We start from the raw sequence: 55,419 nt of genomic DNA on the forward strand, positions 1-55,419 counted from the left end.
CATCCTGCCCGGCCCAATCACATGAACCGCATTTCGCGACCACCCACGAGGGGCTGCGCCGTTGGCTGGAAACCCTCTATTCGTTAGCCGGAAGTTAAAGATACGTAAGCATTCTGCTGCGATCCCGCAGTCATCTGCATGCAACCGATCGTCATTAGTCTTCGTGACGTTCCAGTCAGCTTGGTCGCGGTAAGCTCTACCCCGATGGGCTCGCAAGTACCGCTCATCGTGTGCAGTACGCAGTAGCAATTTGGAGGAAGACATCACATGGCAATCGTTCTTTATGTCGGTGGTAGCAAGGATGGCGAGAAGGGCGTGGTGCCCTACGGCTTCAGCAAATCCCGCGCCGATACCGCGCTGGGGCCGGAGTTCTACACGGAGCGGTTCATGGAACTGCAGGGTGTCGGCAAGGTCCGCCTGATGGCGCTTGAGAGCCTGCGTGACGACATCGTCATGCAGCGTGCCGCCCGCCACTACCGCTGACCTTCGCACTACGCGGCAGGACGCGCTCCACCATCGCGCGTCCGCGCCGGCATCCCAGCCCCGGGGCCAGTCCGAGCCCCACTTGCCAGGATGCCGGCGTCCGATCTGGACCCGCCGCCTGAACCGCCGTTCTGTCAACGCCTTGTCCCTGCCGCCCGCGCATTGCAAGAATGGGCCTTTCCCGCAATGCGGCCCAGGCCGGAAACAATGCACGACGCCAAGCACGCCCAGCGCCAGCTCGCCCAGCAGATCGCCCAGACCATCGCCGATGAAATCGGTGCCCAGACCGCCCAGGTCAGCGCCGCCGTCGGCTTGCTCGATGAAGGCGCCAGCGTTCCGTTCATCGCCCGCTACCGCAAGGAGGTCACCGGCGGCCTGGACGATACCCAGCTGCGCAACCTGGAAACCCGCCTGACCTACCTGCGCGAACTGGAAGACCGCCGTGCGGCGGTGCTGGCCAGCATCGGCGAACAGGGCAAGCTCAGCGATGAGCTGCGCAACGAGATCCTCGCCGCCGACACCAAGAGCCGGCTGGAAGACCTGTACCTGCCGTACAAGCCCAAGCGCCGCACCCGCGCGCAGATCGCCCGCGAAGCCGGGCTGGAGCCGTTGGCCGACGGCCTGCTGGGCGATCCGACACGGGATCCGCAGGTCTTTGCTGCCACGTTCGTGGATGCCGACAAGGGCGTGGCCGATACCAAGGCCGCGCTGGAAGGTGCCCGCGCGATCCTGATGGAGCGCTGGGGCGAGGACGCCACGCTGGTGGGTGAACTGCGCAGCTGGTTGAGCGAGCAGGGCGTGATCCGCGCCCGCGTTGCCGAGGGCAAGGAAACCGAGGGCGCCAAGTACCGTGATTACTTCGAACACGCCGAGTCGCTGGCGAAGATCCCCTCGCACCGGTTGCTGGCGTTGTTCCGTGCGCGCCGCGAGGAGATCCTGTTCCTGGAACTGGACCCGGGCAAGGATGCCGAGGCGGGGCATCAGTACGCTGAAGGGCGCGTGGCGCACAACGCCGGCATTCGCGATGCGGGGCGTCCCGGTGATCGCTGGCTGCTGGATGCCTGCCGCCTGACCTGGCGAGCGAAGCTGCACATGCACCTGCTGCTGGACCTGTTCAACCAGGCCCGCGAGAAGGCCGAGGCCGAAGCCATCGCGGTGTTCGGCGACAACCTCAAGGATCTGCTGCTGGCCGCGCCGGCTGGCCCGAAAAGCGTGCTGGGCCTGGACCCGGGCATCCGCACCGGCTGCAAGATCGCCGTGGTCGACGCCACCGGCAAGCTGGTCGCCACCGATACCATCTACCCGCACGAACCCCGCCGGCAGTGGGAGCAGTCGCTGCAGACGATCAAGCAGCTGTGCACCAAGCACAACGTACAGCTGATCGCGATCGGCAACGGCACTGCCAGCCGCGAGACCGACAAGCTGGCCGGTGAAGCCATCAAGGCGCTGGGCGACAACGCACCGCAGAAAATCGTGGTCAGCGAAGCCGGGGCTTCGGTGTATTCGGCGTCGGAAACGGCGGCCAAAGAGTTCCCCGATCTGGACGTGTCGATCCGTGGCGCGGTATCGATCGCGCGCCGCCTGCAGGATCCGCTGGCCGAGCTGGTGAAGATCGAGCCGAAGGCGATCGGTGTCGGGCAGTACCAGCACGACGTGGATCAGTACCGCCTGGCGCGTGCGCTGGATGCGCGCGTGGAGGACTGCGTGAACGCTGTTGGCGTGTACGTCAACACGGCGTCGGCTGCATTGTTGTCGCGCGTGTCGGGCCTGTCGTCGACGGTGGCCGAGAACATCGTGCGCCACCGCGATGACAACGGTCCGTTCAAGCGTCGCAAGGACCTGTTGAAGGTGTCGCGGTTGGGCGAGAAGACCTTCGAGCAATGTGCGGGCTTCCTGCGTATCGCCGATGGTGATCAGCCGCTGGATGCATCGTCGGTGCATCCGGAAGCCTATCCGGTGGTCGAGCGCATCGTGGCCAGCACTGCGCGCCCGATCAAGGCGCTGATCGGCGATGGCAGTTTCCTGCGTGGGTTGAAGGCCGAGCAGTTCACCGACGAAACGTTCGGTGTGCCGACCGTGCGCGACATCCTCAAGGAACTGGAAAAGCCCGGCCGTGATCCGCGCCCGGAGTTCAAGGCGGCCCGTTTCGCCGAAGGCGTCGAGGACATCAAGGACCTGCGCGAGGGCATGGTGCTGGAGGGTGTGGTCAGCAACGTGGCCGCGTTCGGTGCGTTCGTTGACATCGGCGTGCACCAGGACGGCCTGATCCACATCTCGGCGCTGTCCGATACCTACGTGAAAGATCCGCGCGACGTGGTCAAGGCCGGCGACATCGTCAAGGTGAAAGTGCTGGAGGTGGATGTGCCGCGCAAGCGCATCGCCCTGACCCGTCGCCTGGATGACACGCCTGGCCAGGCCACCAGCCGCCCGGGCAGCCGCGACGAACGCAGCCAGGGGCAGGCGCCGCGCCGCGACGCCGGCAACCCAGGGCAGGGACGTGGCCAGGGGCGCAACCCGGGCACCGGCGGACGCCCGGCACCGGCCGCGCCGCCGGCCAACAATGCCCTGGCCGAGGCGTTCGCCCGGGCCAAGCGCAGTTGAGTCCGCCGTCCCCCTCCCGGCGCGATCCGGGCGGGGGACTTGTCGATGTTCCCCGGCAATGCGCACACTTGCGCCGGAAGGGGCGCCTGGGCCCCTGCTGTCGCTGGGGAGGCCATGCCGTCAGCACCATCCGCCTTGTTCCGTGACCGCTGTGGCGCCTCGCCACGGCCTGCGGGCAGCTGCGTCTGCAGGGGAGGCGGCTGATGGCCGATCAGGGCAACAGCGGCAACGCACTGCTGGAGCGCCGGCTGCAGGAACTGGCCGAAGAGCGCCGTCGCCTGGCGATGATCATCGAGGGCACTGCGGCCGGCACCTGGGAATGGAACGTCCAGAGCGGGCAGATGCGGGTCAACGAACGCTGGGCCGAGATCGTCGGCTACCGGTTGGACGAGCTGGAGCCGATCTGCCAGAAGACCTTCATCGCGCTGGTCCATCCAGATGATCTGGCGCTGTCCGATGCAGCTCTGCAGGACCACTTCGATGGCCGCACCGACCACTATGTCTGTCTGTTGCGGATGCGCCACCGGAATGGCGAATGGATCTGGATCCACGACCGCGGACGGGTGTTCGAGTGGGACGGGCAGGGCAGGCCGCTGTGGATGGCAGGCGCCCATGCCGACGTCACCGAACTGCAGCGCGCGCGCCAGGATGCGGCCGAAATGCGCCAGCGCCTGCAGGCAGTGGTGGATGCCTCCGACGAAGTGGCGGTGATCGCCACCGACACCGACGGCACCATCACCCTGTTCAACACGGGTGCGCAGCGGCTGCTCGGCTACACCGCTGCTGAAGTAGTGGGTGGGCGCCGGCTGGACGCCTTCCACGACCCGGTTGAACTGCAGGCGTGGCTGCGACCGCTGGCGACCGTTGACGGACAGGTTCCCGGCGTGTTCGAGGCACTCAGTGCGCGCGCCGACGGCCAGACGTATTCGCGGCAGTGGACGCTGCTGCGCAAGGATGGCCAGCGTCGCCAGGTGCGCCTGTCGATCAGCCGCATGGATGGCGCCGATGGTGAGTGCATCGGCTATGTCGGCATGGCCATCGACATCACTGAAATCCTGCAGGCCCGCGCCGAGGCACGTCTTGCGGCGGACAAGTTCGCCGGTGCGTTCACCTCGGCGGCACTGGGCATGGCACTGGTGTCACTGGAAGGGCGATGGCTGGATGTCAACGATGCGCTGTGCCGCATTCTTGGCTACCCGCGCGAGGAGCTGCTGCAGGTCGATTTCCAGCGGTTGACCCATCCGGCCGATCTGCAGACCGACCTGGCCCTGGTGCAGGATCTGCTGGCGGGGCGACGCACGCACTATCACCTTGAAAAGCGCTACGTGGGCCGTGATGGCAACACCATATGGGCGCGGCTGTCGGTATCGCTGGTACGCAATGAGCGCGGCGAACCGCTGCATTTCGTGTCGCAGATCCAGGATGTCAGCGCCCAGCGCAGCAGCGAGCAGCGCCTGTTCGAAAGCGAACAGCGCAGCCGCATCACCTTGGATGCCGTCGCTGACCTGGTGCTCAGTGTTGCCTTGGATGGACGCATCGAATATGCAAATGCGGCTGCCGTGCGAATGCTCGCCGGCGATGGCGCACTGTCGCTGGCCGGGCATCTCGTGCAGGACGTGCTGTCGTTGACCACCGAATACGCACCGCAATCGCAGCTCGACGTCAGCGTACTGTTGGATCCGGAAAGCAATGCCGTGGACCTGCATGCCGACCTGCTGCTGCGGATGGGGGCGGCGACAGTGCCCGTGGATCTCACCCGGGCCTGGTTGCGTGACGACGAAGGGCAGGTGCGCGGCGCCGTGTGGGTGTTGCGCGATGATACGCAGCAGCGTGCACGGGAACGCGAGGCGAGACACCTGGCGGAGATGGACCCGCTGACCGAACTGGGTAACCGCCGCGGCTTCGAAGTGCATCTGCAGCAGGCGATCACCCGGGTCGAGCGGACGGGCCAGGCGGCTTCGCTGATGTATATCGACCTGGACCGGTTCAAGCCAGTCAACGATACCTTTGGGCACTTGGCCGGCGACGCAGTGCTGTGGGCCGTGGCCAGCGTGTTGCGGCACGGTGTGCGCGATTCGGATGTGGTTGCACGGCTGGGCGGTGACGAATTCGTGGTGATCCTGTCCGGGTGCAGCCCACGGCGCGCGGCGCGCATCGGCGGTGAGTTGCTGCATACCCTGTCCAGCCTGTCCATTCCGTGGGATCAGCATCAGCTGCGGATCGGCGCCAGCATCGGCATCGCGCCGCTTGCTGCCGGCATGAGCGTGGACCAGGCCGTCGCGGCCGCCGATGCCCAGTGCTACCGGGCCAAGGCGATGGGCCGCAACAACGTGCAGGTGCAGGGCGAAACCAGTGAACTGCCCAGCGGCTCGCCGGCGGACGGCAGCGACCTCGGCGACGGCTGATCTCAACCTGTGAGAGGGGCGCGGCGAATACTGCGCCCACGCCCACCTTCGCAGGCAAACGAAATGACGTTCTGGAACCTGAGTGCAGTCCGTGCCTATGCGCCGGCCATTGTCGGCTGGTCCCTGGCTCTCTCCGGCTGGCTGCGGCTGGAGCAGCTGCGCAACGATCAGCAGGCCCGGATGCTGGTCCCCGTGGTGCAGTGGGGCGTGGCGGTGATGCTGCTGGTTACGCTGGGCTGCATCGTCGCTGCCAGCGTGACGATCTGGCGCGCCGGGCGTGGTGATGCGCAGCAACGCCGGTAGCGTAGTTGCTCCTCTGATGAGGTGCCGGCCTCAGCGCAGCACTTCTTCCGCATCCGCCAGCTGCACATCGTGCATCATGTTGAGATAGGCCTCGTAGTAGCCTTTGTGCGAAGCGCCAACGATCGCCAGCAGGCGTGTTCCCGGCTGCTGGCCCAGCACTTCGCGGATGTTGGCGACCATGCGCAGGTTGCGGGTTTCCCAGTAGCCCACATAGTTGCGACCAAAGCCCTGCGGGGACGCCTCGACCAGCGCGGCGCCGAAGTCCGCCTGGTAGGCCTGCAAGCCGACGCCGGGGCGGTTGTAGGCGCGGTACAGGTCCAGTACGCCACCGACCTTGCCGATGTTGGCATACAGCGGCTCGTCGGCGTCCCGCCGTGCGTTTGCGTGCGGGTTGTCCCAGGCCTTCATCATCGCTTCGCGTGCCGCCTTCTTGTCCTCGGGTGGGGTGGGCGAATCGGCGGTGTGGTCGTCCACTGCCCACAGGCGTTCCAGCCCCAGGCGGGCAGCGAGGACTGCCGCCACCAGGTTGGTTTCATTGCGGCGGGTCAGGCTCTTGTCGAGAATCCCGACGAGCGCAGCATCCAGGCCGTCGCCGGCGATCCGGTCCTGCACAGGCAGACGCAGCCATTGCACCTGTGCCGATCCGCGCTCGCCAGCGGCCAGGAACACCGCGGCCAGGTGCCGACGCTGCGCTGCTGTCGGGCTTGCCGGCCATGCCGACAGCAGGCGTCCCATCTCGGCGTTGGCGCTGGGCACGTCGAGGCCGGTGGCGACGCGGGCCTCATCGGTGTCGTAGCAGTAGGTTTCAACGCTTTCGGCATAGCGGCTGGGATTGCGACGCATGAAGTCGCACTGCAGGCCGGACAGGTTTTCGGTGGCAATCGCCTGCGGGCGCCAACGTGCCAAACGCTCCAGCAAGGGCTCCAGCAGGGCCGGCTCGAAGGTCTTTGGCAGTTCCGACAGATGTGCTGTCCCAAGCACCAGCACTTCGTTGTGGCGACCGGCGGGTGGTCCCTTCAGCTGGTCGGGATGGAAGCTGGGACGGAACCCCGCGTCGCTGGCCACTGCGCCGGCACTGCACAGGCTGAGGATGATGATGGCGCTCAAGCGTCGAAGCATGCTGCCTCCCAGCAAAAATCCAGTAAGTGGGCGCATGCTGCCGGCAGCGGGCCGGCAAAGGATGTCCCGATGGTCATTGCAACCTTCTGCGCGCCTGCTGCATCCCCTTTCCGTCGGCGCTGGTCCAGAATGGTGGCTGGAAGACTTCCGGAAGCGCGTCATGGATGAAATCGCCACCATCGTAGCCGCAGGTGCCGTGCTGGGTGCACTGGCTGGCTGGATCGGCCCGGGCAGATGGCGGTGGCAGCTGTTGCGGCTGGCACCGTTGCTGCTGGTGCCGTTCGCGTTGTATATCCTCGCCACCCGCAACTGGTTCCTGGGTGGTGGTGGGCCACTGGTGGAACCTGCGCTGCTGGTCGTCTGCGGCAGTCTGGGCTACCTGCCGGCGGTGCTGGCAACGATGCTGCTGCGCTGGGTTCTGCGGCGCGCTGCCGACCGGGGACTGGCTCCCTAAAGTTGTTGGCCGCCGCGCCGATACCTTCTCTGGAGCCCGCTGCTGGCTCCCGCTGCCGGACCCGAGGCTGCCTCCGATGGGCGGCCCGTGCTGTGTGCTCCGCCGCTGTTTGATGACGATCGCAGCTGCCTTGCTGTTTCTGCCAGTCGCTCGAGTGACGCCTTCCGGCGTCTGCAGTCCCAGGCAATCGAAGTTGCCGCCGGGCATCCCGCCCGGCGGGTCGCAACCGCTACCCGGACACCGAGGATCAGACGATGCTTATTTCAGGCTCCATGGAAGGTGCTCAGGCGCCGGCCGAAGTGCTCACCCGTTGGTCTCCCCTGCGCGCGCTGCTGGGGGTGTTGGGCAGGCAGCGCCGCGCCACGGAGGTGGCCGAGCAGCATCGGCGGCACGTCGAGCTTGAGGCCCAGGTTGCCGCACTGCATCGGGTGCAGGCGGTCATCGAGTTCGCCCTCGACGGCACCATCCTGCAGGCCAATGACAACTTCCTGCAGGCAGTGGGCTATCGCCTGGATGAGATCCAGGGCCGGCATCACTCCCTGTTCGTCGATCCCGAGCACGCGCGCAGTAGCGGATACCGCGACTTCTGGGCGCGGCTGGGCCGCGGTGAATTCGATGCAGGGCAGTACCGGCGCTTCGGCAAGGGGGGGCGTGAGATATGGATCCAGGCGTCCTACAACCCGGTGCTTGACCAGCACGGGCGGCCCTACAAGGTGGTCAAGTTCGCGACCGACATCACGGCGCAGAAGCAGCAGGCGGCCGAGTCGGCGGGACAGCTGGCCGCCATCGACAAATCGCAGGCGGTGATCGAGTTCAGCATGGATGGCCGCATCCTGGCGGCCAATGCGAACTTCCTGGCTGCTACCGGCTATACGTTGGAAGAAGTGCGCGGCCAGCATCATTCGCTGTTCGTCGAGCCCGACTACCGGGCCAGTGTCGAGTATCGCCGGTTCTGGGAAAAGCTCGGCTCCGGCGAGTACGACGCAGGCCAGTACCGGCGGCTGGGCAAAGGTGGCCGCGAAGTATGGATCCAGGCGTCTTACAACCCGATCCTCGATGCCGGCGGACGGCCGTTCAAGGTCGTCAAGTACGCCACCGACATCACCGCACAGGTGCATGAGAGCCAGGCCATGCAGCGCGCGGTGGCGCAGACGCGCGAGGTGGTGGCGTCGGCAAAGGAAGGCGACCTGACCCGGAGCATCGCCATGGCCGACAAGAGCGGCCCGATCGCCGAACTGTGCGGCGGCGTCAACGCGCTGGTCGAAGCGATGGCCGGGATCATCGGCCAGATCAAGTTCGCCGCGGACACCATTGCGGTGGGTGCGAGCGAAATCGCCGAAGGCAACAACGACCTGTCCCAGCGCACCGAGCAGCAGGCGGCATCGCTGGAAGAAACCGCGGTGTCGATGAAGGGGCTGGCCGAGACCGTGCAGCGCACCGCCACCAACGCGCGCCAAGCCAGCCAACTGGCCGGCGGCGCCGCCGACGTGGCCGCACGCGGTGGCCAGGTGGTGCATGAAGTGGTCTCGACGATGGCGGTGATCAATGCCTCGTCGCGTCGCATCGTCGACATCATCGGGGTGATCGACGGCATTGCGTTCCAGACCAATATACTGGCGCTGAACGCGGCCGTGGAAGCGGCGCGTGCCGGTGAGCATGGTCGTGGTTTCGCCGTGGTCGCCACCGAGATCCGCGAGCTCTCGCAGCGCTCGGCGGGTGCTGCGAAGGAGATCAAGCAGTTGATCGATGCGTCGGTTGCCAACGTCGGCGCCGGAACGGCGCAGGTCGAGAGTGCAGGGCGGACCATGGACGAGATCGTGGTCGACGTGCGCCGGGTCAGTGACCTGATGACCGAGATCAGTGCCGCTGCGCAACAGCAGAGCGACGACATCCAGCAGATGAACCACGCGGTGGATCTGATCGACCAGGGCACGCAGCAGAATGCAGCGCTGGTGGAAGAGGCCTCAGCGGCTGCGCGCAGCATGGAGGAGCAGTCCTCTCAGCTGCTGCAGACGGTGGCAGGGTTCCGTGTGCACGCGGGGGCGGGGCATGGCCATGGCGTGCATGCGCCGGCGCTGCGGGTGGTGTAGCGTGCAGACCCGCGCGGCCTATGGGGCGGCGCGGTCGTCGCCCTGGCCGCCATGCAGCTGCGGGTGAGTGTGCGCATACATCCAGAAGTCGCGCGGCTGCCCACGGACATGGCGATAGGACCGCAGCAATCCCTCGCGTTGCATGCCTGCGCGTTCGAGCACGGCAATGGATCGCAGGTTGCTGTCGAGTACGGTGGCCTGGATGCGCACGCAACCCAGTGCGGTATGCGCCCAGGCGATGACCGCGCGCGCCGCCCCGGTCGCCAGCCCGCGTCCCTGGTGGTCAGGGGACAGGTCGTAGGCCAGTTCGGCGCGGTGGTGCTCGATGTCGATGTCGTTGAGGCCGACGGTGCCGAGCAGCTGGTCGTCGCTGTCGAGGATCGCCCAGCGGCGGCATCGCGTGCTGCGCGCATGGTCGGCGATCTGCCGCTGCAGAGCCTCTACAGAGACATCGCCCCAGCTGGTGTGCTCGATCACGCCCGGCAGCGACAGGTAGTTCGACCAGGCGACGGCGTCCTGCGGGACCAGTTGGCGCAGGTGGGCCTGGAACGCTGCGGGAAGGATTGGAGTGGGGTGTGATGCCATCGCTCCAGTGTCGGCGGCGTCGGTCGGGCAGGGCAAGACCGGAAACGACAAAGGCCAGGTCGTAGACCTGGCCTTTGATCGTGGTGCCGGTGAAAGGACTCGAACCTTCATGGGGTCACCCCCGGCTGATTTTGAGTCAGCTGCGTATACCATTCCGCCACACCGGCAGCAGCGGGCTAGTGTACCCGAGCCCGGCGGGCGTTCATAGAGGTGCGGGCGAACGGGGCCGAAATGGCGTTGAATTGTCGGTAACGGCTGGCTGCTGGCTATACTGTGAAGGCTTAACAGGCACAGGAGCGATAGCGCTATGTCAGCGTTGCAGGACCTGCGGGTGCTGGTAGTCGAAAACGATGAAATGAGTGCAGCCCTGCTGCAGATGCAGCTGGTGCAGTCCGGTGCTCTGGTCGTAGGCCTGGCCGCGTCCGTTGCCGAGGCGCTGCGCTTGCTGGAAGAGGCCGCCCCTGATGTGGCCCTGCTGGATTACCGCTTGGCCCACAACGAGACCAGCGAACCGGTTGCTGCGGCACTGGCTGCGCGTGGCGTGCCGTTCGTGCTCGCCACCGGCATGGCCGCTGAACAACTGCCGGTCGCGATGCAATCCGGCGTGCTGCTGATCAAGCCCTACCTGTCGGCGGAACTTTCCAAGGCCCTGGTCCGCGCCGTTGGGCGTTCCAGCGCCAACGCCTGACCCAGCCGCTCAAGCGGCTTCCTCGTAGACGTAACGGATGTCCTCGCGGTCGTCGAGGATGGCGTACTGTGCAGCCAGGTTGTCCTGATCCGGGTTGAGCCATGCGTCCAGATGCTCGGCGCGGATCGGCAGTACACCCCGGTCATGGCCGGCAGCGGCGACATCGATTGACGGTCCATCGGTGATGGTGGCGAAAGACAGCAGGCGGCCTTCCGGACCGTCCCACTCGGCCCACAGGCAGGCCAGCAGCAGATCGCGCGGCGGGTCGGGGCGGAATTCCAGCACTGCGTCCTGTGCCTTCTCGTCATTGTGCAAGGTACGGCCGGCAATGGCGTGGCGAGGTACGTGTTCGTAGAACGCCTGTACCACCACCACGCCGTGGCGCAGCCCGAAGGCCCCGCGCCAATAGCCTTCCAGGCTGTCCCGCCGCGCATTGTAGGTGCCCGGGTAGAGCACATCGTTGCGCGCGGGCTTGTCCGGCAGCCGGCATTGATAGCGCATGGGCTTGATCACGCGCCGGCCATTCTCGCTGACCATCACCGGTGCGTAGGTGCCGGGAAAAATTCGGTTGTCGCGTGGCAGCAGCTGTTCCCGATGCAGGTCGTCCAGCCGTGCCTGCGCACGGTCGATGCGGTTGCCGGCAACGCGCAGGTCATTGCGTGCCTTCTGTGTGGGCCGCGTGGCCAGGGTGGCATTGGCGATGTCGCGACGTTCAAGCTGCCGTTGCAGTTCGGCCTGCAACTGCTGCCGCTCCTGTGCATGCCATTGCTGGATCTTCGCCACGATGTCGCGGCCCAGTTCGGTGCGCGCACCAGCAAAACCGTCGTCCATGGCTTTCGGCGTCTTCGGTCGTTTCTTGCCGGGATCATGCGCATAGAGTTCGGCGAATTCCTCCAGGGAGAGGACGGCGCCGAACTCGCGCACCAGCTTGGCGTAGTCGGCGCGGATCAGGGCGGAATAGCACATGGGACTCTGCCGGAAGAAGGGTCGCAGCGGCTGCGACGAGGATGCGGCAGGATAGCCTGACCTTCCAGGAGACGTTGCATGAATGATCCACAGACGATCCAGTTCCGCGAGGCGGTGCCGACGGTCGAGGACTACTGCCAGCTGCGCGCATTGGCCGGCCTCAGCGCAAAGACGCACGAGGCGGCGACGCGGGCATTGCCCAACACCGTCTTCGGCGTCTGTGCCTTCCAGGGCAGCGAGCTGGTAGCGATGGGCCGGATCATCGGCGATGGCGGTTGCCATCTGCAGGTCTGCGATATCGCCGTGCTACCGCGTCTGCAGGGTCAGGGTCTGGGCAAGGCGGTGATGCAGCGTCTGAGCGACTGGATGCAGGGCAATCTGCCGCCGTCGGCGTATGTGAGTCTGTTGGCCGATGGCGAAGCGCATCGGCTGTATGCGCAGTTTGGCTTTGCGCCGACCGCGCCAGCCTCGATCGGCATGTATCGCCGGTTCTGAGGTGCGGTCATCGCGGAATCGCAGGCAAAGAAAAACCCCGGCCGAAGCCGGGGTTTCAAAGATTGGCGTCCCCACGGGGATTCGAACCCCGGTCGCCACCGTGAAAGGGTGATGTCCTAGGCCTCTAGACGATGGGGACGCACGAAAAACTTCAAGTTGTAGAACTTTCGACGGCCTAATGCCGAAAGTGGTGGAGCCAAGCGGGATCGAACCGCTGACCTCCTGCATGCCATGCAGGCGCTCTCCCAGCTGAGCTATGGCCCCATGAAACTTCGGATTCCTGCTGGGAGCAGGGTCCTTTTTGAAACTGGCGTCCCCACGGGGATTCGAACCCCGGTCGCCACCGTGAAAGGGTGATGTCCTAGGCCTCTAGACGATGGGGACGCACGAAAAACTTCAAGTTGTAGAACTCTCGACGGCCTAATGTCGAAAGTGGTGGAGCCAAGCGGGATCGAACCGCTGACCTCCTGCATGCCATGCAGGCGCTCTCCCAGCTGAGCTATGGCCCCGTGTTACCGAGCCGCCTATCATACCTGCCTGTTCACATTTGTGGAAGCTTTTTTTGAAGCTTTTTTCATCGAGCCGTTCATTGCCACAAGGGCAGGGAGCGTTCCGACGCCACAACCTGAATGCCGGTGGGCGGTGAACAAAAAAGACCCGGTTATCGGCCGGGTCCTCGTTGTTCATGATGAGTGGCGTCCCCACGGGGATTCGAACCCCGGTCGCCACCGTGAAAGGGTGATGTCCTAGGCCTCTAGACGATGGGGACGCAGATCTCATCAATGTTCTTTGCGACCTTTCGACGGCCTAATGCCGAAAGTATGGTGGAGCCAAGCGGGATCGAACCGCTGACCTCCTGCATGCCATGCAGGCGCTCTCCCAGCTGAGCTATGGCCCCACGTCGCTGAGGAGCGAAATAATAGCTGTGCCCCCGGGGGTTGGCAAGCGCTTTGTTGCACTTTTCTTCACGTAACGCGCGCGGTGGCGCAGCTGCGTTTTCCGCATGCCGGGCAGCACATGTGTCGATGCAGACGCGAAGGGTTCAGCGGTCTTCCCCGGTCAGCGCTGCCAGGATCGGGCACTGGTCGAGCGCGCCATGTCCGGGGCAGGCATCGACCAGTTGGGAGAGGGCGCCATGCATGCGTTGCAGTTCGGCCATCCGCAGTTCGATGTCCTGCAGGCGTACCAGCGCGGTGTCACGCACACTGCCCATGTCCTGCGGAGGATGGTCGCTGAGGGAAAGCAGTTCACCGATCTCATCGAGACTGAAGCCCAGCGCCTTTGCCCGGCGGATGAAGCGCAGGCGTCGCAGGTCCTGCTCGCCGAAGATGCGGTAGCCACCTGCCGAGCGCGCTGCGGTGGGCAGAAGCTGCTGACGTTCGTAGTAGCGGACGGTATCGATGGGAACGCCTGCCTGACGTGCCAACTGACCAATGTTCACGGCGGACTCCTGGGGACCTGCCGTGCATAGTCATCCCTGGACTCTGGTCAAGAGTCAAGGCTTTGCCGGCATCGCCTATTCAGCACACTTTGCAACTTTCTTCATATCCCCCAGGGCAAAGCAGTTCCTACCCTGCGCCTGAACCGGCCGCTCGACGGCCTGAACCGGAAGAGGAGGTGGGGAGTGGAGGGAATCAGGAACGAGGGATTCGTCGAGGTTGCGGTGGTTGAATACCCCGGAGGCGACCCGTCGGCTGCGTCGGTGCTTGCCGAAATGGCACACGTCGCCAATCGCCTGGCACAGCAGCAGCGGCGGCCCTGCAAGCGGGTGCTGGTGACCCGCTGGATCGTGCCCGCCAGCAATACCGGTGTGCATCGCATCGCCGGTGCCGAGATGCTGGACGCGGCAATTCCTGCGGTGATCGCCTTGCCGGGGCAGGTCAGTTCCAGCACGTCGGTGCGTGCCGAAGACGTCCTGCTGGATTGGTTGCGGGCCCACTACGATGGCGGCAGCCTGCTGGCCGCCGCCGGTGACGGGGTGAGTGTGCTGGCGCGGGCCGGTCTGCTGACCGGGCGCACGGTGTCCGGCCCTGACCTCAACCGCCATCCGGCGCTGCAGGTGCAGGTCGGCAGCTCGGCGCCCAGTGAGCGGGCGCTCGTCGATGACGGCGATCTGCTTACCGTGGGCGGCGCCCAGGCGTGGCGCTTCCTTGGCTTGCGCCTGCTGTACCGGCTGCACGGCCAGGGCGTGGCCAGCGCGGTGGCACAGCAGTTGGGCATCGTGGTGCCGGTCGGCATCCAGCAGGATCTGGAGCGATTCAGTGCCAACTTCGCCCACGGCGACCGTGACGTGCTGAAGGCGCAGCGCTGGTTGCATACCACGGCTGCACGTGGGGCCACGCTGGGGGCGATCTGCGAGATCGCCGGATTGGAACCGCGCACCCTGCAGCGTCGATTCCTGAAGGCGACCGGGCTGCGGCCCATCGAGTATTGCCAGCGGCTGCGCGTGGCCAAGGCGCAGACGTTGCTGCAGCAGGGTGCCAGCATCGATGAAGTTGCCTGGGGTGTGGGTTACGCCGATCAGAGCGCGTTCCGTCGGCTGTTCCTGCGCATTGTCGGCATGACGCCCGCCAACTATCGTCGCCACGTCAGCAGCAAACGCCGCGATCGTCCGCTGACGCCTGCCGTGGCCGGCAGCCTGCGGGGGCTGCGCGCCTCGCCGGGCACGCAGCTGGGTCGCAGCGCCGCTTGATGAACACGGTTCAATGCGTCGTGCTTGCATCGCGGGCTCGACGCTTTGACCATGCGGGTCTGTGCAGGCGAGAGCGGGTGAGCGGATGTCGAGTGTTGGGCCGGTGCCGATGCCGGTGGTGTTGATCCTGATTTTCCTGCTGCTGGCGATGGCCATTGCGCGGATCTGGTCGCGTGGTGAGCCTGGTGAGGTTCGACCGCCCGCCGCTGGTATGGTGCTGGACATGTTGCTGGTTGGCCTGCTGTGTGGCCGGCTGTCCTTTGTCGCAGCGCATTTCAGCCTCTATCGCCAAGCTCCCTGGAGCGTGCTGCAGATTGCCGATGGCGGGTACCACCTGCCCGTCGTTGTTGGCGCTGGATTTGCCTGGGTGCTGTGGCGGCTGCGCAGGCAGCGCCCGTTGCGGGCGCCGGTGCTGGCAGGTGCGCTGGTTGGGTTGCTGTTGTGGGGCGGGGCAAGCCAGGGGCTCGCGTACTGGCAGGCAAAGCAGATGCCACTGCCCACGCTGCAGGTGGTCGACCTGCAGGGCAGAGCGATTGACCTGCAGACGTTTCATGGCAAGCCTCTGGTACTGAACCTGTGGGCCAGCTGGTGTGGCCCGTGCCGCCGGGAGATGCCGGTGCTGGCGACGGCGCAGCAGAAACATGCAGATATCCAGTTCGTCTTCCTCAACCAGGGCGAGACCCTTGTCGAGGTCCAGACCTTTCTTGCTGCTGAACACCTCTCGCTGGGCAACGTCCTGCTGGATGAGGCTTCGGCTGCGTCGACCACGCTGGACGTCCGGGCTTTCCCTTCCACGCTCTTCTTCGATGCGCAGGGGCGGTTGCAGGAACTGCATCTCGGCGAACTGACCCAGGCCGGTCTTGAACACAAACTGCGCCGGCTGCGGTAGCCTGCGCTGGCATCCCACTACGGAGTTTCCATGTTGTCGATTTCCCCGCGCATCGCGCATACGCTGATGCTGCCGGCCATGCTGGCGCTGGCTGCCTGCAGCCAGGCACAGACCCCGCCGGGCAAGGATGCCGCTGCACCGGCAACGGCTTCGGCATCGGCCGCCGCCAAGAAGGGTGAGTTGCCGGCTGTCCTGAAGGGCATCGAGAAGCATGGCTTCGAGGTGGTCTCCGAATTCGACGCGCCCGGCGGCCTGCGTGGCTTTGCCGGCATGGTTGGCGGCCAGCAGCCGGCGGCGGCTTACGTGACCGCCGATGGCAAGCACGTGCTGGTGGGCAGCCTGTTCGACGCCGAGGGCAACGAAGTTGCAGCCGAGACGCTGGAGAAGCTGGTTGCCGCGCCGATGTCGGCCAAGATGTGGAGCAAGCTTGAAACCAGTGCCTGGGTACGCGATGGCAAGGCTGATGCGCCGCGCGTGGTGTACACCTTCAGTGATGCCAACTGCCCTTACTGCCACAAATTCTGGGAGGCGGCACGCCCCTGGGTGGACGCAGGAAAGGTGCAGTTGCGGCACATCATGGTCGGCGTGATCCGTGAGGACAGCCCGGCCAAGGCGGCGGCGATCATGGCCGCACGCGATCCGAGTGCGGCACTGCTGGAGAACGAGCATCAGTTTGATCGTGGTGGCATCAAGCCGCTGCCCAACATCAGCCGGGAGATCGCAGCCAAGCTGGATGCCAATCAGGTGCTGATGGTGGAGATGGGCTTCCAGGGCACGCCGGGCATCCTGTTCCAGGATGCGCAGGGCCAGGTGCAGCGACGTGCTGGCCTTCCGCAGGGCAACGATCTGCAGGCGGTACTCGGCCCACGCTGAGGCACCTCGACATGCTGTTTTGAGCAACAGGCCCGCATGGCAACGTGCGGGCCTGTTGCTTTCTGCGACAGTCCCGGCGATGAGGGCTGCGCAAGTCGTGAACAGATGTCACGTCTGAATCGTGACTGACATCAAGCATTTCGCTTTGATCCCAATCAAGGCCAAAAACGACAGTCGAACTAGCCTTGGCGCATGGATTACAGCGTCACTGCGCTATGGATGCCGCATACGTCACGCCCTCGAGAGGGCGTGCGCGCAATGCCATTCACCACACTCTCACCCAGCGCTTGTTACCCAGACGCCTGCGGTCGCCACCCCTTCGGCAGCACTGCTGCAGTGGGAGCGACTCCGGCGCAGTGTTGGCAATCGGGACAGTGTCATTGCCCTGTTGCCTGCAACGCGCAGGCTGGCAACGGTTGTCCACGCAGTACCCGTATTTCCAGCAACGGCTCGTTGAGGTCGGGATGGCGCACGCGCGTTGTACGGCCGCACAGCGGGAGTTTCAGTCCAGGGAGGATGCAATGCGCTTGGCGGTACTGAGTCTGGGGTGTCTGACGGCAATGGCAGCGATGCCGCTGCATGCTCAGGACGATGCGCAGGCGTTGCGTCGCGAGATCGACGCGATGCGGCAGACGCTGGAAGGCATGCAGCAGCGTCTGGACCAGCTTGAACGGCGCGAAGAGCATGCAGCTGCGGCCCCCGTTGCCGCGTCGTCGCCGATGCCCGCAGCAGCGCAGTCGACCCTGAATGTGCCAACCACCAGTGGGATCCTTCACCCCACCCAGGTGCCTGGCGTCGCGCAGCCGGTGCTGCCACAGCGTGAATCGGTGGCCGATCCTTCAACGGCGGCTTCGCGTCCAGACAGCGCCGCCGGCCCCACCGATCCGGATCTGAAAGGCTTCTTCGCCATTCCCGGCACCGACACCGTGATCCGCATTGGCGGCTATGCCAAGCTCGATGCGATCGCGGATTCGCGCGGGGCAGGGGACGAGGATCAGTTCATTCCCTCGTCGATGCCGGTGGGCGGCAGCCATCGCGATGTTTCGAACTTCAACATCCACGCCAAGCAGACGCGTTTCAGCTTCGAGGCGCGGCGGCCGACCACGCACGGCAACCTGCGCTTCTATCTGGAGAATGATTTCTTCGGCAGCAGCGATGGCTATGAATTCCGTCTGCGCCATGCCTATGGCCAGCTGGGCAACACCTACGCGGGCTATGGCTATTCCAGTTTCATGGATCCGGACAGCCTGCCCGACACGCTGGATTTTGCGGGCCCCGGCGGCGCCGGCTACCTGCTGGTGGCCGGCATCCATCACAGCTTTGCGCTGGGCAAGGGCAACACCCTGACGCTGGCCGCCGAAGACCCGGACACCGAGCTGGCCGGCGCCAGCGATGCGATGGCGGCAGTCAATCGACTGCCGGATGTGAGTGCCATCGCGCGGATGGAGCGCGACTGGGGCCATCTGCAACTGGGCGTCGTGGCGCGCAATCTGGCCTACGACGGCGATGCCCGTCGTGACCGCGTCTTTGCCGGTGGCGCGCAGCTCAGTGGCTCGGCCTCGGTGGGGGAACGCGATCTGCTGCTGTTCGGCGCGCTGGGCGGTCGCGGTTTGAGCCGCTACACCGCCGATCTCACCGGCTCGGGCCTGGATGCCGTGGTAGGTGCCGATGGGCGCATCGATGCGCTGGACCTGCACGGTGGCTTCGTCGGCTACACCCATTACTGGTCGGATCTGTGGCGCTCGAACCTGATCTACGGTCAGCTGACCCTGGAGCGCAATGCGGCGCTGCCGACCGATGCATTCCGGCAAAGCCGCTACGGCGTGTTCAACCTGATCTGGAGCCCGGCACCGTCGTGGACGATGGGCATGGAGCTGTTGTACGGCCGCCTGCAGCAGCAGGGCGGAGCGCGCGGCGACACGGTCCGGGTGCAGGGCAGCCTGCAATACAACTTCATCAAGTAGGCGCCAGCGGCAGCACGCCAGCGTAGCCATTCCCCACGCCCGGGTTCACCGGGCCCATGCCAGGTACAGGAGATTGTCATGGCAGAAGCAAAGAAAATCGGGGTGGTCGGAGCCACCTTCCTCGTCGCCGGCAACATGATGGGCTCAGGGGTGTTCCTGCTGCCCTCCAGCCTGGCCAAGATCGGTACCGCCTCGATATGGGGCTGGCTGATCACCACGGCCGGTGCGCTGCTGCTGGCCTTCGTGTTCGCCAAGCTCGGCAAGCTGGCGCCCAAAGCGGGTGGCCCGTACGCGCATGCACGCGATTGGTTCGGCCCCTACATGGGCTTCCAGACCAACACCATCTACTGGTTCGCCAACTGGATAGGCAACGTTGCCATTCCCATCGCGGCGGTGGGTTACTTCAGCTATTTCTTCCCGATCCTGTCCGAGCCGCTGGTGCGCTGCATCGCGGTGCTGATCCTGGTGTGGGCGCTGAGCTTTGCCAACATGATCGGCCCGGCATTCGTCAGCCGCGTGCAGACCGTCACCACCAGCTTTGCGCTGGTGCCGATCCTGGGTATCGCCATCTTCGGCTGGTTCTTCTTCGATGCCGACATCTTCAAGGGCGCCTACAACGTGTCCGGCGAATCGAACTTCGGTGCGATCTCCAGTGCTGCGGCGTTGACCCTGTGGGCGTTCATCGGCGTGGAATCGGCATCGGTGACCGCTGGTGTGGTCGAGAACCCGGAGAAGAACGTCGCCCGCGCCACCCTGGCCGGCGTGTTCCTGGCCGCCATCGCCTACATCGCCAGCTCGTCGGTGATCATGGGCATGGTACCCAACGGTGAACTGCAGACCTCCGATGCACCGTTCGCACTGGCAGCGGCCAAGGCCGTCGGTGGCTGGGGTGGTGCGGTGGTCAGCCTGTGTGCCTTCGTCGGCGCCGCCGGCTCGCTGGGCGGCTGGATCCTGCTGACCGCGCAGAGCGCCAAGGCAGCGTCCGATGATGGCCTGTTCCCGAGCATCTTCAGCAAGACCAACAAGGACGACGTGCCGGTCAAGGGCGTGCTGATCGTGGCGGTGCTGATGACCCTGGCGGTGCTGGTGACCTCCACCTCGAAGACCGCCTCTGCACAGTTCGACGTGATCACCTCGGCGGCGGTGGTGTTGACCCTGCTGCCGTACATCTACTCGTGCGTGGCCTGCTATTTCGTGGTGGAGCGTTCGCACACGCTGGTGCACACCGGTGCGTTCTGGACCCTCACCAGCCTGACGGTCGTGTACTGCCTGTGGGCGATCTATGGCTCGTCGGGAACGATCGTGCAGTACGCCTTCCTGTTCGTGCTGTTCATCACCGTGTTCTATCCCTTCTTCAGCGAGGAGCGTCGCCAGCAGCGGCAGCGTTCCCGCGAGGCGGCGGCAATCTCGTCCGGCGCCCAGCGTTCCTGAGTTAGACAAGGAGAATCAACGTGTATTTCAAGTCCCTGGATTATCCGGTCATCGTCATCGACGGTGACTACGACTCGCCGCGCATCGGCGGCATCCTCATCCGTGCGCTGGTGGAAGAGCTGCGCAGCAATGACCAGCGCGTGCTGTGCGGCCTGAACCTGGACGATGCCCGTGCAGGTGCCCGTACCTACGTGGCCGCTTCGGCGGTGCTGATCTCGATCGACGGCAGCGAGGAGGTTGATGGCGAGTTCCAGCGCCTGACCGCCTTCCTGCGCGAGCAGAGTGCGCGCCGCGCCAACCTGCCGGTGTTCCTGTACGGCGAGCGACGCACCATCGAGAAGGTGCCGAGCAAGCTGCTCAAGTACATCCACGGCTTCATCTTCCTGTTCGAAGACACCAAGAGCTTCATTTCGCGGCAGGTGATGCGTGCAGCCGAAGACTACATGCAGAACCTGCTGCCGCCGTTCTTCAAGGCGCTGATCCATCACGCTGCCGAGTCGAACTATTCCTGGCATACGCCGGGCCATGCCGGCGGCGTGGCCTTTACCAAGTCGCCGGTCGGGCGTGCCTTCCACCAGTTCTATGGTGAGAACACGCTGCGCAGCGATCTGTCGATTTCGGTCCCGGAGCTGGGCTCGCTGCTGGACCATACTGGCCCGATCAAGGATGCCGAGAACGAGGCAGCACGCAACTTCGGTGCCGACCACACCTTCTTCGTCACCAACGGTACGTCGACAGCCAACAAGATCGTGTGGCATGGCACCGTGGCCCGCGGCGACGTGGTGTTCGTCGACCGGAACTGCCACAAGTCGCTTCTGCATTCGTTGATCATGACCGGCGCGGTGCCGGTGTACTTCACGCCCAGCCGCAATGCACACGGCATCATCGGCCCGATCAGCCTGGACCAGTTCACGCCGGAAGCGCTGCAGCAGCGCATCGCCGCCAATCCGCTGGCCAGCCAGGCCTACCAGGCCGGCTCCAAGCCGCGCATCGCGGTGGTGACCAACTCGACCTACGACGGCCTGTGCTACAACGCCGAAAAGATCGCCGATGAGATCGGCAGCGCGGTCGACTTCCTGCATTTCGATGAGGCCTGGTACGCCTATGCCGCGTTCCATCCGTTCTACGAGAACCACTACGGCATGGCCAAGGGCAAGCCGCGTGAGCAGGATGCGATCATCTTCACCACGCATTCCACCCACAAATTGCTGGCCGCGTTCTCGCAGGCGTCGATGATCCATGTGCGCAACTCGGCCAGCCGCGACCTGGATGCCGAGCGCTTCAACGAAGCGTTCATGATGCATACCTCGACCAGCCCGCACTACGGGGTGATCGCCGCGTGCGATGTGGCCTCGAAGATGATGGAGGGCGATGCCGGTCGTTCGCTGGTGCAGGAAATGCATGACGAGGCGATTGCCTTCCGCCGGGCCATGCTGCACGTGCGCGATGATCTGGGTCGCGATGACTGGTGGTTCAGCGTATGGCAGCCGACCCAGGTCGAGCGCAGCCTGGACAAGGGCGATACACCGGCGCCGCTGGTCGCCAAGCGCGAGGAGTGGTACCTGCAGCCCGATGCGCATTGGCACGGGTTCGAAAACCTGGTCGATGACTATGTGCTGATCGATCCGATCAAGGTGACCCTGTTGACCCCGGGCCTGTCGATGGACGGCAGCATGGCCAAGCTGGGCATCCCGGCAGCGGTGCTGAGCAAGTTCCTGTGGGGCCGCGGCATCACCGTGGAGAAGACCAACCTGTACTCGGTGCTGTTCCTGTTCTCGATGGGCATCACCAAGGGCAAGTGGAGCACGCTGGTTACCGAACTGATGGCGTTCAAGGAGCTGTACGACCGCAACGCGCCGCTGAGCCAGGCGCTGCCGTCGCTGGCTGCCGACTACCCCCATGCCTATGCCGGCTGGGGCCTGCGTGACCTGTGTGACGCACTGCATGCGTTCAACCAGGAGTTCGCGGTAGCCAAGGTGATGCGTGAGATGTACGTGGACCTGCCGACACCGGTGATGACTCCGGCCGATGCCTACAACCACCTGGTGAAGGGCGAAATCGAGCGGGTCGACATCGAGCAGATCAGTGGCCGTATCGCTGCGACGATGCTGGTGCCGTACCCGCCGGGCATCCCGACGATCATGCCGGGCGAGCGCTTCGGCGACCGCGACGAGCCGATCATCCAGTCGCTGCGCATCGCCCGCGAGCAGAACGCGCGCTTCCCGGGTTTCGAGTCGGATGTGCATGGCCTTATCATCGAGCGCGATGGCGACGTGCCGTCCTACAAGGTGGAGGTGCTGAAGGCCTGAGCCGGTACGGTGGGCCCTTCGGCGAACGATGGATACCGCGCGCGAGCAACGCATCCTGAAGTTCTCGATCGGGGTCACCGTGGCGGTCAGCGCGGTCGGCTTCATCGGTGGCCTGCTGGTGGGATCGCAGGCCATCCTGTTCGACGGCATCTACAGCCTGGTCGACGTAGCCCTGACCCTGGTGTCGTTGTCGGTGCTGCGGTTGGTGGCGCGGGAGCACAGTCCGCGCTTCCAGTACGGCTATTGGCACCTGGAGCCGATGGTCGAGGCGCTGGGCGGAGTGATCCTGTCGTTGGCCTGCGTGTATGCGCTGGCCAACGCGGTGATTGGATTGACCACCGGCGGGCACGAAGTGAAGTTCGGGCCCGCCCTCTGGTGGGCGGCGCTGCTGAGTGCCAGCAACCTCGGCATGGCCGCGTTCGTGGCCCAGCGTGCGCGCAGGTTGCAGTCGGCATTGCTGTGGCTGGATGTGCGTGGCTGGCTGCTGGGTGGATTGATGAGCCTGGCGGTGGTGCTGGCCTTCGTGTTGGCGCTGGCGCTGCACGGTGGGCAGTGGCACCACTGGGTGCCTTATCTGGATTCGATGGTGCTGGCGTTGATCAGCCTGGCGGTGTTGCCGGTGCCGGCGCGCAGTGCGTGGAAGGCCATGCGGGAAGTGCTGCAGGTGGCACCCGATGACCTGGACGAGCGCGTGCAGCAGGTGATGCAGGCATTCGTGGCCGAGCATGGCTATGCAGGCTTCACCAGCCATGTCGCGAAGATGGGGCGCATGCGGTTCATCGAGATCCACATCCTGACCTCGCCGTCGACGCCGCTGGGCACGATGGGTGAGGTGGATGCGATGCGCGATGAGATCGCGGTGCGGATGGACGCGCGCAGCAGCACGTTCTGGCTGACGATCGATTTCACCGCGGACCCGGCATGGACCTGATGTTGTTGCAGCCGATCGTTGCATGCGGTGGGCCGCTCTGTTGCATGCAATAGGTTTGACCTCAACAGCAGTTGAGGTAGCAGACTGCCTCGCATTCCCCACGAGGCATGCGGTATGAACCTGCTGACCACTCCGGACTTCAGCCATGGCCTGCTGGATCTGTTCGATCCCCCTGGCCTGCACGATCCCAGTGCCAACGGATACTCGCACGTGGCGGTGGTGCGACTGCCAGCGCGGGTGATCCATATCGCTGGGCAGGGCGGCGAAGATGACCAGGGAAACCTGTCGCCCGGTTTCGAGGAGCAGGTGTCGCAGGCACTGGACAATCTGCAGACCGCGCTGCGCTCGGCCCACGCGGATCTGACCGATGTTGCGCGACTGCGGATCCTGGTGGTCGACCACGATGAGGATCGCCTGGGCATCATCGCCCGCCAGGTGCGGCGACGCTGGGCCAATCGCCCGGCACCTACCTGCACGCTGATTCCGGTGCCGCGGCTGGCGTTGGACGGAATGCTGTTCGAGATCGAGGCCCAGGCCTACAGCGCTTAGCGCAGGTAGTACTCCACCGGCACCACCAGTTCCTGCGGAGCCGGCAGCTCTTCTGGAATCCGCGGCAGGGGCTGCGCGCGTCGGAATGTCTGCAGCGCACTTTCATCCAGCATCGGCTGTCCGCTGGGCTGCTCCAGGCGCAATGCCAGCAGGTGGCCGTCGCGGCTGATGCTGGCCCTGACCCATGCGGTGCCCTGCTGGCGCCGCGACCTCGCTACGGCGGGGTAGTAGCGGTAACGCTCCAGCCGCGCCATCAGGCGGGCTTCCCACTGGTCGCTGGCGGCGCCGGCCTGGAAGTCCGCCGGTGGTGCGTCCGGGGCGGGCGGTGCGGCCGTGATCGATGCCGGTGCGGAACGGGCATCGGTCGCGGCCGCAGGCGGGGCCACAGGCAAGGGCTGGTGGCCGTCGCCATTCTTCTCGCTGGCGGCGAGGTTGCCTTCGGGTGCCGCCGTGGCGCGTGGCGGCGGGGGTGCTTTGCGTGCTTCGGCCGCCCGCGATTGCTGCGCCTGGCTGGGGCGCTCGGCCTGCAGTTCTTCCACCGGCTGCGGTGGTGTGGCCGGTGCCAGCAGGCGCAGGCTGATGCGCACGTCCTTTTCGGGAGGCGGCAGCAGCGGCGGGGTGGACACCCAATGGACGAACAGCAGCAACGGCAGCAGGTGCAGCCCGACGCTGATCGTCACCGCTTGCCAGTGCTGCCGACGCTCACTCATCGCCGACCACCCACATCAGGTTGGCGTCGTCACCCGCCACGTCTTCGTCGGCCGATGCCAGCGCGATCACCAGCGCTGGCACAGAGGCTGGCAGATAACCGGGTACGCCGGTGCCACGCAGCACATGCCAACGGCCGGCGACGAGCAGGGCGGGGGCCGGCGACTGCATCAGCACCTGCGCCATCCGTGTGTCGCGTGCGTGCTGAACGGCAAGCATGCCATCGAGCATGGGCGCGGCGTCGGCGTGCTGGGCCAGCACCACCGCTGACAACCGCTGCCGCGCGCCGTCGGCCGGGAACACCACCTCGGGCGATGACGCCAGCAGCGTGTCGACTTCAGCGCGCGACAGGTTGCTGCCCTGCAGGCGGATGCCGCTGTCGGTGGCGATCTGTACCAGTCCGCCATAGCGTGTCCATGGCCAGCGGGGATCCCAGTCCAGCAGTTCGGCCAACCGTTGCGATTCTGCCCGGTTGCCCTTGTCCAGCCAGCGCTGCACACGCTGCAGTCGGGGCTGGCGTTCGCTGGCGATCATCTCCAGCATCAGCGCGCCCTGCGGACGCCGCTGCTGCAATGCCTGCAGCAGCCAACGTTCGGCGTCATGGTCGGCATCGATATCGTGACGCTCGCCGAGCAGCACGCGCTCGGCGGCGGCAACCCGCTGCACGAACGCGGCCTGGTCCAGTGCCTTGCCACTGGCCAGGTCGATCACCTTGCCGGGCATCGGCTGCGCGCTGGCTGCCGCCGCCAGCGCGATCAGCCCCAGCGCCAGCCAGCGCCGGCTAGAACGCCACATTGACGCCCACCGAGACGGTACGGCCACGGCCGTTGCCGCGGTCCAGGATAGGGCTGAAGATGCTGTCGATGGAGGCGTTGTTGTCATAGGCTTTGTTCTGCAGGTTTTCGATGTTCAGCCACAGCGTGGTGTTGGCCTGCGGCTTGAAGCTGGCGTAGAAATCCAGCAGCACGCCGGTGCCGCCGGTCTTGCGGGTCTGGAAGAAGTCGTAACCCTCTTCGGTGGGGCCGGAGTACTCGGCGCGCACACCGGCCTGCAGGCGCTGCTGCCACCAGCGGCCGCCGACATCCAGCGTCCAGTAGCGGTCGGGCAGGGCAGTGATGTCTTCCAGGTTGACGAATTCGATGGCCGGTGCGCTGGTGCGCGAGCGGGTCCAGCTGAGGGTGGCGTGGTAGTGCTCGCTGGCGTAGTGCGCTTCCAGTTCGAGGCCGCGCATGCGCACCACGCCAGGATGGTTCATCCAGCGCGTGGTGGTGCTGAAGTCGTCCACATCCAGGCTGTCGGTCCATGCGTTGAGCTGTGGGTCGCTGTCGATCGGCACCACGAACGGTTCGACTTCCGGCGGATGCACGATCAGCAGGTACTGTGGCTTGATGTAGTCGCGGATGCGGTTGTCGAAGCGGGTCAGGCGCAGCTGCGCCAGGTCGCCGTCGACCAGCAGCGAGCTGGTGCTGAGGTTGGCGCCGAACTGCAGGTTGCGCGAATGCTCGCGGCGCAGGAAGGGGTTGGCGCCGACGCCGTCGGCATCGCTCATGCCTTCCAGCGGGATCTTCTCGAAGAACATTTCCTGCACGCGCGGCGGCCGTGAGGTGCGCGAGGCTTCGGCAAACAGCTGCAGCCAGTCGGTGGCCTGCACCGACAGCGAGAGGCTGGGGCTGAGCGCATGCTGGGTGCGATCGACGTCGATGCCGCCACCTCCGATCTCCAGGCATTGCCCAGGCACATCCGAGCAGGTGGGGACGTGGCCACGGATGCCGTAGCGGTCCTGGCGCAGGCCCGCCGACAGCGCGTAGATGTCGTACTGCAGCTCCAGGGTGGTGAACACGCTGTCGAGTTGGCTGCGCCCTTGTGGGTTGGCGCCACGCAGGGTGGGGGTATCGGCAACGAAGATGTCCGACTGGTGCTTGATGCCGGTGTTCCAGCGTGCCTGTACGGCGCCGATGTCGAAGCGGCTGGTGTTGTCCACGTTCCAGCTGCTCAGGCTGCTGTGGGTACGCCGGCCGATGTAGCTGGAATCTTCCACCGGCGGATAGAACAGCCGGGTCTTGTTGGCGGCGAAACTGGCGCGCAGGTCGATCCACGGCGAGTAGGGCGTGTAGTGGTAGCTGGCGCGCTGGTTGCGAGCGGAAATCTGCCACGGATAGTTGTGGTAGAAGTCGTTCTCATAGCGCATGTGGTTCAGGTCCAGGCGGTGCTGGTCGCTGGGCTGCAGGCGCGCCTTCAGCAGCCAGCTGCTGGGGTGCTGGCTGCCGGGGTCGGCGCTGTTTTTCTGGCCACGGGACGTTGCGTATTCACTGCTGCGGCTGCTGCTGGCTGCTGCCAACAGGCCGAACTGGCGATCGCCGCCGTCTTCGCTGTGGCGCCAGGCGCCGGCGAAGGTACGTCCGCTGCCATAGCCGTTGTTGCCATGCCGGTAGCCAGCACGCAGGCCCCACTCGCGGCCATCGGAGACCAGGTCTTCGATGTCCAGGGTGCGGAAGTTGGTACTGCCGGCCAGCGTGCCGGCACCATCGCCACCGCTGACCGCGCCGCGCTGAACGTCGACGCCTGCCAGCAGGAACGGGTCCACGTAGGCGAACGGGCCGCCCGAGCCATGGCCGGCGTTGTTGCGGAAGGTCTGGGTGACGCCGTCGATCATGGTGTTGACCCGGCCTGCGCCGGCCATGCCGCGGATGTTGATCTGCAGGCCGGGCTGGCTGCGCGAGTGAAAACTGTGCGTGCCAGGCATCGAGCGCAGCAGGCTGTTGCCGTCCTGGCGCTCGGCCATGGCGACCCGTTCGCTGCCGATCTTCGGCGCGAAGCCATCCTGTGTGGCCGCAATGTATTGGCTCGCCCCGGTACCCGGATCAATGGCATGGGCGGTGCGCCCCTGCACGCGCAGCGGGCCAGTCTGGCGGCTGCCATCGTCGGTGCCGGCTGGCGCCGGTTCGAGGGTGGCACGGCGTGCATCGATGAAGCGCGCGCGCAGGCCGCTGCCAGCCAGCAGCCGTGCCAATGCCTGGGTGTCGTCGAAGTCACCCTGCAGGGCGGGTGCGCTCTGGTTGGCTGGCAGGGCACGGCCGATCACCAGATCGACGCCGCTGACGCGGCTGTAGGCGTCCAGCGCGGTGACCAGCGGCTGGGCGGGAATATCATAGCGGCGGGTTGCGCTGGTCTGTGCCTGCGCGTTCGCAGCAAGCACGGGGGCGATACCGGCGCAGGCAAGAGACAGCGCAAGAACAAGGGGGCGGTGGGACAGCATCGTGGGCTCCAGGGAGTGACGCAGTGCGTCGTCACCCTGGGAAGACGCAGCGGTGGCCCGGATGTCAGGGTCGATGCGTTCAGCGTGCATCGGACGATGCCTTCGCCGGCAGCCACACCTGCAGGTTGGGCCCGATACGGACAACGCGCACGTGCAGCTCGGTGGCCAGCTGGTCGCGGCTGCGCGCGGCCGTATCCGCGTCGGCCAGCACCGTGACCGGCTGCTGCCGCAGTGCGTCGCCGGCGATCCAGGTATGGCCCCCGTGCCAGCGATCCAGATCCCGGACGACGTCAACCAGTGGCGCGGAGACCCAGGCCAGCCGGCGTTCGCGCCATGCCAGCTGTGCCGGGGCTGCTGCAAGCGCGGGCGAGGGTGCCGTGCCATCGAAGCGCAGCTGCTGGCCGGCGGCCGCTTCGCTGCTGCCCGTGTCACTGTCCACGCGGACCTGGTGTTCGGTGACGGTCACTACGCTGGCATCGCCACTGACCGCGATGTCGAAGGCAGTACCCAACGCCGTGACCGTGCCGTGTGGCGTATGCACCTGGAACGGACGGTCGCGATCAGGTGCGACCTGGAACCAGGCCTGGCCTTGCCGCAGCTGCAGCGCACGCCGGTGGGCATCGATGCGCACGTCCACTTCGCTGTCCGGCGACAGCTGCAGACGCGAACCGTCGTGCAGGCGCACGTCCTCGATCTCGCCTGATGCCGTGCGCAGTGTCTGTTCCGGCGGGAGGGCGTTGTGCCGGGTGTAGAGGCCGAGCGCGCACAGCAGCAGCACGGCGATGCCGGCTTCGCGCAGTCGCCGGCGCTGGCGACGCTGCTGTTGCCGTTGCAGGCTCGGCAGTGCTGCACCGGCCTGCCACAGCTGCAACAGGTGCTGGTATTGCGCCGCGTGGCGTGGATCGGCCTCGTACCACTGGGTGAAGGCAGCTTCGTCGCGCTGTTCGTCGTGCGCATGCAGCCACCAGCGCGCTGCTTCGCGGGCAATCGGATCCTGGCTCATGCGGCGGGCACCTGCTGCAGGGCCACCAGCGCGCGCAGCAGATGGCCATGCGCGGTCTGTCGACTGATGCCGAGCTGGCGGCCGATGTCGGCCAGGCTGCACTGCTCGACGCGCGCCAGCAGAAACACCTCGCGCGAGCGCGGCGGCAGGGCGGCGATGATCGCATCGAGGTGACGCAGTTGTTCGGCATCGAGCAGGCATTGCTCGGGCAACGGGGCGGGATCGGCGATGGCCTGCAGCTGCGCGTCATCCAAGGCCTCTTCGCGACGGCGCTGGATCAGGCGATAGTGGTCGGCGATCAGGTTGTGGGCAACGCGATACAGGTAGGCGCGGCCATTGCTGAGCAGGCCGCTGGCGGCGACTTTGACGACACGCAGCCAGGTTTCCTGGACGACATCATCGGCGTCACTGCGTTGTGGGAGTTTGCGACGGACGTGGGCGTGCAGCGGCCGATAGTGGGCGGCGCACAGCTGCGCGACATCCGTCGATTCGACAGGCGTGGGCACGGGGCGGGCGAAGGCTGGGGAAGGGAACAGCCCGCGGCGGCAAGGGCAGCGGCATTACCTTACAGTAAAGGAGAATCATTTGCATCTACGGGGGGGTGCCCGTCTTGCGGTAGTGCCGAGCGGACGTGCGCTGGCGGGTGCGGAGAGCGCTACGGCGAGCGCGCGGCGTGTGCCATCTGCAGCAGCAGGCGGTGGGCCGGGAACAGGCGCAGGCGGGAGTAGCGGGCGCGGTAGTAGGCATCCCAGTAGCTGGCGGCGCGTTGTCGGCAGAGGTCGACGAAGGCGCGGTTCTCGCCAATGAGCGCGGCATAGCGCTGCAGGCCGGTCTGTTGCGCCTGGAATGCCACGGCCGATGCGATCTCGTCCACGTACTCACCCAGCAAGGTCAGCTGGAAGGCATGCACCCAGGGCATCGGCGAGGGACCCAGCGTCTCGATCGCACGTTGCCGTACATGTCCGTCGCAGTGACGCGAGAGCAGGCAGAGGCAGAGGGCGCGCGTATCGTCCTGCAGTTGGGATGCGAGCCGGAACAGGTCCGTGGCGTCGGCGTAGATACGATAGGGGAACCGCAGCAGCTCTCCTTCGATGATGAGGCGGCGTTCACCATTGCCCGACAGGTTGTCGATCCGGCCCAGCCGTTGCTGGAGGTCGGTGCAGGTTGCCTGCAACGCGCGGGGAACGTCGATCAACGCGACGGTTCCGCCAGCGTGGTGCCGCGATAGTCGCAGTGGATCTGCAGGCTCTCCGTGGCGTTGGGGTGCAGATCGAAGCCGCATCGCTGCAGTGCATCCCTGGCCGCTGCAACGGCGTCGGCATGGCGGCTGACGCGCTGCTGCTGCCAGCGCAGTGGAGTGAACACGCCCAGTGGTAGTAAACGCACGCGCCGGCCATGCACGACCAGCGAGACATCCACATGGCTCCCGTCCAGGTCGTGGCCATTGGCGCCGAAGATGGCGTCGATCTCATCATGGCGATGCCGATAGCAGCAGCGGAACACGGCGATGCCCAGCCGCCGGACCACGCGCCGGAAGCCGCCCAGCTGTCCCTGGCGGCATTCGAAGCCGCGGGTGACCAGCAGGCGCAGGGTGGACGGCAGCCGTGCCTGCGCATCGAGCAGGCGCTGCAGGACCTCGGCCTCGACGATGACCTGTGACGCGGGCCAGCGTGGGGCAATGCGCAGGCCGTCGATGGTGCCGCGTGACAGTTTCAACATGCGTGAAGCTTCGCATGGGAGTGGGTAGCCGGGTAGTGCCGGCCGCTGGCCGGCACCCGGCGCGATGGTCAGAGATCGCGGTACTGGATCTGCGCGGCCAGCACGCGCAGGCCATCGGCGGTGCTGGAGAGGATACGCTCCTCGCCGATGCCCTTCTGCCGTTGCAGGGTGAAGCCTTCGGCAGCGGGCAGGCGTGCGGCGATGGCATCGATGCGTTGCAGCGCGTTGGGACCGTCGCAGTCGACATGGCCCCAATGGATGCCGTTGTGCTGGATGGTCAGGCGGTAATGCATGGGCGGGTCTCCGGCAGGTCGTGCAGCCACTGATGGAACATCGCGGTCGCCGCGGCGGCCAGAGGCCCGCCGTAGCGGCGGGCCTGCGTGCGCAGGTCGACGGGATCGATGCCGGCCTCGGCCAGTTCCAGCGCATGGCCGATCAGCCAACGCTCGAACTGGCGCGCATCCAGTTCGGGATGGCATTGCAACGCGAGTGCATGGTGGCCGATGGCGAAGGCCTGGTGACGACAGGCGGGCGTGCTGGCGAGGCGCCGCGCGCCCACCGGCAGTTCGAAGGCTTCGCCATGCCAGTGCAGCACCGGGATGCCCTGCAATGCCTGCAATGGCGAGCGCTGGCCCTCATCGGTGAGCAGCAGCGGTGCGAAACCAATTTCCTTGCCGCCGGTGGGGGCGACGTCGGCGTGCAGTGCGCGCGCCATCAACTGGGCGCCGAGACAGATGCCGAGCGTCGGCCGCTGCTGCTGCAGCCGACGCTGCAGCAACGCGATGCTGTCGGCGAGGAACGGATAGGCCGCTCCATCGTTGACGCTGATCGGACCACCCAGCACCACCAGCAGATCGGCATCTTCGGCGGCGTCGAGTGCATCCACGCCTGCCTGCAGGACCTTTACCTGCCACCCTTGTGCGAGCAGCAGTGGGTGCAGGGTGCCGAGATCTTCAAAGGCCACGTGCTGCAGGGCAACGGCGCGCTTCATGCCGGTGCTCCCGGGGTGGGCCAGTAGAAGCTGTCGGGCGTGGAGCGTGCACCGAAGATCGCCTGGCCGACACGGACGACAGTGGCGCCTTCCTCGATGGCGATTTCAAAATCACCGGACATGCCCATCGACAGCTGCGACAGGTCGAGGCCAGCCGGTGCTGTCTGCTGCAGCTGATCGCGCAGCTCTCGCAGGCGCACGAAGCAGGCGCGTACGCGTTCCACCTCGGGGGTGAAGATGGCGAGGGTCATCAGGCCACGCACGCGCAGGCGGTCGAAGGCAGGCAGCTGCTGCACGAAGTCGGCCACCGCAGTGGGTTCCAGGCCATATTTGCTGGGCTCGGCCGAGGTGTTGACCTGTACGAACACCTCCAGTGTGCGGTCCTCCAGCAGCAGCCGCTGCTGCAGCGCCTCGGCCACGCGCAGGCTGTCCAGCGCCTGGAACTCGCTGGCGAAGCGTGCGACGTACCGGGCCTTGTTGGTCTGCAGGTGGCCGATGACCGACCAGTGCACGCCAAGGTCGGCCATGGCCTCGGCTTTGCGCTGCGCCTCCTGCACCTTGTTTTCGCCCAGTTCGTGGCAACCGGCGGCTACGGCCATGCGGATGCGTGCTTCATCGACGGTCTTGCTGACCGGCAGCAGGCGCACGCTGGCCGGATCACGACCGGCGCGGGCACAGGCGCTGGCGATGCGCTGGCGCACGGTGGCCAGGTTGGCGGCGATCTGTTCGACGGACTGGGCGACGGGCCAGTCGGCGGGGGCGAGGGACATGGGGCACCTCCGGTGCGGGGTGGCCAGGGTGGGATACACTGGCACAGGACAATAGATAGTTTGGCATAGGACAAAATGAAAATCACCGGGAGCAGCGCCGAAGCGATCTTCGACAGCATCCGCGAGGGCATCGGTAGCGGCCATCTGGCAGCGGGCAGCGTGCTGCCGCCGGTGCGGGATCTGGCCGATCAGCTGGGGGTCAACCGCAATACCGTGGCCGCCGCCTACAAGCGACTGGACGCGGCGGGCCTGGCCAGTACGGCGGGGCGTCGCGGCACAGTGGTGCGCGGCCTGCCGGCGACGATGGCACGCGAGGGCAGTGCGCCGGGGCTGGCCCTGCATGATCTGGCCGGCGGCAATCCGGATCCGCGCTGCCTGCCCAGCCTGCGCGTAGCTGCGACGGCCTCGCGTCTGTATGGGGTGGAGACGGTCGATCCACGCATGCAGCGCCTGGCACGGGCCTCGCTGGATGCCGATTGCCCGCAGGGCTATGCGCTGGAACTGACCCATGGCGCGGTCGATGGCATCGAGCGTCTGTTGTCGGCATGGTTGCTGCCGGGGGACCGCATCGCAGTGGAGGATCCCTGTTTCCTGGGCAGCCTCAACGTACTCGGTGCCGCCGGACACGTGCCGTTGCCGGTGGCGGTGGATGCGCACGGCATGCAGGTGGAATCACTGCGGCAGGCGCTGGATGCAGGCGCACGTGCGGTGCTGCTGACCCCACGCGCGCACAACCCGACCGGTGCCAGCCTGGATGCGAAGCGTGCGCGCGCGCTTCGCCAGTTGCTGGCCGGCTATCCGCAGGTGGCGGTGCTGATCGACGATCACTACGCGCTGCTCTCGCAGCAGGTCTATCACTCGGTGCTGCCGATGGACGATCGGCGTTGGGCGCTGCTGCGTTCGTTGTCCAAGGCGTTGGGCCCGGACCTGCGCGTGGCCTGGCTGGCCTGCGATGGGCAGACCGCGGCGCGCCTGCGGCTGCGCTTGGCGGCGGGCACCGGCTGGGTCAGCCACCTGTTGCAGGATGCGGTCAGTGCGGTGCTGGAGTCGGCGCAGCAACGGGCGAAGGTCGCTGCGGCCGGTGAACGCTACCAGCAGCGGCTGCAGGGTCTGCAGGCGCTGTTGCAGGCGCGTGGGCTGCCGACACCCATGCCGATGGAAGGTTTGAATCTGTGGCTGCCACTGCCGGCCGACAGCACGCCACAGGTGCTGGCGCTGGCCGCGCGTGGCTGGCATGTGCGCGGGGGCGAAGTCTTTGCCGTGGCTGCACCGGCGCATGGGCTGCGCATCACCTGTGCGGCACTCGGCCCGCCGCAGCAGCGTCGGTTGGCCGATGACCTGGCGGCGGTGATGCGCTGAGCGTGCTCAGGGCGCGGCGCTGGCGCCGGGGCGCACGTAGTAGGACTGGCCGCTGTCGTCGAGGAACACCAGTTCCGGCTTGCCCTGCCAGGAACTCAGCATGGCGCCGGTGTTGTTCTGGTGCTTGACCATAAGGCTGGCGCCGCGGTCCGGGTTGGCGACCACTTTGAAGACTTCGGTGGTGCCGGTGGCATCGTCCAGGGTCAGCAGGGCTTCGCCACCCCGGTCGCTGGTGCCATAGCCGCCGCGCTCGGAGCCATCGGGACCCAGCAGGATCAGGCCGGACAGGGCGGTGGCACGCGGCCCCTGCGGGCGGCCCTGGCTGAGGGGATCGGGGACCGGTGCGCCGAGGATCACCCGTGGCTGGCCGCTGGCATCGTGGATGATCAGGCCGCGTGCTTCGATCACGCGTTGCGGTGACTGGCTGCGATGCAGGTTCCAGGCGGTCCAGCCGGAAACGAGCAGCGCGAGTATGGCGACCACCAGGGTGGTCAGGGTCAGGGCACGAGCCATTGTGTATTCCTTCCTTGGACATGGCCGACGATAGCGGAATCCGGTTGGCCGTGACCAGTGCGTTGTGTGACGGTGTGTATCGTCAATGGAAGTCGCGGCTGTGGCTGCGCAGTCCCTGCAGCAGTTGGTCCAGGCAATGCATGCGCTGCACGATCACATGCTGCACGCCATCCACGCGTTCCAGTCGGCCGTCGATCTGCATCAGCTGCGTGTCTACCAGGATGTGGTGCTGGCGGTCGGCCAGATGTCGCCAGACCACGGCGTTGACCATGCCGGTTTCATCTTCCAGGGTAAGGAAGGTGACGCCGCTGGCGGTCTGCGGGCGCTGGCGCATGCGTACCAGGCCGGCGATGCGTACGCGCCGGCCATGGCCATGGTTGGCCAGCTGCGCGGCATCCAGGCAGCCGCGGGTTCGCAGCTGCGCGCGCAGGAACGACATCGGATGGCGGCCGAGGGTGGTGCCGGTGCTGCGGTAATCGGCCTGCATGTCTTCCCAGGCGCTGGGCAGGGGCAAGGCCACGCGTGCTTCGGCGGTGGCGCGTGCCTGGTCGAACAACGGCAGGCGGTTCTCCACGCCGGAGATATCCCAGTGTGCACGGTGGCGATGGCCGCTGAGGCCGCGCAGGGCGCCGGCATCGGCAAGCAGGCCCTGCTGGCGGCGATCCAGCGCGGTGCGCTGGCAGAGGTCGCCGACATCGTCGAATGGGCGACGCGCGCGTTCGCGCATGATGGCCTGTGCGGCCGGTTCGCTGCAGCCATCGACCAGACGCAGGCCGAGGCGGATTGCCGCCGCGCCTTTGCTGAAGTCCAGCGTGCAGTCCCAGTCGCTGTGGCGCACGTCCACCGGCAGTACGGTGATGCCATGCCGGCGCGCATCCTGCAGCAGCTGGTCGGGGCTGTAGAAGCCCAGCGGCTGGCTGTTGATCAGGCTGGCGGCGAACGCAGCCGGGTGATGGCACTTCAGCCAGCAACTGGCATAGGTGAGCAGGGCGAAGCTGGCGGCGTGGCTTTCGGGAAATCCGTAATCGCCGAAGCCCTTGATCTGCTCGAACAGGTGCTCGCCGTATTCCAGGCTGAAACCATTTTTCAGCATGCCGGTCAGCAGCTTTTCGCGATGAGGCTCCAGGCCGCCACGACGCTTCCAGGCGGCCATCGAACGGCGCAGGGCATCGGCTTCGCCCGCGGTGTAGCCAGCTGCATCCACCGCCAGCTGCATGACCTGTTCCTGGAACAAGGGCACGCCCAGTGTGCGCGCGAATACGCGGTCGAGCAGGGGGGGATACAGCGGGTTGTCCGGGTCGTTCAACGCATCCGGGCCTTGTTCACGCAGGATCCGTCGGCGCTCCAGGTAGGGGTGCACCATGTCGCCCTGGATCGGGCCGGGGCGCACGATCGCGACTTCGATCACCAGATCGTAGAACTCGCGCGGCTGCATGCGTGGCAGCATCGCCATCTGCGCGCGCGACTCGATCTGGAACACGCCGATGGTGTCGGCGGCGCAGATCATGTCGTAGGTCGGTTTGTCTTCATCGGGGATCGCATCCATGCGCCCACTATGCAGCCCGTGCTGGTGCAGCATGGCCAGGCATTTGCGGATGGCGGTGAGCATGCCCAGCGCCAGGCAGTCGACCTTCATCAGGCCGGTGGCATCCAGGTCATCCTTGTCCCACTGGATGACGGTGCGGTCGGCCATCGCCGCGTTCTCCACCGGCACCAGCGTCGACAGCGGGTGTTCGGAAATCACGAAGCCACCCGGATGCTGCGACAGGTGACGCGGAAAATCGATCAGCTCGGCGGTCAATGCCAGCAACCGGCGCATCAACGGTGTTTCCGGATCGAAACCGCGCTCGCGCAGGGTTTCCGGCAGTGGGATATTGCCGCCCCAATGGTCCATCGCCGCGCCCAGTTCGTTGACCTGGTCCATCGGCAGGCCCAGCGCACGGGCGACATCGCGGATCGCGCTGCGGCCACGGTAGCTGATCGCCACCGCAGTCAACGCGGCACGCTCGCGGCCATAGCGGTTGAACACGTACTGCAGCACTTCCTCGCGGCGCTCGTGCTCGAAGTCGATGTCGATGTCCGGTGGTTCATCACGCTCTGCGGAAATGAAGCGCTCGAACAGCAGGTTGCTGCGCGCCGGGTCGATCTCGGTCACGCCCAGTACGAAACACACCGCCGAATTGGCCGCCGAACCGCGCCCCTGGCACAGAATGTCCTTGCTGCGCGCGAAGCGCACGATGTCCTGCACGGTGAGGAAATAGGAGGCGTACTGCTTCTGCTTGATCAGCGCCAGTTCGTGCTCGATCTGCTTGCGCTGGGCTGGCTCGATACCCTTCTTCCAACGCCATGGAATGCCGCGCTCGACCAGCACGCGCAGCCAGCTGTCGGGGTCGTGGCCTTCGGGCACCAGTTCGCGTGGGTAGGTGTATTTCAGCTGGTCCAGGGTGAAGTGGCAGCGTTCGGCGATGCGCAGGGTCTCGGCCAGCAGCGCGGGGGGATACAACTGGGCCAGGGAGGTGCGCGGGCGCAGGTGACGCTCGCCGTTGGGGAACAGGCGCCAGCCGGCTTCGGCCACGCTGCAGCGGTGGCGGATCGCGGTCAGCGTGTCCTGCAGGGCGCGGCGCCGGCGCACGTGCATGTGCACGTCACCGCTGGCGACCAGTGGCAACTGGTGGCGTTCGCCGAAAGCCTGCAACTGCTGTAGCCGGCGCGTGTCGTCGTGTTCGTGGTGCAGCTCCACCGCCAGCCACAGGCGGTCGTTGAAAGCAGCGCGCAGCAGTTGCAGATGGCCTGCATCGGGTTGCCGGTCCAGCCACAGGCACAGCAGGCCGTCGGCCAGAGCATGCAGATCCTCGCGCAGGCAGCGGTATTCGCCCTTGGCTGCCCGCCGGCGGCAGGTGGTGATCAGCTGGCACAGCCCGGCATAGGCCGCCTGGTCGGTGCACAGCAGGGCCAGCTTCGGCCCGTCTTCAACCTGGAATTCGGCGCCGACGATCAGTGCCACGCCGTGTGTCTTCGCCGCCTGCCAGGCACGCACGATGCCGGCCAATGAGCATTCGTCGGTGATCGCTAACGCGCGATAGCCCTGGCCGGCGGCGCGTGCGAACAGCTCCTCGGCGGTGGACGCGCCACGCTGGAAACTGAAGGCCGACAGGCAATGCAGCTCGGCGTACCCGGGCAGGTCGGTGTGCATGGGGCTCAACCGAACCAGCCGTGCAGCATCCACGGTGCATGCGGATCATTGCGCGTGCGGAAGGCCCAACCACGCTGGCCCTGCGCGGTTTCCACCACGTAATAGTCGCGGCGCGCATCGGCCTGGTCCCACCAGCCCGATTCGATCCGCTCCGGCCCGGCGACGATGCGCAGGCGCGGATCGCGCAGCGGCTGCGGCGTCTCCAGCAGCCAGCCGGGGCGCAGCGGCCACCAGGCGGGTGGCTTGGCCGGCGGTTGGGTGCCGCTGGCACGTTCAGGGCGGTGGTCGGCCTGCACCGCCAGTGGCTGCACGGCGTCATCGCCAAGGCGTGCACGCAGGCGCTCGCGCAGCTGCGTCCATGGCATCGCCTGCGCTGGACGCGTGTCGAACAGATCGCGCGCGGCCGGCACGAACGGCGGCAGCTGCTCGGCCTGCAGGCGCAATGCACGGCTGCCGGCGGGCAGGGCGAAGGCTTCCATGCGGTTGCGCGCGATCTCGAACAGCAGCGCCGCATCACGTTCGGGGGCCAGCAGGCCGATGGTCAGCACGCTGGCCGGCAGCAGGTCATGCTCGAAATGCAGGTCGAAACGCTGCACGCCGCCATCGCGCGAACACAGGAACGCGGCCAGGTCCAGCAGCAGGCGCCGCAGCGGGAACAGCAGGGCCTGGCTGGATTCGATCTCGTATTCGAATTCGATGCGCGCATCGAACCGGTCCGGCGGCTGGTAATAGCGCAGCGGCGCGTTGCCCAGGCCGCGCACGGCGTCCAGCTGCTGCAGCACCTCGGGGGCGAAGCGGCGGGCCAGGCTCTCGCGTGGCAGGTCGAAGGCCGCGCCCAGCGTGCGCAGGCCGGAGCGTGCCAGCACGGTCACCGCATCAACGGGCAGGCCACTACGTGCCAGTGGCAGCTGCGCCAGTGCGGCGGGCAACTGCTGCGCGTCGATGCCAAGGCCATCGTGCACATTGGCCAGCACGCGCGCGGCATGCGGGTTGGGGGCGGCGACCAGGCGATGGCGGAAGCCGAGGTCGTGCAGGCCGTTGCGCAGGCGCTGTTCGATCGTCAGCCAATCGCCGAACAGGGCACGGCTGGCACCGATCTCCAGCACCAGCGCATGCGGAAAATCGAGGCTGACCAGCGAACTGGTGGCATACAGCCAGCTGGCCAGCAACTGCCGGGTGTGCTGTTCGGCGCTGGGATCGTAGTCGTGCAGCTGCAGGTCCTGCACCAGCACCTGCGCGGCCGACAGCAGCATGCCCGGGCGCAGCCCCGCTGCCCGCGCGGCAGGGCTGACCGCACGCAGCACGCGACGCTGCGCCGGCCCCTGCAACAGCACCAGCGGCCGCTGCGGGTCCGGCTGCAGGCGCAGCACGCTGTCCAGCGCCAGCTGCGGCAACAACAGGCAGGCCCAATGCATGGCGCGGCCTCAGTGGGCGATGGCCAGCGGCAACGGCTGCGCCGGTGGCAGCCCGCCGCGGCACTTCAACACCCGCGCCTGGCCGTGGTCGAGCTGCAGGCGCAGGCTGGCCGGGGAGGGGTTGCGGGCGGCGCGGGCCTCGCGGAACACGAAACCCAGGCATTGGCCGCTGTCGGCAGCAACCTGCAGGCGACGCAGGGCGCGATCGTCGGCCTGCTGCGGCCAGCACAGCACGGCGGCGCAGGCAGCAGAGCGCAGGCACTGCTCGGTCGCCCACAGGGCCTGCTTCGGTGCGGCGTGGATGATCTGCAGCTTGGCCAGGTCGAGCCCGGCAGCGGCCCATGCCGGGGCATGCGGGCGGTAGGGCGGGGCGACCAGCACGATCGGCCGTTCGCGCTGGCTCAGTTTCGCCAGCGCCGGCCAGACCAGGGCCAGTTCGCCGACCCCGGGAGCGGCCTGCAGCACTTCACACAGCCCGCTGGCCGGCCAGCCACCGCCGGGCAGGCGCGCGTCCAGCGCCGGGTGGCCACTGGCCAGATGGTCGCTGGCCTGGCCCTGGCGTGCCGGCCCGCGCCAGACCTGGCGGCCGTCCAGCAGGCGGTCGAGGGCGACGACGGCGCCCATCAGCCGGTCCTCCGAGAGAGGCGCCGGGCTGGCAGGAAGCGGCAGGAGTGGGCGGAAACGGCGGGCATGGAGCGAGTATCGACAGGCCGGTATCAGGGGCTGAGACCGGACATGCTACTCGGCTTGTGAGTAATATTACTAATGAAATCGGAGGGTGGGGTTTCAGCTTGCTGAAGGAGGTAAGGCATCCACGCCATGCGTGGATGGGGGAAATGCGGTGCCGACCAAGGTCGGCACCCCGGACCCTGGCCCGGCGCTATCGGGTCAAGGGCGGACCGGTAGGGCCACCGGGCGCAGCGGGGCGGCGTCGCCACCGCGGATCTTCAGCGGGCCACCGATGAAGGCGAACTCGTAGACCTTGTCACGGGCCAGTTCATCCAGCGCCACCAGTTCGATGATCGGCGCGCCCTGCTGCGCCAGCAGGTAGGTGTGCAGCGGCACGTAGTCGTCGGACACTTCGGAGGGGAAGGTCTCAAAGCTGAGGTTGTCGGCGCCGACGATCATCGCGCCGCTGTCCTCGACCAGGAAACGCGCCGCATCCAGGCCCATGCCCGGCGGGTTGGCCATGTACGCCTTGGGCTGTTCGAACAGGCGCATGCGACCGGTGCGGATCAGCACGATGTCGCCCTGCTGCAACTGCACGTGCTGGCGCGCCAGCGCATCCTTCAGGTCCTGGCGGGTGACGCGGTAGCTGTCCGGCAGCATGTCCATGCCCTTGGCACCGGCCACGTCGATCAGCACGCCACGCGCAATCAGCGGCGGGAATTTCTCGATGCCGGTGACGTTCCAGCCACGGTCGCCAAGATGCTTGTCGGCCTCGAAGCCATTCCAGATCTTTCCATGGATGCCGAAGTGGTTCAGCGCATCGATGTGGGTACCGGTGTGGCTGTACATCGAGAACGCGGTGCCGGTGTAGCTGCGGGTGAGGTTCATCGTCTGGCCCACGCCCATCGGGTCGTCCATCACCGTGCCGCGCGGGGTGTGGGTCATCCAGAACTGGTAGTGCGGGTCGCCGGCATCCTGCCAGCTGGGCATGCCGACGTAATACTCGGTGGCCAGGTCATAGGCCTTGCCACCGCTGACCCGCGACAGGATCGCCGCACGCGAGGCGTCGGTGATCAGGTTGAGGCGGCCGATCTCATCCTTCGGCCCCCAGGGGCTGGTGCCGACCTGCTGGCCGGAAGGAACGCGTTCGTGTGCGGATACGGGAATGCTGACGGCGGCGCCGGCCAGCAGCAGGGCCAGGGCGGTGCCCAGGGTACGTGGGGTCATGGGAAATCTCCTTGCAGGGTGGGGGAACGGTGCGGCTCAGGCCGCGACCAGCGGCGCCAGGGCCTGGCGCAGCTGCGGCAGCGGCAGGGTCTGCAGGCGCAGACCGTTGCCGGTGATGACGGTGGGAATGGAGCGGATGCCGAGCGCGGCAGCTTCAGCGCGGTCGGCCTGCACGCGCTGGCGCACCTCATCGCTGCGCATCCGGTCGGCGAAGACGCCACGCCGATGACCCAGGTGTTCGGCGATATCGAGCAGCACTTCGGCATCGCCGATGTTGCGGTGCTGGTGCAGGTGTGCCCATTGCACGGCATCGAACATCGCGCCGTGCGCGTCGTTGCCGCCGAGCATGCCGGCGGCCTGGCAGGCCAGCGCACCGAGCCAGCCGGACGGATACTCGAAGTCCTGTGCGCGCATGCCTCCGATGTCGATGCGCGCGCTGTCTTCATGCGCGGCGCAGTCGGCCCAGTGGCGCAGGATGATGGCCTTGGCGCGCGGCATCGAGCCGAACACCTCGATCATCTGTTCGCGCGAGTCCTGCAGCACGAAGCTGCGGTGGCGGACCTGGATGCCGAGTTCGGCCGAGACCTGCTGCAGGCGCGGGGCCAGCACGAAGCACCAGCCGCAGACCACGTCATGGAAGAAATCGACCACCGGTGCAGTGGTGGTCAGTGAAGGAGAGGCGATCATCGGCCTGCCGTCCGTGAGAGGGGAGGCGGCAGAGTAGGCAGCGCCGCCGGGCCGAAACAGCACGCGGCGGGCAGCTCAGTTTTCGCTGGCGGTTACGAATCCAGGCCGGCGCAGGTGGGCAGCTCGGCGTGCAGGAAATCGATGAAGGCGCGTACCTTCGGTTGCAGGTGGCGCGCGGTGGGGTAGACCGCGTAGACGAACCGCGGCGGATAGCGATGGTCGGGCAGCACCTGCTGCAGCTCGCCGCAGGCCAGTGCCGGTGCGGCCAGGAACGAGGGCAGCGCACCGATACCGACGCCGGCGACCAGCAGGTCACGCAGCAGCAGGCTGTTGTTGGCGGTGACCCGTGTCGGCAGGGTCACCGTGACCTGGCCGTCGGGGCCGAGCAGCGGCCAGCTGCCGGGTGAATCGGACAGGCTGTAGCCGAGCACGCTGTGCGCCTGCAGTTCCTCCACCAGCTGCGGTGCCGGATGGTGCTGCAGGTAGGACGGCGCCGCGCACAGCACCTGCTGCAGCGACGCCAGGCGGCGTGCGACCAGCCGCGAATCTTCCAGCTCGGCGCGGATGCGCAGGGAGACGTCGAAGCCTTCGCCGACCGCATCGAGCAGCCGGTCTTCCATCACCAGGTCGAGCGCAAGCTGCGGATGCTGCTGCAGGAAACGTGGCAGCAGCGGCGACAGCGTGCTCAGCGCGAACGACTGCGGTGCATTGACGCGCAGGCGTCCGCTCACTTCACCGCGCTGCTGGGCGATGCCGCGCTCCAGGGCGTCCAGCTCATCGAGCAGGCGGCAGCATTCGCGGTAATAGGCATGGCCGGTTTCGGTCAGGCTCATGCGGCGGGTGGTTCGCTGCAGCAGCACCACGCCCAGGTGCGTTTCCAGCGTGCGCAGCTGCTTGCTCAGCCCGGCTGGCGACAGGCCCAGGTCTTCGGCGGCGCGGGCCAGGCTGCCGCGTTCGACGATGCGGCGGAAGGCACGCATCAAGGTGAAGGAGTCCATGCCGGTCCCGGCCGCGATGAGGCCGCCATTGTAGATCCACGCCATGCGCGGATGGACGACGCGAGGTGTTGCGCCGTTTGTTCAAGCCGACCATCTGTACGCCCCGCCAACATGCAGGCCCCTCACTTCCCGGGTTGCCCATGAAGAATTGGATGCTCCGCCTGTATGCCCCGTTGTTTCTGCTGGGTTTTGTCACTGCCGCCATCGTATGGGTTGGTCACCATCACGGTGACCCGTTGTGGCTGCTTGCCTTGCTGGCTGTCGCCATCGCAGTCTCGTTCGCTGCCGAGCGGATGTGGCCCTACGAGCCGGCGTTCAACCACGACCATGGCGACCGCCTGCGCGACGTCCTGCATGCGCTGGTCAATGAAAGCCTGAACCTGCTGTCGATCGCCACAGTGCCGCTGCTGGCGGCGATCGTGCCCTGGCACATCTGGCCGATGCAGTGGCCATTCGCGCTGCAGGTGCTGGTGGCGATCATCGCGGCTGACCTTGGCATCACCCTGGTCCACTACGCCAGCCATCGCATCGGCTGGTTGTGGCGGCTGCATGCGGTGCATCACAGCGTGACCCGCATGTACGGTTTCAATGGATTGATGAAACACCCGCTGCACCAGGCGGCCGAAGCAGTGGGCGGTGTATTGCCGCTGTTGCTGCTGGGAATGCCGATGCCGGTGGCCGCAGTGCTGGCGTTCGCCATTGCGATCCAGTTGTTGCTGCAGCATTCCAACGTGGACATGCGCCCGGGTGTGCTGGGCAGGGTGATGGCATGGGCGCCGCTGCATCGTTTCCACCACATCCGCTATGGCACTGCGGGCGACGTCAATTTCGGCTTGTTCCTGACCGTGTGGGACCAACTGCTGGGAACGGCGTTCGATGCGCCGGGCTATCGGTTGGGGCAGCTTGATCTGGGTATTGGCAGCCAGCCGGACTATCCGCAGGCGTATTCCGCACAACTGCTGGCGCCCTTCCGCGAGCTGCCGCATGGCGATGTGCCGGAGCTGCCGGAGGGGCTGCGCAGGCGCGGTTGACCGGTGCGTCAGGCCGCGTGCAGCTGCAGGCCCTGCAGTTGCGCGGCGCCGATGCCGAACATGCGGCGCAGACTGCGCGAGAGGTGGGGCAGGTCGGCGAAACCGGCGGCATGCGCGCTGTCGGTCAGGCTGTGCCCGCGCAGGTGATGCGCCAGCGCGCTGCGCAGCCGTTGCCACAGCACCCAGCCGCGCAGGGTCACGGCCAGGTCGGACTGGAAGCGCCGATGCAGCTGGCTGGTCGACAGATGCGCGGCCTCGGCGATATCGGCAGCCGGCACCGGGCCGGGCAGGTGCTGGGTGATGCGGGCCAGCGCCGCCTGCACGCGACGGTCCAGGGGCTGCGGGCGGCTCAGCCGTGGCAGCCATTCGTGCAGCTGCGCGGCATTGCCTGGCAACGACTGCAGGTGCTGCTGGATCTGTTCGAGGTCGGCATGCGCCGGTTCAAGGAACACCGTGCAGCCGTCAGTGGGAGCCGACAGGATCGCGTGTGGCTGGAAGGAGGGCAGCCATAACCGCTGGCCCTGCTGCCGCGCGCCATCGATCTCGATCTGCCAGGGCGCGCCTTCGCTCAGCAGCAGTTGATGGGCGTAATGCGCATGCGCAGCGCTGTCACCGGCGTGGCCCTGCAGCACGGCAACGTGTGCATCCAGCAGCAGGGTGCCATTCCAGGGCAGAGCGGGGGAGGACATGGGGGAATTGTAGATCCACGCCATGCGTGGATGACGTATGTCCAAAAGGCTCATGAGAAAAACACCCACGCATGGCGTGGATCTCCGTGTCGACCAAGGTCGACACCTACCAACAGCAGCGGGGAACTGTCGAAGGCGGGGTGGGGCCGGTTGCGGGGGCGTGAGCGCCATGGATGGCGCGACCGAGGCTACATGGACGTACTTGCGCCGTCCCCCGCAACCGGACCTACCTCGCCTACCCACAGGAACCCAGCTTTTGCTTCGGCTGTTGCAGTTGCCTACGCCGTTGCCTCGGCGGGTGCCGGGCGCAGCCCGGCCGCCACCTCAGCGCCCCTGCGGATCCGGCCGATGGTGCACGTACTCGACCACGGTGCCATCGGGATGCACCGCATTGAACGCCGCACCGGTGGGCACTACCTGCAGCGGGAAGATGATCTCGGCGCCAGCGGCCACCAGCTTGTCGTGATACGGGCGAACGTCGTCGACCAGCAACGTGCCCGTGGTCGACGTGAAGGGCGCCAGTGCCTCGTCGCAGCCTTCGATCAGCAGGAACGCACCGACCATCGCCAGCCGCAGGCCTGCCTCGGGAAACGGAAAGCCGGCATCGGCGACCACACCCTGCAGCTGCTCGTAGAAAGCCACGCTGCGTTCCAGCTCGCCGGGGGCGACGAATACCCGGATCAGCACGCGCGGGCTGCGCTGGCCGGAGGTGTCACAGCGGTCGCGCCAGAGATGGTCGAAGTCGCGATGTACGGTCATGGGCTCGATTCGTCGCCGGGGAGATCCATTATCGGCAGCGTCGTGCAGCCCGTTGATGACCGCCGGTGATGGACTGATAACCATAGCGCAGGTGGCGCCTGTGACTTAGGTCCTGTTGACAGCGATGAACGCCCTCGCACACTCTTCACATGATGGGTCGCCCTGCGCGGCCCGGACAGGCAGGTTGTCACGCACGGGAGGAGGGTCCCGCGCGCAGACCGGCTCGTCCTCTGGCCTGCAAGGCGTTGCCCGGCAACGCATACGCGGCATGACGCTGCACCCTCCGGCGGCACTTTCCCTGGACCGATTGCCTTGGCAACGGAATTACGCCCGCCGATGAAAACGTTTACAAAGCCGCTCGCCCTGTCCCTGGCCCTGTCTGCCGCACTGGCCACCCCGGCCTGGGCCGACTCCGCCGCCTTCACCGTGCTGACCCTGAAGCAGGCGCCGACAGCGGACACGATGCCGGCCCTGGCTGCCCAGTTGAAGACCCTGCAGGTGGACGCGGTCAGCGTTCGCCAGGTACAGCGCGGCATCGGCCAGGTCGACCCGCTGCAGCTGCTGGCCGATGGCCTGGGCTACCAGTACCGCTTCATCGCCGCCGGCAAGGACGATGGCCAGACCCAGCAGGGCCAGGCTGTGTTGACACGCTTGCCGATCGCCGCCGAATCCGGCCCGGACCAGCCGGGCCTGAACTACCTGCGTCTGGATGATGGCCGCCATGCGGTGGCGGTCTACACCGATGCGGGCGCCGGTGCTGCGCAGTTGCCGGCGTTGGTGTCGCGTTCGCGGCTCGGCGCGCCGGCGGTGCTGCTCGGTGCGGTAGCCGGTGAATCGGCCAAGGCCGCCGGCTTCGACCCGGCACGCGTGGCCCTGGAAGCCGATGCCAGCTATTTCAGCGATGGTTTCCAGGCCGCCAGCAGTGCGCCGTTCAAGGTGGAAGGCAGCACGCTGCGTGCGACCCTGTTGACCCTGGCCTATGCCGCCGACAAGGGCGGCGAGCAGCCGTGGATGGATACCACGCTCACCGCTGATGCGCGCGCTGCGCTGCTGCTGAAGGCGATGACCGAGGACGAGAAGTTCCAGATGCTGCACAGCTACTTCGGGCTGGGCAAGGATGGCGGCAAGCTGCCGGAAGGTGCGGTGGGCTCGGCCGGTTTCGTGCCGGGCGTGGCGCGCTTGGGCATTCCGTCGCAGCAGTCGGCCGACGCCGGCGTGGGCGTGACCAATCCGGGTGGCATCCGCCCGGGTGATTTCGCCACGGCGATGCCGTCGGGCCCGTCCACGGCGTCGACCTGGAACCGTGGTGTTGCCTTTGCCGGCGGCGCAACGATGGGTCGCGAAGCCTGGCAGCAGCGCTTCAACATCCTGCTGTCCGGCAGCGTCAACCTGCAGCGTGACCCGCGCAACGGCCGCAACTTCGAATATGCCGGTGAAGACCCGCTGCTGGCCGGTTCGATGGTCGGCGCGGTGATCCAGGGCGTGCAGAGCCAGCACGTGATCTCCTCGATGAAGCACTTTGCGTTGAACGACATGGAGACCCGCCGCAACTTCCACGACGTGCGCATCGGCGAACAGGCCATGCACGAATCGGACCTGCTGGCGTTCGAGATCGCGCTGGAAGCCGGTCGTCCGGGCGTGGCGATGTGTTCCTACAACAAGATCAATGGCACCTACGGCTGCGAGAACGGCTACCTGATGAACCAGGTGCTGAAGCAGGAGTGGAAATTCCCCGGTTTCGTGATGTCCGACTGGGGTGGTGTGCACAGCGGTTCGAAGGCGGCGCTGGCCGGGCTGGACCAGCAGTCGGCCGGTGAAGTGTTCGATGCAGCGGTGTTCTTCGATGAGCCGCTGCGTCTGGCCGTGCACGGCGGCGTGGTGCCGCAGGCGCGCCTGAACGACATGGTGGCGCGCATCCTGCGCACGATGTTCCTGCACGGCAACTTCGACAACCCGCCGCAGCACCAGAAGGTCGACGCCGAGGCCGGTTTCGCCGTGGCCCAGCGCACGGTGGAAGAAGGCAGCGTGCTGCTGCGCAATGAAGGCAGCCTGCTGCCGCTGGCCGACAGTGCCAAGCGCATCGTCATCATCGGTGGCCATGCCGACAAGGGTGTGATCGGTGGCGGTGGTTCGTCGATGGTGGGCGTCACTGCCAAGGGCACCAACGCGGTGCCGGGCGTGCTGCCGACCACCTGGCCAGGCCCGGTGATCTTCCACCCGTCCTCGCCGTTGGAATCGCTGCGTGCCGCGCGTCCGGATGCCACCATCACCTATGTGGACGGCACCAATGCTGCCGCTGCGGCCAAGGCTGCCGCACAGGCGGATGTGGCCATCGTGTTTGCTACCCAGTGGGCCGCCGAATCGGTGGACCTGCCGGACATGCAGTTGCCGGACAACCAGGACGCGCTGATTTCGGCGGTGGCCAAGGCCAACCCGAAGACCGTGCTGGTGCTGGAGACCAATGGCCCGGTGCGCACGCCGTGGCTGGCGCAGGTGCCGGCGGTGCTGCAGGCCTGGTACCCGGGCATCCGTGGCGGTGAAGGCATTGCCGCACTGCTGACCGGCCAGGCCAATCCGTCCGGCCGCCTGCCGGTGACCTGGGTGGTGGACGAATCGCAGCTGCCGCGTCCGCACATCGATGGCCTCGGCTTCAAGCCGGCCAAGCCGTTCGGCGATGTGTTCGATTTCGATATCGAAGGCGCCAACGTCGGCTACAAGTGGATGGCAGCCAAGGGCCTGACCCCGACCTTCGCGTTCGGCCACGGCCTGTCCTACACCTCGTTCGCCTATGAAAACCTGAAGGTGAGCGTGGAAGGTTCGCGCCTGGTCGCCAGCGTCGACATCCGCAACACCGGCAAGCGCGCCGGTGCCGACGTCGCCCAGCTGTACCTGAAGCTGCCGGCCGGCAGCACCACGCCGATCCGCCTGATCGGCTACGACAAGGTCGAGCTGCAGCCGGGCGAGCAGCGCCGCATCCGCATCGAAGCCGAGCCGAAGACCCTGGCCCATTACGATGCACAGGCCCGCCAGTGGAAGATCGAGGGAGGCACCTACCAGGTGCAGCTGTCGCGCAATGCTGCCGAGCCGTTGCAGACGGTGGACGTGCAGCTGGTGGAGCAGTTGCTGCGCTGATACGGCGGGTTGTTGATGGTTGAGAGCACGGCCCCGCAAGGGGCCGTGTTTGTTTACGCGGTGCCGCTGCGCTCGCCGGGAAGGAGCCATTCCGGCACGCGACGACCCTTGAGCAGGTTGTCGTTTCTAGCACTGGAGCGTCCCTTCCTGTCAGCCAATACTGGCTGGTTTCCACACAAGGCGGCGGGAATGATCATCAGCGCATCGGAATTCAAACAGTTGTGCGAAGTCGAGTCAGATACTTCGTTCGCTTGGCAGCGGGCCGACGATCAGACGTGGCGCGAGATCCTTTCCACCTACCCTGAGCTGGAGCGCTGTGTCGCCGGGAACAAGACGATTCCCGAACCCATCATCGAACAGCTGGCCGCCAGCGATGACGTGGACGTTCGCTGGACAATCGCGTGCAAGCGCCGGCTGAGTGGTGTGCTTATGTCTCGCTTGGCACAGGATTCCGATGCAACTGTCCGGCATCGTATCGCCTGTAATCCAAAAGTGCCTGAAAAGATTCTGGAGCTGCTTTCTGTCGACCCAGATGAGATGGTGGCGGCGTCAGCCCGGAGACGGCTCCAGCGAGCCTGACGCGAAGGCTCGCTGATCTGCCTCCTCAGCCAAACCACACGCGCAGGAAATCGATCAGCTGCCGCACCTTCGGCGATGGCTGCGTGCTGTGCGGGTATACCGCGTACACGCTCTGCTGTGGAAAGCGATGCTGGCGCAGCACGGGCCGCAGGCGATCATGGGCGAGGTCGTCTTCGATCAGCCAGCGTGGCAGCACGGTGACGCCTGCACCGGCCAGGGCGAACGCACGCAGGCTGCTGGCCCCATCCACGCGTACCACCGCGTTGCCCGGGTTGGTGGCGAACAGGGCATCGCTGCCATCCGGAGCCACCACCGGCACATCGGCCAGGCGCGGATAGCCGAGGCGGGGCAGGGTGCCCAGCTGTACGGGGTCATCGACAGCATCGGCGGATGGCAGGCGAGCCAGCAAAGCGGGCGCGGCGACTGCACACAACGGATGCCGCTCCAGCTCGCTGGCATGCAGTCCCGAGTCCGGCAGGCGGCCGAGACGGATCGCCAGATCGAAGCGTTCGGGAATCAGGTCGGCCGGTGCCGGCGAGGTCGATAGATGCAGTACCAGCGCTGGATGCTGCGTGCGGAAGGCTTCCAGTGCTGGAATCAGCCGCAGCTGCGCGTACTCCGGGGTAGTGGTCAGGCGCAGCACGCCCTGCAGCTGGTGCTGGTCGCGGCGTGCGGCATCGATCGCGGCCTGCGCGGCATCCAGTGCCTGCACGCAGTGCTGCAGGAACTGTTCGCCGGCCTCGGTCAGCGCGAGGTGGCGGGTACTGCGCAAGAGCAGGGTCACGCCCAGTTCCTGCTCCAGCCGCTTCAGGTTGAAGCTGACCACCGCACGGCTCAGGCCAAGGCGCTCGGCGGCGGCGGTCAGGCTGCCGGCCTCGACCACGGCACGGAAGATATCGAAGCGATCGAGGCTGACCATGGCGGCTCATTGTCAAAACGGATTTGACAGTGTTGCAGCTGCCGTCGTGTTTTTCCAACAACGCTGGTCCGCCATGCTGGCACCTTCGTTGCTGGAGCCTGCTGATGCCTTCCCCGCGCCTGCGTCATGAGGCGATCTTCCTGCTGGTGTTCGCCCTGGACCTGGTCAACATGTTCATCGCCACGGTGGCCTATCCGGCGCTGGCGGCCGAGCTGCATGCGGACATCGGTACCCTGGCCTGGGTGGGCACCGCGTACATGCTGGGCCTGAGCGTGGTGATTCCGCTGGCGCCGTGGCTGGCCGCGCGCTGCGGTGAGCGTCGCCTGCTGCTGGTTGCCTTGTTGCTGTTTGCGGTGGCTGCAGGCCTGGCCGGCGCCGCGCCATCCATTGGCTGGTTGCTGGGCTGGCGGTTGCTGCAGGGGCTGGCCGGTGGCCTGCTGATTCCGGTGGCGCAGGCGGCGGCGTACCGGCAGTGCACGCCTGAACAACGCGGTGCGCTGACCCGGCGCATCCTGCTGGTGGCGCTGCTGGTGCCGGCACTGGCACCGGCCCTTGGCGGCCTGCTGGTGCAATGGTTGTCCTGGCGCGGCGTGCTGTGGGCCAGCCTGCCGCTGGCGGTGCTGGCGATCACCCTGGTACTGGCGTGGATGCCGGCTGATGGCCGGCGCAGCGCGCCACGCCTGCAGGGCTATGCGCTGACCACCGCGATGTCTGCGCTGGGCGCGTTGCTGCTGGCGCTGACCTGGCTGGGTGAGCCCGGCCATCGCTTCGCCGGTGCAGGCTTGCTGCTGCTGGCGACAGTGCTGGCCATCGTCCATCTGCGCCATGCGCGCCGGCAGCCGCAGCCGCTGCTGCGCTGGTCGCTGCTGTCACACAGTGGCCTGCGCATGGCGATGCTGGTGTATCTGGCGGTACCTGGGGTATTCATCGGCAGCCAGCTGGCCAGTACCCTGCAGTTGAACCACGCCGGTTACAGCGCCGCGCAGATCGGTGCCCTGATGCTGCCTTGGGCGCTGGCCTCGGCACTGGCGATCACCGGCAGCCGGCGACTGCTGGCGCGCTTCGGGCCGGGCACGGTGCTGCGGCTGGGCATGGTCCTGCAGGCCAGCGGTCTGCTGCTGATGGCGCTGCAATCACAGCCATCGTTCGTGCTGGCCGCCATGCTGTTCGCCTTGATGGGGGCGGGTGGCAGCCTGTGCAGCAGCACCGCGCAGACGCTGGCGTTCCATGGCGTGGACGCCGAGGCGCTGGGCGATGCCAGTGCGCTGTGGAACCTCAACCGCCAGCTCAGCTTCTGCCTGGGTACCGCCGCCATCGCACTGCTGCTGGCCCTGGCCATGCAGTGGTGGCCGGCGCATGCCACTGGCGTGGCGCTGGGCCTGGCGGCCGCACTCACCTTGTTGCCGCTGGCGCTGCTGCGCCGGTCGCAGCTGCATTTCCTTTCCACGACGGAGACTGCTTGATGGACATGACCGCCGAACACGAAATCCACTTTCTGCACGACAAGCTGCAGGCTTGGTTCCGCGCGGAGATCGCGGCCGATGCGCTGGACGATCTGATGACGCATTTCTGCGTGGACTTCAGCATGGTCGGCATTGCCGGACGCAGACTGGACCGGAGTGCCGTACAGGCGTTGTTCGCGGGTGGCCACGGTGCACGACCTGGGTTGCAGATCGCCATCGAGGCTGTGCAGGCGGTGGACGCCCCGTCGCCGCTGGCGGTGCTGCGCTACCGTGAGGGACATGCCGTAGGCGAGGGAGAAACCACCTGGCGGGAATCGCTGGTGGTGCTGCGGCAGGAAGACGGTCGCTGGCGCTGGCTGGCGCTGCATGAGGTAACGGTGGCGTGATGGATCCGCCGGGCATGGCCCGGCGCTACCGTGGTTGGTCGCGAACGGGTAGCGCCGGGCCATGCCCGGCGAGCGCAGTGGCAGCAGACCGCACATGTGCCATCAGTCCTGCCTGTAAACGCCGCAGAATGCAAAGCAGGCACGCGCTTTGCCGGAGGCTACGGGAGTAGGCTGGGGCCTTTCCTGCCGGGAGGTGATGTCCATGCGTGTGCGTGCCGTTGCTGTTGCCGTAGCCTTGAGCCTGTCCAGCACCGTGCTGGCCGCCGACACGCCGCCGATGACCCCGGACATCAGCGGAAAGCCCTTCGTCGCTCCCGATGTGGGCCGCGACTACGACAAGCGCGTGGTGATGGTGCCGATGCGCGATGGCACCAAGCTGTATACGGTGATCGTGGTGCCCAAGGGCGCCCACAACGCGCCGATGCTGCTGACCCGCACACCGTACGACGCCGCCGGCCGCGCCAGTCGCAGTGATTCTCCGCGCATGCGCGATCTGCTGCCGCAGGGCGATGAAGTGTTCGTCGATGGCGGCTACATCCGCGTGTTCCAGGATATCCGTGGCAAGTACGGCTCCGAGGGCGATTACGTGATGACCCGGCCGCTGCGCGGGCCGCTGAACGGTACCAAGGTCGATCATTCCACCGATGCGTGGGACACCATCGATTGGCTGGTCAAGCATGTGCCGGAAACCAACGGCAAGGTTGGCATGCTCGGTTCATCGTATGAAGGTTTCACCGTGGTGATGGCACTGACCGATCCGCACCCGGCACTGAAGGTGGCAGCGCCACAGAGCCCGATGGTCGATGGCTGGATGGGCGACGACTGGCTCAACTACGGCGCCTTCCGCCAGGTCAATTTCAACTACTTTGCGATGCAGACCGAGAAGCGCGGCAAGGGTACGCCACTGCCGTCGCTGGGCTACGACGATTACAGCACCTTCCTGCGCATCGGCTCGGCCGGTGACTACGCCCGCTTCACCGGCGTGGACCAGCTGACCTGGTGGAAGAAGCTGGTGCAGCACCCTGCATACGATGCGTTCTGGCAGGGCCAGGCGCTGGACGCGGTGATGGCGAAGACGCCGCTGAAGGTGCCGACCATGTGGCTGCAGGGCCTGTGGGACCAGGAGGACATGTGGGGCGCCAACCATGCCTACCAGGCGATGGAAGGGCGCGATACCGGCAACACCCACAACTACCTGGTGATGGGGCCGTGGCGGCACAGCCAGGTGAACTATGACGGCAGCCAGCTGGGGGCGCTGAAGTTCGACGGCGATACCGCGCTGCAGTTCCGCCGCGACGTGCTCAAGCCGTTCTTCGACCAGTACCTGGTGGACGGCGCGCCGAAGGCCGATACGCCACCGGTGCTGGTCTACAACACCGGTGAAAACCACTGGGACCGCCTGCAGGGCTGGCCGCGCAGCTGCGAGAAGGCGTGCGCGGCAAACAGCAAGCCGCTGTACCTGCGCGCCGGTGGCAAGCTGGCGTTCCAGGCGCCGGCGGCGGGCGAGGGCGACTTCGAGGAATACGTGTCCGACCCGGCCAAGCCGGTGCCGTTCGTACCGCGGCCGGTGCGTTTCGGCGACCGCGACATGTGGACCACCTGGCTGGTCAAGGACCAGCGCTTCGTCGATGGCCGGCCTGACGTGCTGACCTTCATCACCGAGCCGTTGACTGCGCCGCTGCGCATCGGTGGTACGCCGGTGGTGAACCTGCAGGCGTCCACCAGTGGCACTGACAGCGACTGGGTGGTGAAGCTGATCGACGTCTATCCGGACCAGGAGGCATCGACGCCGGAGATGGGCGGCTATGAGCTGCCGGTGTCACTGGCGATCTTCCGTGGCCGTTACCGCGAGAGCTTCAGCGATCCCAAGGCGCTGGCGGCCAACCAGGTGCTGCCGTACCGCTTCGACCTGCCCAATGCCAACCACACCTTCCAGAAGGGCCACCGGGTGATGGTGCAGGTGCAGTCCAGCCTGTTCCCGCTGTACGACCGCAACCCGCAGACCTACGTGCCCAACATCTACCTGGCCAAGCCGGGTGACTATCAGAAGGCCACGCAGCGCGTGTGGCACAGCGCCGCGCAGGCCAGCTACATCGAACTGCCGGTGTATTGAGGCGGAGAGGGTGACGCCGGGCGTGGCCGGCGTTACCTGGGGCGCGCGATGTCGGTAGCGCCGGGCCATGCCCGGCATCCGCGATGACGCGAAAGCGTGTCGACCAAGGTCGACACCTACCAGAGCAGATGACTTCAGCCGACCTTCGAAGGGCCGGTGCGCCAGCGGCTGGGCACCAGCCCGAAGCGCTTGCGGAATGCGGCGGCGAAGTTGCTGGGATGTCGATAGCCGGTTTCCGCAGCGGCCCGCTCCACGCTCCAGCCGGATTCACGAAGGCCCTGCTCGGCATGGCGCATGCGCTGCTCGTGCAGGTAGTCGAATACCGAGCAGCCATACTCCTGGACGAAGTGCCGGCGCAGCGCGCTGGGGCTCATGCAGGCCAGTTGGGCAAGCTCGACCAGGCTGTGCGCATGGGCGGGATCGTCGTGCAGGAAGGTCCGCACGCGCTCGAGGCGGCTGCGCTGGCCGCTGCGCAGCATGCGTGCGCCTTCAACGTGCAGATCATCGGCCTGCAGGCCCACGGTCAGCAGCTGCAGCGCCACGCCTTCGCGCCAGAGTGCATCCAGATCGTCCTGCCAAGGGCTTTCGAACAACTGCGCGAGGGTCGGCAGCATCGCATGCGGGATGGCCCAGTGGCGGCATTCCAGCGACGCGCGCAATGCCTGTTGCAGCTGCGGTTGCTGGAACACGTCCGGATCCAGGTCGGCGGGTACCAACAGGCTGATGCCACGCAGGCGCGTATTGCCCGGATGGACGCCGACCATTGCCACATGGTCGCGGTGGCTGGTGGTCACTGCGGTGCCTGCGCGCAGGCTGAAGTCACTGCGGTTGGGAACCTGCACGTCGACCTGGCCCTGCAGCATCACGCGGATGACCAGGCCGGGCCTTTCGTGCGCTGTGGCGGTATAGGCGATGCGGTTGTGCACATCCGATGCGAGCAGGCTCATGCCCCCGCGCAGGGTCTGTTCGTGCAGGTCGCCGTGGCCGGCCCACTGTTCTTCGCGCAGGTGGCTTGGATCGGCACGGTAGTCATAGCCGTGTCGCTGGCCAAAACGGCGGTAATCGGCAAACGTGAAATATCGGGACATCGCTCGGCGCTCAACCATGGATGATGGGTGCCGGCGACCAGTGGCCCGCACGTTCCATCGTGCACCTGCAGCGCGGATCGGTCCTGCGCTTTCAGAGGTAGAAATAGATCCCCGTCATTTTCTCCAATGCCAGCCCGAATGCGATATCGAGCGGGTCAATCGATTGGCATTTACGGCCAAGTTGAAGGTCGCGCAGCAATGCGCGTGCGTACTGCAACTGCTCGGTGCGGGTGATCGATTCGTCTTCGTAGCGGTCAAAGAGCAGGCCGAAACGGGTATTGAGGGTGGTGAGGAAGCCACTGTCGAACAGAAGATCGACCGTGGTATCGCTGAGCATCACCTCGTACAGGTCGCCGGGCAGGCAGGAATCGGTATCCAGCCGTCGTTCGGCATCGGCAGTAAGCGGAACGCAGGCTGTACGCATGGGAGTTTCTTTGCCGGGCATGCGCGCAAGTATCCCCCATGCAGCGCTTTCGTCACGAAGAAAGGCGTAGTGTCGGTTGGGTCGGACGCTTCTGTCCGCATCGATTCCCAACGCATGGAGACCACAGATGATTGATTACCAGCTCAACGGAAAAACCGCGATCGTGACCGGTGGTGTTTCCGGTATCGGCCTGGCGGTAGCAGAAACGCTCGCTGCATCCGGTGCGCGCATTTCGGTATGGGACCTGAAGAAGGAAGCGGTGGATGCAACAGTAGCCGCGCTGCGCAACCAGGGTGCTGAGGCCATCGGCATCGCACTGGATGTCACCGACGAAGCTGCCGTGGAAGCGGCGGTGCAGCGCACGGCGAAGGAACTGGGCGGCGTGCACATCGCGGTGAACAATGCGGGCATTGGCGGGCCTGCGGCAAGCAGCGGCGACTATCCGATCGATGGCTGGAAACGCGTGGTCGATGTGAACCTGACCAGCGTGTTCCTGTGCCA

General features: G+C 66.5%; 50 protein-coding genes and 7 tRNA genes (1 of these 57 only partly in view). 24 read left to right on the plus strand and 33 right to left on the minus strand.

Annotated features, from left to right (window positions below; all coding sequences use genetic code 11):
- The first annotated feature begins 267 nt into the window (after positions 1 to 267).
- The 4 genes from GIW57_RS10565 (at position 268) to GIW57_RS10580 (ending at position 5,792) form a co-directional block, all read left to right on the plus strand.
- Positions 268 to 483 carry a hypothetical protein gene (locus GIW57_RS10565; protein WP_025879252.1) on the plus strand — a complete coding sequence of 72 codons (216 nt, stop codon included), beginning with the start codon at positions 268 to 270 and terminating at the stop codon, positions 481 to 483.
- A gap of 207 nt (positions 484 to 690) precedes the next feature.
- Positions 691 to 3,084: a Tex family protein gene (locus GIW57_RS10570; protein WP_236510563.1), complete on the plus strand. Its 2,394-nt coding sequence runs from the start codon at positions 691 to 693 to the stop codon at positions 3,082 to 3,084.
- 203 nt (positions 3,085 to 3,287) lie between these two features.
- Positions 3,288 to 5,489: a PAS domain-containing protein gene (locus GIW57_RS10575; RefSeq protein WP_236510565.1), complete on the plus strand. Its 2,202-nt coding sequence runs from the start codon at positions 3,288 to 3,290 to the stop codon at positions 5,487 to 5,489.
- Positions 5,490 to 5,552: 63 nt separating this feature from the next.
- Positions 5,553 to 5,792 carry a hypothetical protein gene (locus GIW57_RS10580; protein ID WP_236510567.1) on the plus strand — a complete coding sequence of 80 codons (240 nt, stop codon included), beginning with the start codon at positions 5,553 to 5,555 and terminating at the stop codon, positions 5,790 to 5,792.
- 30 nt (positions 5,793 to 5,822) lie between these two features.
- Here the strand turns inward: GIW57_RS10580 and GIW57_RS10585 are convergent, their stop codons facing one another.
- Positions 5,823 to 6,911, minus strand: a complete 1,089-nt coding sequence (locus GIW57_RS10585; protein WP_100460345.1) for a DUF5694 domain-containing protein — start codon at positions 6,909 to 6,911, stop codon at positions 5,823 to 5,825.
- A 160-nt stretch (positions 6,912 to 7,071) separates the two neighbouring features.
- Here GIW57_RS10585 and GIW57_RS10590 point away from each other — a divergent pair, with 160 nt between their 5' ends.
- A complete protein-coding gene (locus tag GIW57_RS10590; protein WP_100460344.1) occupies positions 7,072 to 7,365 on the plus strand; it encodes a hypothetical protein in 294 nt (97 codons plus the stop codon).
- 254 nt (positions 7,366 to 7,619) lie between these two features.
- Positions 7,620 to 9,455, plus strand: a complete 1,836-nt coding sequence (locus GIW57_RS10595) for a methyl-accepting chemotaxis protein (RefSeq protein WP_236510570.1) — start codon at positions 7,620 to 7,622, stop codon at positions 9,453 to 9,455.
- 18 nt (positions 9,456 to 9,473) lie between these two features.
- Here GIW57_RS10595 and GIW57_RS10600 read toward each other — a convergent pair whose 3' ends face one another.
- Both GIW57_RS10600 and GIW57_RS10605 read right to left on the minus strand, forming a co-directional pair.
- Positions 9,474 to 10,040, minus strand: coding sequence for a GNAT family protein (locus GIW57_RS10600; RefSeq protein ID WP_236510573.1), 567 nt, complete (start codon positions 10,038 to 10,040; stop codon positions 9,474 to 9,476).
- An 81-nt stretch (positions 10,041 to 10,121) separates the two neighbouring features.
- Positions 10,122 to 10,207, minus strand: a tRNA-Leu gene (locus GIW57_RS10605).
- A gap of 140 nt (positions 10,208 to 10,347) precedes the next feature.
- On the opposite strand from GIW57_RS10605, the gene GIW57_RS10610 reads away from it, so the two are divergent.
- Positions 10,348 to 10,728, plus strand: a complete 381-nt coding sequence (locus GIW57_RS10610) for a response regulator (protein ID WP_100460341.1) — start codon at positions 10,348 to 10,350, stop codon at positions 10,726 to 10,728.
- Between the two features lie 9 nt (positions 10,729 to 10,737).
- On the opposite strand, the gene GIW57_RS10615 is transcribed toward GIW57_RS10610, so the two are convergent.
- Entirely contained in the window at positions 10,738 to 11,694 is a 957-nt protein-coding gene (locus GIW57_RS10615; RefSeq protein ID WP_236510576.1) for an SOS response-associated peptidase family protein, read from the minus strand.
- Positions 11,695 to 11,772: 78 nt separating this feature from the next.
- On the opposite strand from GIW57_RS10615, the gene GIW57_RS10620 reads away from it, so the two are divergent.
- Positions 11,773 to 12,189 (plus strand): GNAT family N-acetyltransferase, encoded by a 417-nt coding sequence (locus GIW57_RS10620; protein WP_236510578.1) that lies wholly within the window; start codon positions 11,773 to 11,775, stop codon positions 12,187 to 12,189.
- A 63-nt stretch (positions 12,190 to 12,252) separates the two neighbouring features.
- On the opposite strand, the gene GIW57_RS10625 is transcribed toward GIW57_RS10620, so the two are convergent.
- The 7 genes from GIW57_RS10625 to GIW57_RS10655 all read right to left on the minus strand — a co-directional run bounded on the left by GIW57_RS10625 (position 12,253) and on the right by GIW57_RS10655 (position 13,630).
- A tRNA-Glu gene (locus GIW57_RS10625) sits at positions 12,253 to 12,328 on the minus strand.
- 49 nt (positions 12,329 to 12,377) lie between these two features.
- Positions 12,378 to 12,453 (minus strand) — tRNA-Ala (locus tag GIW57_RS10630).
- A gap of 44 nt (positions 12,454 to 12,497) precedes the next feature.
- Positions 12,498 to 12,573, minus strand: a tRNA-Glu gene (locus GIW57_RS10635).
- Between the two features lie 49 nt (positions 12,574 to 12,622).
- Positions 12,623 to 12,698: transfer RNA gene (locus GIW57_RS10640), tRNA-Ala, on the minus strand.
- Between the two features lie 184 nt (positions 12,699 to 12,882).
- Positions 12,883 to 12,958: transfer RNA gene (locus GIW57_RS10645), tRNA-Glu, on the minus strand.
- A gap of 53 nt (positions 12,959 to 13,011) precedes the next feature.
- A tRNA-Ala gene (locus tag GIW57_RS10650) sits at positions 13,012 to 13,087 on the minus strand.
- Positions 13,088 to 13,231: 144 nt separating this feature from the next.
- A complete protein-coding gene (locus GIW57_RS10655) occupies positions 13,232 to 13,630 on the minus strand; it encodes a heavy metal-responsive transcriptional regulator (RefSeq protein WP_236510580.1) in 399 nt (132 codons plus the stop codon).
- Between the two features lie 183 nt (positions 13,631 to 13,813).
- Here GIW57_RS10655 and GIW57_RS10660 point away from each other — a divergent pair, with 183 nt between their 5' ends.
- The 8 genes from GIW57_RS10660 to GIW57_RS10695 all read left to right on the plus strand — a co-directional run bounded on the left by GIW57_RS10660 (position 13,814) and on the right by GIW57_RS10695 (position 23,827).
- Positions 13,814 to 14,881, plus strand: a complete 1,068-nt coding sequence (locus GIW57_RS10660) for a helix-turn-helix domain-containing protein (protein WP_236510582.1) — start codon at positions 13,814 to 13,816, stop codon at positions 14,879 to 14,881.
- 85 nt (positions 14,882 to 14,966) lie between these two features.
- A complete protein-coding gene (locus GIW57_RS10665; protein ID WP_236510684.1) occupies positions 14,967 to 15,770 on the plus strand; it encodes a TlpA disulfide reductase family protein in 804 nt (267 codons plus the stop codon).
- Positions 15,771 to 15,800: 30 nt separating this feature from the next.
- Positions 15,801 to 16,643, plus strand: a complete 843-nt coding sequence (dsbG, locus tag GIW57_RS10670) for a thiol:disulfide interchange protein DsbG (RefSeq protein ID WP_165377453.1) — start codon at positions 15,801 to 15,803, stop codon at positions 16,641 to 16,643.
- A 521-nt stretch (positions 16,644 to 17,164) separates the two neighbouring features.
- The gene (locus tag GIW57_RS10675; protein WP_236510585.1) at positions 17,165 to 18,607 is read left to right on the plus strand and encodes a DcaP family trimeric outer membrane transporter; all 1,443 of its coding nucleotides are present in this window, start codon (positions 17,165 to 17,167) and stop codon (positions 18,605 to 18,607) included.
- A 78-nt stretch (positions 18,608 to 18,685) separates the two neighbouring features.
- Positions 18,686 to 20,038: an arginine/agmatine antiporter gene (adiC, locus tag GIW57_RS10680; protein WP_236510588.1), complete on the plus strand. Its 1,353-nt coding sequence runs from the start codon at positions 18,686 to 18,688 to the stop codon at positions 20,036 to 20,038.
- 20 nt (positions 20,039 to 20,058) lie between these two features.
- Positions 20,059 to 22,347 (plus strand): Orn/Lys/Arg decarboxylase N-terminal domain-containing protein, encoded by a 2,289-nt coding sequence (locus tag GIW57_RS10685; protein ID WP_100460333.1) that lies wholly within the window; start codon positions 20,059 to 20,061, stop codon positions 22,345 to 22,347.
- Between the two features lie 28 nt (positions 22,348 to 22,375).
- Entirely contained in the window at positions 22,376 to 23,278 is a 903-nt protein-coding gene (locus GIW57_RS10690) for a cation diffusion facilitator family transporter (RefSeq protein WP_236510590.1), read from the plus strand.
- A 114-nt stretch (positions 23,279 to 23,392) separates the two neighbouring features.
- Positions 23,393 to 23,827 carry a RidA family protein gene (locus tag GIW57_RS10695; RefSeq protein WP_236510593.1) on the plus strand — a complete coding sequence of 145 codons (435 nt, stop codon included), beginning with the start codon at positions 23,393 to 23,395 and terminating at the stop codon, positions 23,825 to 23,827.
- Here the strand turns inward: GIW57_RS10695 and GIW57_RS10700 are convergent.
- The 10 genes from GIW57_RS10700 to GIW57_RS10745 all read right to left on the minus strand — a co-directional run bounded on the left by GIW57_RS10700 (position 23,824) and on the right by GIW57_RS10745 (position 32,274).
- Complete coding sequence (locus GIW57_RS10700; RefSeq protein WP_236510596.1) at positions 23,824 to 24,537, minus strand: energy transducer TonB; 714 nt, start codon at positions 24,535 to 24,537, stop codon at positions 23,824 to 23,826. The genes GIW57_RS10695 and GIW57_RS10700 overlap by 4 nt on opposite strands.
- Positions 24,530 to 25,330 (minus strand): ChaN family lipoprotein, encoded by an 801-nt coding sequence (locus tag GIW57_RS10705; RefSeq protein WP_236510599.1) that lies wholly within the window; start codon positions 25,328 to 25,330, stop codon positions 24,530 to 24,532. Before GIW57_RS10705 ends, GIW57_RS10700 begins: the two co-directional genes overlap by 8 nt.
- The gene (locus GIW57_RS10710; protein ID WP_329605754.1) at positions 25,317 to 27,791 is read right to left on the minus strand and encodes a TonB-dependent receptor; all 2,475 of its coding nucleotides are present in this window, start codon (positions 27,789 to 27,791) and stop codon (positions 25,317 to 25,319) included. Before GIW57_RS10710 ends, GIW57_RS10705 begins: the two co-directional genes overlap by 14 nt.
- Positions 27,792 to 27,870: 79 nt before the next feature.
- Positions 27,871 to 28,794, minus strand: coding sequence for a FecR domain-containing protein (locus GIW57_RS10715; RefSeq protein ID WP_236510605.1), 924 nt, complete (start codon positions 28,792 to 28,794; stop codon positions 27,871 to 27,873).
- Entirely contained in the window at positions 28,791 to 29,300 is a 510-nt protein-coding gene (locus GIW57_RS10720; RefSeq protein ID WP_100460327.1) for an RNA polymerase sigma factor, read from the minus strand. Before GIW57_RS10720 ends, GIW57_RS10715 begins: the two co-directional genes overlap by 4 nt.
- Before the next feature lie 149 nt (positions 29,301 to 29,449).
- Entirely contained in the window at positions 29,450 to 29,989 is a 540-nt protein-coding gene (locus GIW57_RS10725; RefSeq protein ID WP_100460326.1) for a hypothetical protein, read from the minus strand.
- Positions 29,986 to 30,513 (minus strand): hypothetical protein, encoded by a 528-nt coding sequence (locus tag GIW57_RS10730; RefSeq protein WP_236510608.1) that lies wholly within the window; start codon positions 30,511 to 30,513, stop codon positions 29,986 to 29,988. Before GIW57_RS10730 ends, GIW57_RS10725 begins: the two co-directional genes overlap by 4 nt.
- Before the next feature lie 68 nt (positions 30,514 to 30,581).
- On the minus strand, positions 30,582 to 30,806 hold the full coding sequence (locus GIW57_RS10735) for a hypothetical protein (protein WP_032975245.1): 225 nt from the start codon (positions 30,804 to 30,806) through the stop codon (positions 30,582 to 30,584).
- Complete coding sequence (locus GIW57_RS10740) at positions 30,791 to 31,504, minus strand: glutamine amidotransferase (protein ID WP_236510611.1); 714 nt, start codon at positions 31,502 to 31,504, stop codon at positions 30,791 to 30,793. Before GIW57_RS10740 ends, GIW57_RS10735 begins: the two co-directional genes overlap by 16 nt.
- On the minus strand, positions 31,501 to 32,274 hold the full coding sequence (locus GIW57_RS10745) for a YggS family pyridoxal phosphate-dependent enzyme (RefSeq protein ID WP_236510614.1): 774 nt from the start codon (positions 32,272 to 32,274) through the stop codon (positions 31,501 to 31,503). Before GIW57_RS10745 ends, GIW57_RS10740 begins: the two co-directional genes overlap by 4 nt.
- A gap of 75 nt (positions 32,275 to 32,349) precedes the next feature.
- Between GIW57_RS10745 and ptsJ the strand changes: the two genes are divergently transcribed.
- Positions 32,350 to 33,633, plus strand: a complete 1,284-nt coding sequence (gene ptsJ / locus GIW57_RS10750; protein WP_236510617.1) for a transcriptional regulator PtsJ — start codon at positions 32,350 to 32,352, stop codon at positions 33,631 to 33,633.
- 6 nt (positions 33,634 to 33,639) lie between these two features.
- Here ptsJ and GIW57_RS10755 read toward each other — a convergent pair whose 3' ends face one another.
- The 7 genes from GIW57_RS10755 to GIW57_RS10785 form a co-directional block, all read right to left on the minus strand.
- Positions 33,640 to 34,146 carry a hypothetical protein gene (locus GIW57_RS10755; RefSeq protein WP_099821509.1) on the minus strand — a complete coding sequence of 169 codons (507 nt, stop codon included), beginning with the start codon at positions 34,144 to 34,146 and terminating at the stop codon, positions 33,640 to 33,642.
- An 82-nt stretch (positions 34,147 to 34,228) separates the two neighbouring features.
- Positions 34,229 to 37,339, minus strand: coding sequence for an error-prone DNA polymerase (locus GIW57_RS10760; RefSeq protein WP_236510619.1), 3,111 nt, complete (start codon positions 37,337 to 37,339; stop codon positions 34,229 to 34,231).
- Positions 37,340 to 37,344: 5 nt separating this feature from the next.
- Positions 37,345 to 38,754: a DNA polymerase Y family protein gene (locus GIW57_RS10765; RefSeq protein WP_033831382.1), complete on the minus strand. Its 1,410-nt coding sequence runs from the start codon at positions 38,752 to 38,754 to the stop codon at positions 37,345 to 37,347.
- A gap of 9 nt (positions 38,755 to 38,763) precedes the next feature.
- Entirely contained in the window at positions 38,764 to 39,378 is a 615-nt protein-coding gene (gene imuA / locus GIW57_RS10770; RefSeq protein ID WP_236510622.1) for a translesion DNA synthesis-associated protein ImuA, read from the minus strand.
- Between the two features lie 264 nt (positions 39,379 to 39,642).
- Complete coding sequence (locus GIW57_RS10775) at positions 39,643 to 40,650, minus strand: cyclase family protein (RefSeq protein WP_236510625.1); 1,008 nt, start codon at positions 40,648 to 40,650, stop codon at positions 39,643 to 39,645.
- Between the two features lie 36 nt (positions 40,651 to 40,686).
- The gene (locus GIW57_RS10780) at positions 40,687 to 41,337 is read right to left on the minus strand and encodes a DsbA family protein (RefSeq protein ID WP_236510628.1); all 651 of its coding nucleotides are present in this window, start codon (positions 41,335 to 41,337) and stop codon (positions 40,687 to 40,689) included.
- A 92-nt stretch (positions 41,338 to 41,429) separates the two neighbouring features.
- On the minus strand, positions 41,430 to 42,380 hold the full coding sequence (locus tag GIW57_RS10785; protein WP_309295610.1) for a LysR family transcriptional regulator: 951 nt from the start codon (positions 42,378 to 42,380) through the stop codon (positions 41,430 to 41,432).
- A 107-nt stretch (positions 42,381 to 42,487) separates the two neighbouring features.
- Here GIW57_RS10785 and GIW57_RS10790 point away from each other — a divergent pair, with 107 nt between their 5' ends.
- Complete coding sequence (locus GIW57_RS10790) at positions 42,488 to 43,366, plus strand: sterol desaturase family protein (RefSeq protein WP_236510634.1); 879 nt, start codon at positions 42,488 to 42,490, stop codon at positions 43,364 to 43,366.
- Between the two features lie 8 nt (positions 43,367 to 43,374).
- Here the strand turns inward: GIW57_RS10790 and GIW57_RS10795 are convergent, their stop codons facing one another.
- Positions 43,375 to 44,079, minus strand: a complete 705-nt coding sequence (locus tag GIW57_RS10795; protein WP_329605753.1) for an AraC family transcriptional regulator — start codon at positions 44,077 to 44,079, stop codon at positions 43,375 to 43,377.
- Positions 44,080 to 44,379: 300 nt separating this feature from the next.
- The gene (locus GIW57_RS10800) at positions 44,380 to 44,814 is read right to left on the minus strand and encodes a glyoxalase (RefSeq protein WP_100460318.1); all 435 of its coding nucleotides are present in this window, start codon (positions 44,812 to 44,814) and stop codon (positions 44,380 to 44,382) included.
- A 336-nt stretch (positions 44,815 to 45,150) separates the two neighbouring features.
- Between GIW57_RS10800 and GIW57_RS10805 the strand changes: the two genes are divergently transcribed.
- A complete protein-coding gene (locus GIW57_RS10805; protein ID WP_236510639.1) occupies positions 45,151 to 47,946 on the plus strand; it encodes a glycoside hydrolase family 3 C-terminal domain-containing protein in 2,796 nt (931 codons plus the stop codon).
- A gap of 189 nt (positions 47,947 to 48,135) precedes the next feature.
- On the plus strand, positions 48,136 to 48,525 hold the full coding sequence (locus GIW57_RS10810; RefSeq protein WP_236510642.1) for a hypothetical protein: 390 nt from the start codon (positions 48,136 to 48,138) through the stop codon (positions 48,523 to 48,525).
- Positions 48,526 to 48,550: 25 nt separating this feature from the next.
- Here the strand turns inward: GIW57_RS10810 and GIW57_RS10815 are convergent, their stop codons facing one another.
- Positions 48,551 to 49,444 carry a LysR family transcriptional regulator gene (locus GIW57_RS10815; protein WP_236510644.1) on the minus strand — a complete coding sequence of 298 codons (894 nt, stop codon included), beginning with the start codon at positions 49,442 to 49,444 and terminating at the stop codon, positions 48,551 to 48,553.
- A 104-nt stretch (positions 49,445 to 49,548) separates the two neighbouring features.
- Here GIW57_RS10815 and GIW57_RS10820 point away from each other — a divergent pair, with 104 nt between their 5' ends.
- The 3 genes from GIW57_RS10820 (at position 49,549) to GIW57_RS10830 (ending at position 53,406) form a co-directional block, all read left to right on the plus strand.
- Positions 49,549 to 50,907 (plus strand): MFS transporter, encoded by a 1,359-nt coding sequence (locus GIW57_RS10820; RefSeq protein WP_236510647.1) that lies wholly within the window; start codon positions 49,549 to 49,551, stop codon positions 50,905 to 50,907.
- Positions 50,907 to 51,293 (plus strand): DUF4440 domain-containing protein, encoded by a 387-nt coding sequence (locus GIW57_RS10825; protein ID WP_236510649.1) that lies wholly within the window; start codon positions 50,907 to 50,909, stop codon positions 51,291 to 51,293. Before GIW57_RS10820 ends, GIW57_RS10825 begins: the two co-directional genes overlap by 1 nt.
- Positions 51,294 to 51,495: 202 nt before the next feature.
- Entirely contained in the window at positions 51,496 to 53,406 is a 1,911-nt protein-coding gene (locus GIW57_RS10830) for a CocE/NonD family hydrolase (RefSeq protein ID WP_236510651.1), read from the plus strand.
- A 134-nt stretch (positions 53,407 to 53,540) separates the two neighbouring features.
- On the opposite strand, the gene GIW57_RS10835 is transcribed toward GIW57_RS10830, so the two are convergent.
- On the minus strand, positions 53,541 to 54,494 hold the full coding sequence (locus tag GIW57_RS10835; RefSeq protein ID WP_236510654.1) for an AraC family transcriptional regulator: 954 nt from the start codon (positions 54,492 to 54,494) through the stop codon (positions 53,541 to 53,543).
- A gap of 91 nt (positions 54,495 to 54,585) precedes the next feature.
- On the minus strand, positions 54,586 to 54,918 hold the full coding sequence (locus tag GIW57_RS10840) for a hypothetical protein (RefSeq protein WP_100460311.1): 333 nt from the start codon (positions 54,916 to 54,918) through the stop codon (positions 54,586 to 54,588).
- A gap of 127 nt (positions 54,919 to 55,045) precedes the next feature.
- Between GIW57_RS10840 and GIW57_RS10845 the strand changes: the two genes are divergently transcribed.
- Positions 55,046 to 55,419, plus strand: the 5' portion of a protein-coding gene (locus GIW57_RS10845) for an SDR family NAD(P)-dependent oxidoreductase (protein WP_100460310.1). It continues 385 nt past the right edge of the window; 374 of the gene's 759 nt are visible here — the first part of the coding sequence; it begins with the start codon at positions 55,046 to 55,048; its stop codon lies off the right edge, out of view.

Source organism: Stenotrophomonas sp. PA-6-5C (genome assembly GCF_021605635.1).
Classification (GTDB): Bacteria; Pseudomonadota; Gammaproteobacteria; order Xanthomonadales; family Xanthomonadaceae; genus Stenotrophomonas; species Stenotrophomonas lactitubi.

What these genes read in the sequence shown, in the direction of transcription:
- dsbG (WP_165377453.1), top strand. Translation starts at nt 15,801, where the DNA reads ATGTTGTCGATTTCCCCGCGCATCGCGCATACGCTGATGCTGCCGGCC.
- GIW57_RS10800 (WP_100460318.1), bottom strand. Translation starts at nt 44,814, where the DNA reads ATGACCGTACATCGCGACTTCGACCATCTCTGGCGCGACCGCTGTGAC.
- GIW57_RS10675 (WP_236510585.1), top strand. Translation starts at nt 17,165, where the DNA reads ATGCGCTTGGCGGTACTGAGTCTGGGGTGTCTGACGGCAATGGCAGCG.
- GIW57_RS10785 (WP_309295610.1), bottom strand. Translation starts at nt 42,380, where the DNA reads ATGGCGTGGATCTACAATGGCGGCCTCATCGCGGCCGGGACCGGCATG.
- GIW57_RS10805 (WP_236510639.1), top strand. Translation starts at nt 45,151, where the DNA reads ATGAAAACGTTTACAAAGCCGCTCGCCCTGTCCCTGGCCCTGTCTGCC.
- GIW57_RS10700 (WP_236510596.1), bottom strand. Translation starts at nt 24,537, where the DNA reads ATGAGTGAGCGTCGGCAGCACTGGCAAGCGGTGACGATCAGCGTCGGG.
- GIW57_RS10825 (WP_236510649.1), top strand. Translation starts at nt 50,907, where the DNA reads ATGGACATGACCGCCGAACACGAAATCCACTTTCTGCACGACAAGCTG.
- GIW57_RS10705 (WP_236510599.1), bottom strand. Translation starts at nt 25,330, where the DNA reads ATGTGGCGTTCTAGCCGGCGCTGGCTGGCGCTGGGGCTGATCGCGCTG.
- GIW57_RS10795 (WP_329605753.1), bottom strand. Translation starts at nt 44,079, where the DNA reads ATGGCGTGGATCTACAATTCCCCCATGTCCTCCCCCGCTCTGCCCTGG.
- GIW57_RS10585 (WP_100460345.1), bottom strand. Translation starts at nt 6,911, where the DNA reads ATGCTTCGACGCTTGAGCGCCATCATCATCCTCAGCCTGTGCAGTGCC.
- GIW57_RS10765 (WP_033831382.1), bottom strand. Translation starts at nt 38,754, where the DNA reads ATGCATTGGGCCTGCCTGTTGTTGCCGCAGCTGGCGCTGGACAGCGTG.
- GIW57_RS10820 (WP_236510647.1), top strand. Translation starts at nt 49,549, where the DNA reads ATGCCTTCCCCGCGCCTGCGTCATGAGGCGATCTTCCTGCTGGTGTTC.
- GIW57_RS10565 (WP_025879252.1), top strand. Translation starts at nt 268, where the DNA reads ATGGCAATCGTTCTTTATGTCGGTGGTAGCAAGGATGGCGAGAAGGGC.
- GIW57_RS10780 (WP_236510628.1), bottom strand. Translation starts at nt 41,337, where the DNA reads ATGATCGCCTCTCCTTCACTGACCACCACTGCACCGGTGGTCGATTTC.
- GIW57_RS10690 (WP_236510590.1), top strand. Translation starts at nt 22,376, where the DNA reads ATGGATACCGCGCGCGAGCAACGCATCCTGAAGTTCTCGATCGGGGTC.
- GIW57_RS10740 (WP_236510611.1), bottom strand. Translation starts at nt 31,504, where the DNA reads ATGAAGCGCGCCGTTGCCCTGCAGCACGTGGCCTTTGAAGATCTCGGC.
- GIW57_RS10790 (WP_236510634.1), top strand. Translation starts at nt 42,488, where the DNA reads ATGCTCCGCCTGTATGCCCCGTTGTTTCTGCTGGGTTTTGTCACTGCC.
- GIW57_RS10715 (WP_236510605.1), bottom strand. Translation starts at nt 28,794, where the DNA reads ATGAGCCAGGATCCGATTGCCCGCGAAGCAGCGCGCTGGTGGCTGCAT.
- GIW57_RS10730 (WP_236510608.1), bottom strand. Translation starts at nt 30,513, where the DNA reads ATGTTGAAACTGTCACGCGGCACCATCGACGGCCTGCGCATTGCCCCA.
- GIW57_RS10810 (WP_236510642.1), top strand. Translation starts at nt 48,136, where the DNA reads ATGATCATCAGCGCATCGGAATTCAAACAGTTGTGCGAAGTCGAGTCA.
- GIW57_RS10815 (WP_236510644.1), bottom strand. Translation starts at nt 49,444, where the DNA reads ATGGTCAGCCTCGATCGCTTCGATATCTTCCGTGCCGTGGTCGAGGCC.
- GIW57_RS10745 (WP_236510614.1), bottom strand. Translation starts at nt 32,274, where the DNA reads ATGTCCCTCGCCCCCGCCGACTGGCCCGTCGCCCAGTCCGTCGAACAG.
- GIW57_RS10835 (WP_236510654.1), bottom strand. Translation starts at nt 54,494, where the DNA reads ATGTCCCGATATTTCACGTTTGCCGATTACCGCCGTTTTGGCCAGCGA.
- GIW57_RS10840 (WP_100460311.1), bottom strand. Translation starts at nt 54,918, where the DNA reads ATGCGTACAGCCTGCGTTCCGCTTACTGCCGATGCCGAACGACGGCTG.
- GIW57_RS10665 (WP_236510684.1), top strand. Translation starts at nt 14,967, where the DNA reads ATGTCGAGTGTTGGGCCGGTGCCGATGCCGGTGGTGTTGATCCTGATT.
- ptsJ (WP_236510617.1), top strand. Translation starts at nt 32,350, where the DNA reads ATGAAAATCACCGGGAGCAGCGCCGAAGCGATCTTCGACAGCATCCGC.
- GIW57_RS10580 (WP_236510567.1), top strand. Translation starts at nt 5,553, where the DNA reads ATGACGTTCTGGAACCTGAGTGCAGTCCGTGCCTATGCGCCGGCCATT.
- GIW57_RS10695 (WP_236510593.1), top strand. Translation starts at nt 23,393, where the DNA reads ATGAACCTGCTGACCACTCCGGACTTCAGCCATGGCCTGCTGGATCTG.
- imuA (WP_236510622.1), bottom strand. Translation starts at nt 39,378, where the DNA reads ATGGGCGCCGTCGTCGCCCTCGACCGCCTGCTGGACGGCCGCCAGGTC.
- adiC (WP_236510588.1), top strand. Translation starts at nt 18,686, where the DNA reads ATGGCAGAAGCAAAGAAAATCGGGGTGGTCGGAGCCACCTTCCTCGTC.
- GIW57_RS10595 (WP_236510570.1), top strand. Translation starts at nt 7,620, where the DNA reads ATGCTTATTTCAGGCTCCATGGAAGGTGCTCAGGCGCCGGCCGAAGTG.
- GIW57_RS10570 (WP_236510563.1), top strand. Translation starts at nt 691, where the DNA reads ATGCACGACGCCAAGCACGCCCAGCGCCAGCTCGCCCAGCAGATCGCC.
- GIW57_RS10755 (WP_099821509.1), bottom strand. Translation starts at nt 34,146, where the DNA reads ATGGCTCGTGCCCTGACCCTGACCACCCTGGTGGTCGCCATACTCGCG.
- GIW57_RS10615 (WP_236510576.1), bottom strand. Translation starts at nt 11,694, where the DNA reads ATGTGCTATTCCGCCCTGATCCGCGCCGACTACGCCAAGCTGGTGCGC.
- GIW57_RS10735 (WP_032975245.1), bottom strand. Translation starts at nt 30,806, where the DNA reads ATGCATTACCGCCTGACCATCCAGCACAACGGCATCCATTGGGGCCAT.
- GIW57_RS10600 (WP_236510573.1), bottom strand. Translation starts at nt 10,040, where the DNA reads ATGGCATCACACCCCACTCCAATCCTTCCCGCAGCGTTCCAGGCCCAC.
- GIW57_RS10710 (WP_329605754.1), bottom strand. Translation starts at nt 27,791, where the DNA reads ATGCTGTCCCACCGCCCCCTTGTTCTTGCGCTGTCTCTTGCCTGCGCC.
- GIW57_RS10610 (WP_100460341.1), top strand. Translation starts at nt 10,348, where the DNA reads ATGTCAGCGTTGCAGGACCTGCGGGTGCTGGTAGTCGAAAACGATGAA.
- GIW57_RS10590 (WP_100460344.1), top strand. Translation starts at nt 7,072, where the DNA reads ATGGATGAAATCGCCACCATCGTAGCCGCAGGTGCCGTGCTGGGTGCA.
- GIW57_RS10575 (WP_236510565.1), top strand. Translation starts at nt 3,288, where the DNA reads ATGGCCGATCAGGGCAACAGCGGCAACGCACTGCTGGAGCGCCGGCTG.
- GIW57_RS10620 (WP_236510578.1), top strand. Translation starts at nt 11,773, where the DNA reads ATGAATGATCCACAGACGATCCAGTTCCGCGAGGCGGTGCCGACGGTC.
- GIW57_RS10775 (WP_236510625.1), bottom strand. Translation starts at nt 40,650, where the DNA reads ATGACCCCACGTACCCTGGGCACCGCCCTGGCCCTGCTGCTGGCCGGC.
- GIW57_RS10760 (WP_236510619.1), bottom strand. Translation starts at nt 37,339, where the DNA reads ATGCACACCGACCTGCCCGGGTACGCCGAGCTGCATTGCCTGTCGGCC.
- GIW57_RS10830 (WP_236510651.1), top strand. Translation starts at nt 51,496, where the DNA reads ATGCGTGTGCGTGCCGTTGCTGTTGCCGTAGCCTTGAGCCTGTCCAGC.